We start from the raw sequence: 57671 nt of genomic DNA, 5'->3' as shown, positions 1-57671 counted from the left end.
CAGCGGCAGGTCAGGTCGCGGCAGCGCACGAAGTCGGCCAACGCTTTCGACGGGCGGTAGTGCGGTTCGGGGGCGCAGTACCCGGGGTGGATCAGTGGCACCTGTTTGGCTGACGTCGCCAACTCGGCCAGGAGTTCGGGGGTGATGAGCGCGTCGGCGTCGATCATCGCGGCGGCCCCGCTGGCCGTGCCGTTGAGGCTGTCCTGGGTGGCGATGACGTGGATGATCACCGGCGATGTTGGTGGGCGCGTGCCGGCGCTGCAGTCGGTGCGCCCGCACAGGCAGGCCATCCGGGTGGCGCGGGCGCTCAAGGCCTCGATGGCGTCGGCGCGGCGCTGTTCGGGGGTGCGCGGGTCCTCGACGCAGACCGTGGCCGCCAGCGCGCTCAACGCGGCGTCTAGAGCGCGGGCATCGGTGGGGCGCAGCTCACCTTCCACGCGGCAGGTCCCGTCGTATTCCTTCTCGATGTCCAGATGGCGGTCGCGCTGGCGTTTGGCGCGGCGCCGCACCGCGTCCAGGTCGACCGCGGCAACGATCGCGTCGACCTTCTTGGCCAGCCGCGACGGGGTCAGCGACGGCCACCGGGTGACGTTGACCGCGATGCGGCGATCAACCGCCGCCAGCGCCTCGGGGTCGAGGATCAGCGAGGTGCGCGAGGCGATCAGGGCGAACGCGACCACATCGATGTCCCCGGCACAAAACACCGCGGCGGTCTTGGGTAGCCGTTCGCGCATGTCACGCGCCAGGGTTAGTTTGTCCTGCGCGCAGCGCTGGCTGATCTTGAGGCCCGCCGCCACCTCTGCAGCGACCCCCGCCATCGTGTCGATCGCCCAGTCCTCGGTCTCACCGTGGCGACGCAACCGGTAGGCGAACAACTCACCGATCGCCATCAACTGCGCAGCAGCACCCCGGTTTTCCATCTGCCCCGCCGCCCGCGCCGCTGCGACCCAATCCTGGGACTCCTCGGTGGGGGTCTTCAATGCCTGATGCCACTGCCTGCTCATGTCGTCGATCCAGGCGTGGAAAACCCCCGGATTGTCCTGCCACCGGGGCGGGTTCTCACACGATTGATCGAACATATGTTCGATGATACCACATATGCAGACCCGCCACCTCAACCCGGCCGGGTTACCCTGTGCGGGTGCCAAAAGTGGTGTCAGTCAACGTGGCTCAGCCCAAGACGAATCCCGATCCACGCGCGATGTCGAAGGTGACCGGCATCGACAAAGTGCCCACCTCCGAGCCGGTTGCGGTCCGTGCACCCGGGCCGATGCGCGGCGGGCTCGGCAGCGGCCTGGTCGGCGACACGATCGGCAATCCCAAGTACCACGGCGGCGATGACCAAGCCGTCTACGCCTACGCCCGCGAGGACCTCGACGAGTGGGAACAGCGACTCGAGCGCACCCTGACCGAGGGGATGTTCGGGGAAAACCTGACCACGTCGGGCATCGACGTCACGGGCGCGCTGATCGGCGAACGGTGGCGGGTCGGCACCGACGGCCTGCTGCTCGAAGTCTCCGCGCCGCGGACACCGTGCCGCACCTTCTCCGCGTTCCTGAACCTCAACCACTGGATCAAGACCTTCACCAAAGCCGGCCAACCCGGCGCCTACCTGCGGGTGATCACACCTGGAACCGTCCGGGCCGGGGACGAGGTCACCATCGAATCCCGGCCCGATCACGATGTGACGATCGGACTGGTGTTCCGCGCAAAAATGACTGAGCCGCAACTACTTTCAAAACTGACCGACGTGGAGGCGCTGTCGGCGGAGCTGAAGACCTACGTGCGTCGCAGGCTGGCGGCGCGACAAAGCTAGCCTGCCGTTCAGCGCTGCGCCGGTAGAATCGTCATGATGCTCGACCAATCCGCTCAACCAACGGTGTCCAGCGCTGCGCTCGATGCGCCGCTGGACCGGTTGCGTCTTCATGTCGACATCGTCGTCGTCGTCGCCGTTCTGGTGCTGACCAACCTGGTCGCGCACTTCACCACTGCGTGGGCCAGCATTGCGACCGTGCCGGCAGCCGCCGTCGGGCTGGTGCTATTGGTGCGGTGGCGCGGGCTGGACTGGACCGAACTCGGCCTCGGGCGTGAGCACTGGAAGTCCGGCATGGGCTACGCACTGGCCGCCGTGGCGTTGGTGGTGTCGGTCATCGGGGTCGGGGTGCTCCTGCCGATGACCCGTCCGATGTTCCTGAACAACCACTACGCGACCATCTCGGGCGCGCTGATCGCATCAATGGTCATCATCCCGCTGCAAACCGTCATCCCGGAGGAACTCGTCTTCCGCGGCGTGCTGCACGGCGCGCTGCAGCGGGCGTGGGGTTTCCGGGGCGTTGCGCTGGCCGGATCACTGCTGTTCGGATTTTGGCACATCGCCACGTCGTTGGGCCTGACCAGCAACAACGTCGGCTTCACCCACCTGTTCGGCGGCGGCGTCTTCGGCATGATGGCCGGGGTCACGATGGCGGTCATCGCGACGGGCGCGGCCGGGTTCGTGTTCAGCTGGTTGCGTCGGCGCAGCGGCAGCTTGATCGCGCCGATCGCGCTGCACTGGGCACTGAACGGGGTGGGCGCCCTGGCCGCCGCCCTGGTCTGGCACCTGTCGACCTGAGTCAGACCAGCAGCACTGCGGCGCCGGCGATCCGCCCGGAGCTGAGGTCGGCCAGCGCGCGATCGGCCTGTCCGAGGGCATATTCCGGCGTGGTGACCTCGATGCGATGCCTGGCCGCGAAATCGAGGAACGCGCGGGCGTCGGCGCGGGTGTTGGACGTCACCGACCGGATCTGCCGCTCTTGGAAGAGATGCCGCTGATAGTTCAGTGTCGGGATGTCGCTGAGATGGATGCCTGCCACCGATAGTGTGCCGCCACGGTCGAGGGCCTCGAGGGCGGGCAACACCAGGTCGCCGACGGGAGCGAACAGAATCGCCGCGTCCAGCGGCACCGGGGGCGGCTCGTCGGCCGCTTGAGCCGAGGCGGCACCCAGGGCCAGCGCCAGCTCGCGCGCCGCGGCACCGCGAGTCATGACATGGACCTCCGCGCCCTGCGCCAGCGCCACCTGTGCGGTGATGTGGGCGCTGCCCCCGAACCCGTACAACCCCAGTCGTCCGCCGGGCGGCAGGTCGGCGCGCAACAGCGACCGGTATCCGATGATCCCGGCGCACAACAACGGCGCCAACTCGGTGTCGGCGTACCCACTGGGCAGGTGATGCGCGAAAGCGGCAGGTACGGTGGCGAATTCGGCGTAACCGCCATCGGCGTCCCAGCCGGTGTAGCGCGATAACGGGCACAGGTTCTCCTCGCCCCGACGGCAGTACTTGCACTGCCCGCAGGTATGACGCAGCCACGCGATGCCGACCCGGTCCCCCACCGCGAAATCAGCGCTACCGACCGCCGATCCCACCTCGACGACCTCGCCGACGACCTCGTGGCCGGGGATCACCCGCTCACAGTGCACGGGCAGATCACCCTCGCTGACATGCAGGTCGGTACGGCACACTCCGCAGGCCAGCACCGCGACCAGCAGGTCTGCCGATCCGGGCCGCGGGATCTCGGTGGTGACGCGTTCGAGTGGCTTGGTGTCCATCGGTCCGGGCCGACGCACCTGCCACGCGGTCATGGAGGTCGGCTGTGACGCCATCAGGTCATCATGCCGCGCGACTACCGCCGCAGGCGGCTACGTGCTGCGTACCTTTCCGACGATCCAGAGCAGAATCACCGAGCCCAGGATCGCGGTGAAGAAGGTGAACCACCAGCCCCCCGACGCGGTGTCGAAGGCGAAGCTGAGCAGGAAGCCGCCGAGGAGTGCCCCGGCCACGCCGATGACGATGTTCATCAGAATGCCGGAACCGGCGCCTTTGACGATCTTGCCGGCGATCCATCCGGCCAGAGCACCGATGATGATGTAGCCGATAAGGCCCACGCTGGTCAGAGTTGTTGAGCGAGCGAGAATTTCGGTCGCTGCGACGACGTCCATGAGGGGTCTCCTTGCAATCACTGACACGCCCAGCCCAAGTGCCGGACCGTGAGGTCGGGTATACCCGTTCTACGTGACTAATTCGACCTAAGCCGGTTGGCTGCGCGGCTGTGTCACAGCCGGCGTTCCTGCGGCGGGAGCCTGAGCGGGTGCTGGCGCCGGCGCACCCGGTTCGGGTGCGGGGGCAGCGGGTGCGGGTGCCGGGGCACCCGGAACAGGTGCCGGAGCGCCTGGAGCAGGTGCCGGGGCACCTGGAACAGCGCCTTCGGGAGCCGGCGCCGCGGGAGCTGTCCAGGGCCGGATGGACTCGGCCAGGATCTTCGCGGCGTTCTTGTCGATCGGGTTGTTCGACGTGCCCAGCCATACCACGAACCAGCGCTGCGGAGGTCCGGCCGTGGGGGTGGCCCCTGCCGGAGTTCCGACCACCCCGGTCCAGATCTGTCCGACCGGCTTGCTGGCGTCGCTGAACTTGACTTCGTAGTAGGACGCGCTGCCCGAGATCCCGTTCGCGTTGAGCGGCACCGACTCCTGGTTCAGCCGGGTGCCCGGATACGGCATGAAGAACTCACCCATGTCCGAACCCAGCCGGACGGCGGCCTTGGGGTTGGTGGCTTCAGCGCTCGCGTAGAGCTTCTGGTCCAGCCGGCCCAGCACGATCCGGGTGTCGTTGGCGATCGGCGGAGCCTGCCCCGGCATCGGAGCTTCACCGGCCGACTTGCTCAGCAGCGCCGAACCGTAGTCGAGGTGGGACGCATCGGACTCCACCCAGCCGCCCGGGATGACGAAGCTGAATCCACCGACGGCGTTGGTCACCCGTCCGGGTTCGGGCGCCGCCGGGTCGGGCGGCGGGGCGTTCGGGTCGGCCGGCGGGACCGCGTTGGGGTCGCCTGGCTGCGCATTCGGGGTGGGCGGCGCGCCGGGTGCCGGTGATGCGCCCGGCGCCGGTGACGCACCCGGTGCCGGTGAGGCGCCTGCCGCCGGCGGCGCCGGCGTGGACGGGCTCGCCCCGGGAGCCGGTGCCGGGGAGTTCGGCGCTCCCGGAGCTGCAGGCTGGGAGGACGGAGTCGGCGTCGGGGGCGCCGGTTCCGGGTCGGCGGCGGAAGTGGCCGGCAATGCAATGGTCACGACGCTGGCACCGGTCGCCGCGGCGATAGCCAACGACGCCCAAAGTCCCTTGCGGCGGGTCGGGTTCGAGTCAACCTGATGCATGGCGACGAACCTACCGTGTTGACGCTGTGAAGCAAGGACGGCCCGCCCGGTGTCTTGGCAGTTCGTTCGGGCGTCTTGGCTCACAGATGACGGCGCAGCGCAGGATGCAGCGCCACTTCGCCGGCCTTGACGCTGAACCAGACCCGGTCGCCGGTCGTGAGCTGCAGATCGGCCGCGGCATCGACGGTGATGCCGGCGGCCAGCCCGGGTGCCCCGTCGGGTTGTTCCGCGCCGCGTACCAGGACCGCGGGTCCGCGGGTATCCAACTCGGCGACGACCACTTCGACGGTGTTGCGCGGGCTGCCGTGCGGCCGGGTCGGAAACACGGCCACGCTCGCCGGCGCGAAGACCGCCACCGCAGCTTGACCGGGGCCGACGTCAGTGTCCTCGCCGGCAGTCCCCTGCCAGACCTGTCCGGACCCGCTGTGCAGGGCTCCGTCGGACCCGATCGTTCCGCTGATCAGGTTGACGCCGGCGAACCGGGCGCCGAACCGGCTTCGCGGCGCGGCCAGCACTTGGGCGGCCGGCCCGATTTCGGCGATCTTGCCCGACTCGAGCACCAGCACGCGATCGGCCAGCGTGAACACGTCCAGCAGGTCGTGGGTGACCAACACGACCGCACAGCCGGTGCGCGCTACGACATCGCGCAAGACCCCACGGATCGAGCCGGCGGCCGCCACGTCCAGGCCGCTCAACGGCTCGTCGAGCAACAATGCCTCCGGCTCGGCCGCCAGCGCCCGGGCGATTGCCACACGCTGAGCCTGCCCACCCGACAACTGCCGCGGTTTGCGGTCCGCCAACTGCTCGGCATCCACCTCGCCCAGCCAGCGCAGGGCCACGGCCCGGCTTTCCCGCGCTCGTCCGAGCCGAAGCGTGCGGCCGCTGCGGGGCCCGAACGCGACGTTGGCGGCGACGTCCAGGTGCGGAAACAGCAGCGAGTCTTGCTGTAGCAACCCGACTCGACGGCGATGGGTGGCCACGTTCAACCCGGCCGCGGTGTCGGTGAGCACCCGATCTCCCAGCCGCACCACACCCGCGTCGGGCGTGACCAGGCCGGCGATGATCTGCAGGACCGTCGACTTCCCGGCGCCGTTGGGTCCGAGCACCGCCAGCACCTCGCCGGCGGACACCGCCAACTCCACGTCTACGTGCCGTTCCTCCAGCACCGCACGCAACTGCAGATCGCTCATCGCCGGCTACCGTGCTTCGGACCCAGTCAGGCGGCGCGCGCCGAGTCCCAGCACCACCAACGCCGCCACCGCCACCAGCAGCAGCGACAGTGCCACCGCGGCATCCGGGTCGCTCACCCGCTGCAGGTAGATCTCCAGCGGCAGCGTGCGGGTAACCCCTTGCAGCGACCCGGCGAACGTGAGGGTGGCACCGAACTCCCCCAGCGAGCGGGCGAAAGCCAGGACCGCGCCCGAGACCAGTCCCGGGAGCAGTAGCGGCAGGGTGACTCGCCACCAGGTCGTGGTGGGCCGGGCGCCCAGGGTCGCCGCCACCACCTCGTAGTCGGCCCCGGCGGTGCGCGCGGCACCCTCCAGGGAGATCACCAGGAACGGCAGCGAGACGAAGGTCTGCGCCAACACCACCGCGGCGGTACTGAAAGCGATGCTGACTCCCGCCGCCTCCAGAAATTGCCCGACCAGACCGAGTCGGCCGAAGGCGTACAACAACGCGATGCCGCCTACCACCGGCGGCAACACCAGCGGCACCAGGATCAACGGCCGCAGGATGCGCACCAGCCGTAGCCGGCTGCGCGCCAGCACCAGCGCCATCGGAACGCCGAGCAGGACGCACAGCACCGTGCTCGCCGTGGCGGTCTTCAGGCTCAGCGACAGCGCGGTCGCCGACGAGTCACTGCTGATCAGCGACCAGAAATGCGGCCAGTCGACCTGAACCGCAATCGCGACCAGCGGCAGTGCCACGAACAGCGTCCCGACCCCGGCGGGCGGGTAGATCCAGCGCGGCAGACTGGTCGACGTGCGCATCAAGGCTCGACGAAACCCGCCCGGCCCAGGATCTGCTGCCCGGTCTCGCCGGTCACCAGCGCCAGAAATTTCTGCGCCGGCCCAGATTGGGGTGCTTTCTTCAGCACCGCGATGGGATAGGTGTTCAGCACACCGGCGGCCTCGGGGAATCGAACCGTCGCCACCTTGTTCCCGGCGTCGAGCGCATCGGTGACGTAGACCAGCGCGGCGTCGGCTTGTCCGGTGGTGACCTTGTTGAGGGCGTCGGTGACGCTCGGTTCCTCGCTGACCGGATGCAGCTTGATCCCGCCGGCGTCTTCGACGCGTGCGGTGGCCGCGCCGCACGGCACCGGACGCTGACAGATCACCACGTTCAGTCCCGGTCTGGTCAGGTCGGCCAACGAGGTGATGTTCGCAGGGTTGCCCGGCGCGGTCACGATGACCAGCGTGTTCGCGGCGAAGTTCACCGGATCCGCGGCCAGCAGTCCCTGCGCGGCGACCCGGTCCATCTGTGCGGTGTCCGCGGAGGCGAACACGTCGGCGGTCGCGCCCTGGGTCAGCTGGGTGGCCAGATCGGACGAACCCGCGAAATCGAACTTGACGTCCACCCCGGGGTTGTCCGTCCTGAACCGTTCGCCGATCTGGGTGAATGCTCTGTTCAACGACGCGGCCGCGAACACCACGATCGACCGGTCCCCCGACACCGGCGAATGACACGCAGCCAGGCTCCCGTGCAGCAATATCGCTATGAAAAGGACCATCGACCCACGGCGGCGCACCGGTCAAAACTAACGCCGCGACACCGCGGCTGAATAGTTATGCAAATCGTCAGCGCGTCGTGGCGGTGTCCGGTTTCCCGGAATAGCTACTGTCCAGTAACATGGACCGCAATCGTGGCGTAGCACGCTGAGTTCGCAGCCGAGGCGCTCTAGGTGTGTTGGGTTCGACGGTGAACACGAGGAGGTCAGGCCGTGGAGGTTGTAGTCACTGGCGGGGACACCGATCTGGGGCGCACGGTAGCCGAGAGCTTCCGTGACGACGGCCACAAGGTGACCCTGGTAGGCGCCCGGGGCAGCGACCTCGAGGTCGCCGCCAAAGAACTCGACGTCGACGCGATCGTCTGCGACACCACCGACCCCGCCAGCCTCCAAGAGGCTCGCAACCTTTTTCCGCATCATCTGGACACCATCGTCAACATCCCGGCACCTACCTGGGATGCGGGCGATCCGCGCACCTACTCGCTGTCCGACACCGCCACCGCGTGGCGCCGGACCCTGGACGCGACCGTGCTCTCCGCGGTGCTGACCGTCCAGTGCGTCGGTGACCACCTGCGCTCCGGCGGCAACATCATCAGCGTGCTGCCCGAGAACCCCGCCACCGGCAGCGTCGACGCGGCGATCAAGGCCGCGTTGTCCAGTTGGGTCAGCGGGCAGGCCGAGGTCTACGGCACCCGCGGCATCACCGTCAACGCCGTCGCCTGCGGCCGCAGCGCACAGCCCGGCTATGACGGTCTGTCCCGCACCCCGGCTTCCGTCGCGGCCGAGATCGCCCGGCTGTCGCTGTTCTTGACCACCCCGGCGGCCCGGCACATCACCGGTCAGACACTGCACGTCAGCCACGGCGCGCTGGCTCAGTTCGCCTGATCAGCGCGGCGCTCAGCGCCGATCGCTACGGTAAGAGCCGTGACTATTCGGCTTGGTTTCCAGATTCCCAGATTCTCTTACGGCACGGGTGTGGAGAAGCTGTTCCCCACCGTCGTCGCACAAGCGCGCGAAGCCGACGCCGCCGGCTACGACTCGCTGTTCGTGATGGACCACTTCTACCAACTGCCCATGATCGGCAGTCCGGACGAGCCGATGCTGGAGGCCTACACGGCGCTGGGCGCGCTGGCCACCGCGACCGAGCGGCTGCAGCTTGGCACCCTGGTCACCGGCAACACCTACCGCAACCCCGCCCTGCTGGCCAAGATCATCACCACCCTGGACGTGGTGAGCGGCGGACGGGCGGTTCTGGGCCTCGGGACGGGCTGGTTCGAACTGGAACATCGCCAGCTGGGCTTCGAGTTCGGCACCTTCACCGACCGGTTCAACCGGCTCGAAGAGGCGTTGCAGATCATCGATCCGATGATCAAGGGCGAGCGGGCGACCGTCTCCGGCGACTGGTACACCGCCGAATCCGCACTGGCCGAACCCCGCTACCGCGACCGCGTCCCGATCCTCATCGGGGGCAGTGGCGAGAAGAAGACCTTCGGCATCGCCGCGCGCTACGCCGACCATCTCAACATCATCGCGGCATTCGACGAACTGCCCCGCAAGATCGACGCCGTCAAAGCCCGGTGCGAGGAAGTCGGTCGGGACCCGGCGACACTGGAGACCAGCCTGATGTTGAGCGTGATACTCGACGAGAACGCGAAACCGGAACACCTGCCGGAAAACGTCAGTGCCCGGATGGCGATCGGCGGGCCCGCTCAGATCGCCGAGCAGGTCCAGTCCCGGGTGCTCGACGCGGGAGTGGGCGGGGTGATCATCAACCTGCCGAACGGGCACCTTCCCGGGGTGATCACCGCTGCCGCCGAAGCGCTGCGGCCGCTGTTGGGCCTCTGACCGCACGCCGCGATCGTTAGTGTGGCTCATTACACAGGCCCGTGGCTGGGTTTTGCCGGGGTGGGTTGACTAGGCTCAAAAGTGTTAATAGCTAACTGAAGTCGCCCGTCAAGGAGACCCCGTCAGGAGCAGCGGAAACATGAGCAGTAAGCCAGAACCCACTGTTGAACCGCGCCCTCGCCATCGGGTGGTGATCATCGGGTCAGGCTTCGGCGGACTCAATGCGGCAAAGAAGCTCAAGCGTGCCGACGTCGACATCAAGCTGATCGCGCGCACCACCCATCACCTGTTTCAACCCTTGCTGTACCAGGTGGCCACCGGCATCATCTCCGAGGGCGAAATCGCGCCACCCACCCGAGTGGTACTGCGTAAGCAGCGCAACGTGCAGGTGCTGCTCGGCAACGTCACCCACATCGACCTGGCCCGCCGGGTCGTGGTGTCGGAGTTGCTCGGCCACACCTACGAGACGCCCTACGACAGCCTGATCATCGCCGCCGGCGCGGGCCAGTCTTATTTCGGCAACGACCATTTCGCCGAGTTCGCCCCCGGGATGAAGTCCATCGACGACGCGCTGGAACTGCGTGGCCGTATCTTGAGCGCCTTCGAACAGGCCGAGCGGTCCAGCGACCCGGAACGACGCGCCAAACTGCTCACCTTCACCGTTGTCGGCGCGGGTCCCACCGGCGTCGAGATGGCCGGGCAGATCGCCGAATTGGCCGAACACACCCTCAAGGGGGCGTTTCGGCACATCGACTCGACCAAAGCTCGGGTGATCCTGCTCGATGCCGCCCCCGCCGTGCTGCCGCCGATGGGTGAGAAGCTCGGCGAGCGCGCCGCCAGACGGTTGGAGAAGCTGGGCGTGGAAATCCAGCTCGGTGCCATGGTCACCGACGTGGACCGCAACGGCATCACCGTCAAGGACGCCGACGGCACCGAGCGGCGCATCGAGTCGGCGTGCAAGGTGTGGTCCGCCGGTGTGCAGGCCAGCAGGCTGGGTCGTGACCTGGCCGAGCAGTCCGACGTCGAACTCGACCGGGCCGGCCGGGTGCAGGTGTTGCCCGACCTGTCGATCCCGGGACACCCCAACGTCTTCGTCGTCGGCGACATGGCGGCCGTGGAAGGTGTACCGGGCGTGGCGCAGGGAGCGATCCAGGGCGCCAAGTACGTCGCCAACAACATCAAGTCGGAGCTGGCCGGTGCCGACCCAGCGGAGCGAGAGCCGTTCCAGTACTTCGACAAAGGGTCGATGGCCACGGTGTCGCGGTTCTCGGCGGTGGCCAAGATCGGGCCGCTGGAATTCAGCGGCTTCATCGCCTGGCTGATCTGGCTGGTGCTGCACCTGGTGTACCTGATCGGTTTCAAGACCAAGATCACCACGCTGCTGTCCTGGACGGTGACGTTCCTGAGTACCCGCCGCGGTCAGCTGACCATCACCGATCAACAGGCGTTCGCTCGAACGCGCCTCGAACAACTGGCGGAGTTGGCGGCCGAAGCCCAAGCGAGCGCGGTCACCAAAGTAGCCAGCTGACCGTCACGCCTCCAGGTTCTGCAGTCGCACCTGGCCGCGCGCGACCAGCCGACCGTCGTCGTCGGTGATCGTCACCTGCCACAGCTGCTGGCGGCGGCCACGGTGCACCGGATCGGCCGTGCCGTAGACGGTGCCTGATTTGATGGCACGCAGGAAGTCGGTGTTGTTGTTGACGCCCACCACGTTGCCGCCGCCATGCTCGGCCAGCCAGGTGTAAGCCGCCACGCTCGCCATGCTCTCGATCATCGAGCAGTAGACCCCGCCGTGTACCAGGCCCATCGGCTGCAGCAGCGCGGGCTTGACCTCGAGTTGCGCGCGTGCCCCGTCGGGACTCAGTTCGGTGAACCGCAGACCAAGCTGCTGGTCGAACGGGGCGGAGAACTCGACGGAATCCGGGTCAGGCGCAGGCGACACGCCCTTGTGTCTACACGACTCGTCTCCGGTTGTTGTCCACCCCCGAAAAACAGGCGAGCCCCGTGCACCAGGCACGGGGCTCGCCGATCGAGTAGACCGGGGGTCACTGCAGCCCTCAGGACACTTCCGCGGTCCTTGTTGCTCGACCACAGCTAGCATAGGCAAGGCTGCCCTAATATTGCAAGCATTGATTGCGTAGGGTGTCTGGAAGAGTCGTTCAACGAAATGCCGATTCGCGCAACATCGGGTACGACACTCGGTAGTAAGCCGGAGTACGCTGGTACCAACGCTCAGGAGATGAACTATGGCCAAGCTGACGCGGCTGGGGGATCTGGAACGGGCCGTGATGGATCACCTGTGGTCCATGACCGAACCGCAGACCGTACGCCAGGTGCACGAAGCGTTGTCGGCGCGCCGCGACCTCGCGTACACCACCGTGATGACCGTTTTGCAGCGGTTGGCGAAAAAGAACCTGGTCTCCCAGATCCGCGACGACAGGGCGCACCGCTACGCCCCCGTCCACGGCCGCGACGAACTGGTCGCCGGGTTGATGGTCGACGCGCTCGCCCAGGCGCAAGACTCCGGCAGTCGGCAAGCCGCGCTGGTGCACTTCGTCGAACGTGTCGGGGCCGACGAGGCCGATGCGCTGCGCCGCGCACTCGCCGAATTGGAAGCGCACCACCGCAATTCGCCATCTGCTGGACCTCCGGCCGACGACTGAGGGACAATTACAGCGTGTCCGCGCTGGCCTTCACCATCCTCGCGGTGCTGCTGGCCGGCCCGACACCGGCTGTGTTGGCCCGCGCCGCGTGGCCGTTGCGCGCTCCCCGGGCCGCGATGGTGCTCTGGCAGGCCGTCGCGCTGGCCGCGGTGCTCTCGACATTCAGTGCCGGCATCGCCATTGCCAGCAGGTTGCTGATGCCCGGTCCGGACGGTCGGCCCACTGCCGGGATCCTGGACGCCGAGAGCCGCCTCGGGTGGCCGCTGTGGGCCGCCTACCTCACCGTCTTCGCCCTGACCGTCCTGGTCGGGATCCGGCTCATGGTGGCGGTGCTCCGGGTCGCCATCGCAACCCGGCGCCGACGGGCGCACCACCGCATGGTGGTGGATCTGGTCGGGCGGGATTCGGTGCGCGCCCAACCGTGTGCGCGCACCCGCGACCTGCGGGTGCTGGACGTCGAGCAACCCCTGGCCTACTGCCTGCCCGGGGTGCGCAGCCGCGTCGTGGTCAGCGAAGGGGCGCTCAATACGCTGACCGACGCCGAAGTCACCGCGATCCTGACCCACGAGCGGGCCCACCTGAGGGCCCGTCACGACCTCGTGCTGGAGGCATTCACCGCCGTACACGCCGCCTTCCCCCGCGTGGTGCGCAGCGCCAACGCGCTCGGAGCGGTGCGACTGCTGGTGGAATTGCTGGCCGACGACACCGCGGTACGGGTCACCGGGCGCACCCCGCTGGCCCGGGCGCTGGTCGCCTGCGCGTCCGGACGGGCGCCGTCGGGGGCCCTGGCCGCGGGCGGACCCAGCACCGTGGTTCGGGTGCGCCGGTTGTCCGGCCGCCCGAACAGTCTGATGTTGTCGGTGGCCGCTTATCTGGCGGCGGCGGCGGTCCTGGTGGTACCCACTATCGCGCTGGCCGTGCCCTGGCTGACCGAGCTGCACCGATTGGTCAGCGTCTAGGCCGAGCCCACCCGTGTAGCGCCGTCAGTCCGTTGTGACAGTGTGTTTCCGAACAGCTTCCGCACATGCTCGAGCAATAGTTCGCCAACCCCGAGAGGCAGGACATGAGTTCGTCGGATTCGCCAACCGCGACCGCGCAGATCGGAGTCACCGGCCTGGCGGTGATGGGCTCGAACCTGGCCCGCAACTTCGCGCGACACGGCTACACCGTCGCGCTGCACAACCGATCCGTGGCAAAGACCGACGCGCTGCTGCAAGAGCACGGCTCGGACGGCAACTTCGTCCGCACCGAGACGATCCCGGAATTCCTTGCCGCCCTGGAAAAACCGCGACGCGTCATCATCATGGTCAAGGCCGGTGACCCCACCGACGCCGTCATCAACGAGCTCGCCGACGCGATGGAAGAAGGCGACATCATCATCGACGGCGGCAACGCCCTTTACACCGACACCATCCGTCGGGAGAAGGCGATCCGCGAGCGGGGCCTGCACTTCGTCGGCGCCGGGATCTCCGGCGGCGAGGAGGGGGCGCTGAACGGACCGTCGATCATGCCCGGCGGGCCGGCCGAATCCTACGAATCGCTGGGGCCACTGCTCGAAGAGATCTCCGCGCACGTCGACGGCGTGCCGTGCTGCACGCACATCGGCCCCGACGGCGCCGGGCATTTCGTCAAGATGGTGCACAACGGCATCGAATACTCCGACATGCAGCTGATCGGTGAGGCCTACCAGCTGCTGCGCGATGCACTGGACAAATCGGCGGCGGAGATCGCCGACGTCTTCGACGAATGGAACAAGGGCGACCTGGACAGCTTCCTGGTGGAAATCACCGCCAAGGTGTTGCGCCAGACCGATGCGAAGACCGGCAAACCGCTCGTCGACGTCATCGTCGACGAGGCCGAGCAGAAAGGCACCGGCCGGTGGACGGTGAAGTCGGCGCTGGATCTCGGGGTGCCGGTCACCGGCATTGCCGAGGCGGTGTTCGCCCGTGCGTTGTCGGGTTCGGTGGCTCAGCGCAAGGCGACCACCGGACTGGCTTCCGGCGAACTGCGCGACAAACCGGCCGACCCCGAGCAGTTCGTCGAGGACGTCAAGAAAGCCCTGTACGCGTCGAAGATCATCGCCTACGCCCAGGGCTTCAACCAGATCCAGGCCGGCAGCGCCGAATACGGCTGGGATCTCACCCCGGGCGATCTGGCGACCATCTGGCGCGGCGGCTGCATCATCCGGGCCAAGTTCCTCAACCGGATCAAGGACGCGTTCGACGAGGACCCCGACTTGCCGACGTTGATCGTCGCCCCCTATTTCCGCAGCGCGATCGAGGCGGCCATCGACAGTTGGCGTCGGGTGGTGGTGTCTGCCACACAGTTGGGTATTCCGATTCCGGGGTTCTCGTCGGCGTTGTCCTACTACGACGGGTTGCGGACCGAACGGCTGCCCGCCGCGCTCACCCAGGGCCTGCGTGACTTCTTCGGCGCGCACACCTATGGCCGCACCGACGAGGACCGAAGCAAGAAGTTCCACACCCTGTGGAGCGGAGACCGAAGCGAAGTTCCTGCCTGACACGATGAAGTTCCTTGATGGGCACCGCCCGACGTTCGACCTGACCTACAACGACGTGTTCGTGGTGCCGAACCGGTCCGAGGTGGCGTCGCGGTTCGACGTCGACCTGTCCACCGTCGACGGTTCCGGGACCACCATTCCGGTGGTGGTCGCCAACATGACCGCCGTCGCCGGACGCCGCATGGCCGAGACGGTCGCCCGCCGCGGCGGCATCGTCATCCTGCCGCAGGATCTGCCGATCCCCGCGGTGCAGCAGATGGTGCAGTTCGTCAAGAGCCGCGACCTGGTGCTCGATACGCCGGTGATGCTGGCGCCCGACGATTCGGTGTCCGACGCGCTGGCGCTGATCCACAAGCGCGCCCACGGCGTCGCGGTGGTGGTGTTCGAGGGTCGGCCGATCGGCGTGGTGCGCGAGGCGTCGTGCGTAGGGGTGGACCGGTTCACCCGGGTGCGCGACGTCGCGGCCACGGACTTCGTCACCGCGCCGGTGGGCACCGAACCGCGCAAGATCTTCGACCTGCTCGAACACGCGCCGATCGACGTGGCGGTGGTGACCGGTCCCGACGGTGCTCTGGCCGGTGTGCTGACCCGCACCGGGGCGATCCGCACCGGCATCTACCACCCGGCCGTCGACGCCGCGGGCCGGCTGCGCATCGGTGCGGCCGTCGGTATCAACGGCGACGCGGCAGCCAAAGCTCAGGCTCTCGCCGAGGCCGGGGTGGACCTGCTGGTGATCGACACCGCACACGGGCACCAGGTCAAGGCCCTCGAGGCGATCAAGGCGATCGCCGCGCTGGATCTGGGTATCCCACTGGCCGCCGGAAACGTGGTGTCCGCCGAGGGCACCCGCGACCTGATCGAAGCCGGTGCCGGCATCGTCAAGGTCGGGGTGGGTCCGGGTGCGATGTGCACCACCCGGATGATGACCGGCGTCGGCCGCCCACAGTTCTCTGCTGTCGTCGAATGTGCTTCTGCGGCAAGGGATTTGGGTGGCCATGTGTGGGCGGACGGCGGTATCCGGCATCCGCGGGACGTGGCCCTGGCGCTGGCCGCCGGAGCGTCCAACGTGATGATCGGGTCCTGGTTCGCCGGCACCTACGAGTCCCCCGGCGATCTGATGCGTGACCGTGAGAACCAGCCGTACAAGGAGAGCTACGGGATGGCGTCCAAGCGGGCGGTCGTCGCCCGCACCGGCGCGGACAGCCCGTTCGACCGCGCCCGCAAAGCGCTGTTCGAAGAGGGCATCTCGACGTCGCGGATGGGACTGGACCCGGACCGCGGCGGCGTCGAGGACCTGATCGATCACATCACCTCCGGTGTGCGCAGCACCTGCACCTACGTGGGCGCGGCGAACCTGGAGGAGTTGTACGAGCGGGCGGTGGTCGGCGTGCAGTCGGCCGCGGGGTTTGCGGAGGGGCATCCGCTGCCCACCGGTTGGTGAAACGCTGATGAACCACTCCAGCACCGTGGTCAGCGTGCTGGCCATTCTGGCGCTCACCTTGGGGACCGCGGTGTTCGTGGCCGCCGAGTTCTCATTGACGGCGTTGGATCGCAGCGTCGTGGAGGCCAATGCCCGCAGCGGCGCCGGTCGGGACCGCTTCATCCGGCGGGCCCACCGCCGGCTGTCGTTCCAGCTGTCGGGCGCGCAGCTGGGTATCTCGATCACCACCCTGGGTACCGGCTATCTGATCGAGCCGCTGGTGGCCGATCTCCCCCACTCGTGGCTGGACCGGCTGGGGACTCCCGATCGGCTGGCCGGTGCCGTCACCGGGTTTCTCGCGCTGGTGGTGGTGACCTCGGTGTCGATGATCTTCGGTGAACTGGTGCCCAAGTACCTGGCGGTGGCCCGACCGCTGCGTACCGCACGCGCCGTCGTGCTCCCGCAATGGTTGTTCTCGGTGGTGTTCACCCCGGCGATCCGGCTCACCAACGGGGCGGCCAACTGGATCGTGCGCCGGCTGGGCATCGAGCCGGCCGAGGAGTTGCGCTCGGCCCGTACGGCGCAGGAGCTGGTGTCGCTGGTGCGCACCTCGGCACGCAGCGGGTCGCTGGATGACGTCACGGCGGCGTTGATGCACCGCTCGCTGCAGTTCGGCGCCCGCACGGCCGAGGAGCTGATGACCCCCCGGCCCAAGATCGTGGCCCTGCAGACCGATGACACCGTCGCCGACCTGATCGCCGTCGTCGCCGACACGGGTTTTTCCCGGTTTCCGGTCGTGCGCGGCGACCTCGACGAGACCGTCGGCATCGTGCACGTCAAGCAGGTGTTCGCGGTCCCGCCGGCCGAGCGGGCGACCAGGCTGTTGACGACGGTCGCGCGGCCGGTCGCGGTGGTGCCGTCGACGCTGGACGGCGACGCGGTGCTGGCGGCGATCCGCGCGCATCCGCTGCAGACCGCCATGGTGGTCGACGAGTACGGCGGCACCGCGGGCATGGTCACCGTCGAGGACCTGATCGAGGAGATCGTCGGAGACGTCCGCGACGAACACGACGACGCGACACCCGATGTGGTGGCATCCGGCAGTGGTTGGCGGGTCTCGGGCCTACTGCGGATCGACGAGGTGCAAACCGCGACCGGCTACCGCGCTCCCGAGGGGCCTTACGAGACGATCGGCGGGCTGGTATTGCGGGAGCTCGGACACATTCCGGAGGCCGGCGAATCGGTCGAGTTGCCCTCGCTGGACCGTAACGGCCTGCCCGACGAGTCGGTGCGCTGGCAGGCGAAGGTGGTCGAGTTGGACGGCCGCCGTATCGACCAGCTCGAGCTCACCGAGGTCGGCGCGCCCGATACCGGCTCGCACCGGGGCAGCCGATGAACTCCCTCCTGGCGTTGCTGTTGGCGGTCCTGCTGATCGCGCTCAACGGCTACTTCGTGGGTGCCGAGTTCGCCCTGATCTCGGCGCGGCGCGACCGCCTCGAGGCGCTGGCCGAACAGGGCCGGGCCAGCGCCGTGACGGTGATCCGGGCCGGCGAACAGCTGCCGGCGATGCTGGCGGGTGCGCAACTGGGTGTCACGGTGTCCTCGCTGCTGCTCGGACGGATCGCCGAACCGGCGGTGGCCCAGGTGTTGCGAACCTGGCTCGGCCTGGCCGGCATCTACCCGGCGTTGATGCACACGTTGGCGTTCGTGGTCGCGTTGGCGCTCGTGGTGACCCTGCACGTGCTGCTGGGCGAGATGGTGCCCAAGAACATCGCGCTGGCCGGTCCGGAACGCACCGCGATGTTGCTGGTCCCGGCGTACCTGCCTTACGTGCGTGTCGCGCGACCGATCATCGTGTTCTACAACAAGTGCGCCAATGGGATATTGCGGCTGCTGGGCGTTGAGCCCAAGGACGAAATCGACAGCACCGTGTCCACGGCGGAACTGTCCGAGCTGATCGCCGAATCGCTGTCCGAAGGTCTGCTCGACCACGAGGAACACGTCCGGCTGACCCGGGCTCTGCAGATCCGCAGCCGGGTGGTCGGCGACGTCGCGGTGCCGCTGGCCAAGGTTCATGCGGTGTCGGTGGCCGAGGCCGGCTCGGGACCCACCATCGGTGCCGTCGAGCAGGCCCTGGCCCAGACCGGCTATTCCCGTTTTCCGGTGGTGGACCGCGACGGCAGCTACATCGGCTACCTGCACATCAAAGACGTGCTGGCGCTCGGCGACGACCCCCAGACCGTGATCGACCGGGCCCTGGTCCGAGCCCTGCCGCAAGTGCCCGAGTCGCTGGGACTGCCCGATGCGCTGTCGCGGATGCGTCGCAGCAACAGCCACCTGGCTCTGGTGACCGCCAGTGACGGCGCGGCCGGGAGCGAAGTCGTCGCGCTGGTGGCGCTGGAAGACCTGGTGGAGGACCTGGTGGGAAGCATGCGTGAGGTGGCGCCCCGCGATTGAGTGGCCGTAGCCCCGTATGATTTGGGCGTTCTCATGAGCGTTGCCACAAAGCAATTCACCGTGCTCGCAACCTTGCCGCGGGCCAACCCGTCAGCGCGCCATGACCTGGTACGGCGAATCGGCCAGGCTACGCTCGTCACGCTGCCGCTCGGTAGGCTGACGGTAGCTAACTGGGTCCAGCAGAGGGCGGTGCGAGGGTGCTGAGGGGCCGGTAAAGGCCATTACGGAGGAGAATCATCATGACTGATCGCGGGGCCGAGCGGGTTACCCAGGGCAACTTGCAGGTTGCCAGGGTTCTCTATGACTTCGTGAACAACGAGGCCCTGCCCGGCACCGGCATCGATCCGGACAGCTTCTGGGCGGGCGTGGACAAGGTGGTCACCGACCTCACCCCCCGCAACCAGGAACTGCTGAAGACCCGCGAGGAGCTGCAGGCCCAGATCGACAAGTGGCACCGGCACCGGGTGCTCGAGCCGCTCGACCCGGAGGCCTACCGGCAGTTCCTCACCGAGATCGGATATCTGCAGCCCGAACCGGACGACTTCACGATCACCACCTCCGGCGTTGACGACGAGATCACCAGCACCGCGGGTCCGCAGCTGGTGGTCCCGGTGCTCAACGCGCGCTTCGCATTGAACGCCGCCAACGCGCGGTGGGGCTCGCTGTACGACGCGCTCTACGGCACCGATGTCATCTCCGAAGCGGACGGCGCCGAGAAGGGCACCAGCTACAACAAGGTGCGCGGCGACAAGGTCATCGCCTATGCCCGCCGGTTCCTGGACGGTGCCGTGCCGCTCGCGTCGGGCTCGTGGTCGGATGCGACGGGTATCAGCATCGTCGACGGCCAGCTGCAGATCGACGCCGGCGGCCAGTCCACCGGCCTGGCCAGCCCGGAGAAGTTCGCCGGGTACCGCGGCGAACTCGGGTCACCCAGCTGGTCGGTGCTGCTGGTCAACAACGGGCTGCACATCGAGATCCTGATCGACCCGGAGGACTCGGTCGGCAAGACCGACGCCGCGGGCATCAAGGACGTGGTGCTGGAGTCGGCGATCACCACGATCATGGACTTCGAGGACTCGGTGACCGCGGTCGACGCCGACGACAAGGTGCTGGGCTACCGCAACTGGCTGGGCCTGAACAAGGGTGACCTGGCCGAGGAGATGAACAAGGGGGGCAAGACCTTCACCCGCCGGCTCAACGCCGACCGCACCTACACCACGCCGGACGGCGGCGAACTGATCCTGCCCGGGCGCAGCCTGTTGTTCGTGCGCAACGTCGGCCACCTGATGACCAACGACGCCATCGTCGACGGTGAGGGCAACGAGTTGCCCGAGGGAATCCAGGATGCGCTGTTCACCGGGCTGGCGGCGATCCACGGCCTGCGCAGCGGCGACCAGAACGGCCCGCTCCTCAACAGCCGCACGGGTTCGGTGTACATCGTCAAGCCCAAAATGCACGGACCCGACGAGGTCGCCTTCACGTGCGAGCTGTTCAGCCGCGTCGAGGACGTCCTCGGGTTGCCTCCGGGCACGCTCAAGGTCGGCATCATGGACGAAGAGCGCCGCACCACGGTCAACCTCAAGGCCTGCATCAAGGCGGCCGCCGACCGCGTCGTGTTCATCAACACCGGATTCCTGGACCGCACCGGCGACGAGATCCACACGTCCATGGAAGCCGGCCCGATGATCCGCAAGGGCGCGATGAAGAACAGCGTCTGGATCAAGGCCTACGAGGACGCCAACGTCGACACCGGGCTCGCCGCCGGCTTCAAAGGCAAGGCACAGATCGGTAAGGGCATGTGGGCGATGACCGAGCTGATGGCCGACATGGTCGAGCAGAAGATCGGCCAGCCCAAGGCCGGCGCCACCACCGCGTGGGTGCCCTCGCCGACCGCGGCCACCCTGCACGCCATGCACTACCACCAGGTCGACGTGGGCGCCGTACAGGACGAGCTGCAGGGTCAGAAGCGCACGACGATCGAAGAGTTGCTCACCATCCCGTTGGCCAAAGAGCTGGCCTGGGCGCCGGAGGAGATCCGCGAGGAGGTCGACAACAACTGCCAGTCGATCCTGGGCTACGTGGTGCGCTGGGTCGAGCAGGGCGTCGGCTGCTCCAAGGTGCCCGACATTCACAACACCGCCCTGATGGAGGACCGCGCGACGCTGCGCATCTCCAGCCAGCTGCTCGCGAACTGGTTGCGTCACGGCGTGATCACCAGCGAGGACGTCCGGGCCAGCCTGGAGCGGATGGCGCCGCTGGTCGACAAGCAGAACGAGGGCGACCGGGCTTACCGGCCGATGGCTCCTGACTTCGACGACAGCATCGCGTTCCTGGCCGCCGAGGAATTGATCCTGTCCGGCGGTCAGCAACCCAGCGGATACACCGAGCCGATCCTGCACCGCCGCCGTCGGGAATTTAAGGCCCGCGCGGGTGGGTAGGCACAGCAAGCCCGATCCCGAAGATTCGGTCCCAGAAGAGGATTCAGAGTTCGGCGCCGAGCCGGCCGCCGGCGGATCCGAGCCCGAGCAGCAGCCGCCGGACCTTGCGCCGTCCCAGGATTTCGGCTACCGGGACGAAAGCGCTTGGTCGCCGTTCTCGACAGAACCCCAGTATCCGGATGAGGACCGCGGCGCCGACGACGCGGATGCGGGTGCCGACGACTACCCCGACTTTGGTTTCCGGGAGCCAGACGCGGAACCGCCGTCGTCGGAGGCTTCGGCCGCCACGCCTCCTCCCCCGCTGTCCAGCGCCGGTCAGCGTGGCCAGAACGACTGGCAGGGCGGGCACCGCAGCACCGGCGGCCGACGTGGGGTGAGCGTCGGGGTGATCGTGGCGCTGGTCACCGTGGTCTTAGTGGTCGCAGGAGTGATCCTGTGGCGGTTCATCGGCGACGCGTTGTCGAATCGGTCGCACTCGGCGGCTGCGCGTTGCGTCGGAGGCAAGGATTCCGTCGCCGTCCTGACCGATCCTTCCATCGTCGACCCGATCAAAGGGCTGGCCGACAGCTACAACGCCCAGGCCGGCCCGATCGGTGACCGCTGCGTCACCGTGACCGTCAAGTCGGCCGGCTCCGACGCGATCCTGAGTGGGTTCGTCGGCAAATGGCCGGGTGACCTGGGCAACCAGCCGGGGCTGTGGATCCCGGGCAGTTCGGTGTCCGCTGCACGGCTGGCCGGGGCCACGGGCAAGCAGACCATCAGCGACAGCCGCTCGTTGGTGACCTCACCGGTAGTCCTGGCCATCCGGCCGGAGTTTCAGCAGGTACTGGCCAAACAGGACTGGGCCGCGCTGCCGGGCCTGCAGTCCAACCCCAATTCGATGGCCGGACTCAACCAGCCGTCGTGGGGGTCGCTGCGGCTGGCGATGCCGATCACCGGCAACAGCGACGCGTCCTTCCTGGCCGGTGAGGCCATAGCGGCCGCGTCGGCGCCCGCAGGGTCCCCACCGGACGCCGGCATGGGCGCGGTGCGCACCCTGATGAACGCGCAACCAAAGCTCGCCGACGACTCGTTGAACGAGGCGTTCAACGCGCTGCTCAAAGCCGGGGACGTGGCAGCGGCGCCGGTGCATGCGGTGGTCACCACCGAGCAGCAGCTGTTCCAGCGCGGCCAGTCGACGCCGGATGCCAAGAGCAAACTGGCTTCGTGGACTCCGCCGGGGCCGGTCGCGGTCGCCGACTATCCGACGGTGCTGCTCAGCGGGTCGTGGTTGTCGCAGGTGCAGACGACGGCGGCCAGTGAGTTCGCCCGGTTCCTGCACAAGCCCGAGCAGCTGGCCAAGCTGGGTAAGGCCGGATTCCGGGCGGACGGCGTCAAACCGCCGAGCAGCCCGGTGACCACCTTCCCGGCAATACCGGCGACGCTGTCGGTAGGCGACGAGGCGACCCGGGCCACGCTGGCCGACACCATGGCCTCGCCTTCGGCCGGGGTGGCCGCGACCATCATGCTCGACCAGTCGTTGCCGGTCGATGAAGGCGGCGGCAAGACCCGCCTCGCCAACGTCGTCGCCGCGCTCAGCAACAGGATCAAGGCGTTGCCCCCGACCGCGGTGATCGGCCTGTGGACGTTCGACGGCCACGAGGGCCGCTCGGAGGTGGCAGCCGGTCCGCTGACCGACCAGGTCAACGGCCAGCCGCGTTCGGCGGCGCTGCTTGGGGCACTGGACCGGCAGTACTCGTCCGGTGGAGGCGCGGTGTCGTTTACCACGCTGCGCATGATCTATCAGGAGATGCTGGCCAATTACCGTGCCGGGCAAGACAATTCGATCCTGGTGATCACCGCCGGACCGCACACCGACCAGTCTCTGGACGGGCCCGGGTTGCAGGAGTTCATCAAGAACGCCAACGACCCGGCCAGACCGGTCGCGGTCAACGTCATCGACTTCGGCGGCGACCCGGACCGCGCCACCTGGGAGGCCGTCGCCCGACTCAGCGGCGGCAGTTACCAGAACCTGCCGACGTCGGCGACGCCGGAACTGGCCACCGCGGTCAACAACTTCCTGAGCTGACCGATGGTCGACTTCACGCCGGATCCCGGGCTGTACCCCTTCCGGTCGCGCTGGTTCGACAGTTCCCGCGGGCGCATCCACTACGTCGACGAAGGCGACGGCCCGCCCATCCTGTTCTGCCACGGCAACCCGACCTGGAGCTTTCTGTACCGCGACATCATCGTGGCGCTGCGCGACCGGTTCCGTTGCGTCGCACCGGATTACCTGGGCTTCGGCCTGTCCGAGCGGCCGGCGGGCTTCGGGTACCGCATCGACGAACATGCGCGCGTCGTCGGCGAACTCGTCGACCGGCTCGGACTCGACGGTTACGTCACCATGGGCCAGGACTGGGGAGGTCCGATCAGCATGGCGGTCGCGACCGAGCGCGCCGACCGGGTCCGCGGAATCGTGCTGGGCAATACCTGGTTCTGGCCCACCGACGTGCTGTCCACGAAGATCTTCAGTCGGGTGATGTCGAGTCCGCCGATGCAGTACGCGATCGTGCAACGCAACTTCTTCGTCGAGCGACTGATCCCGGCGGGCACGCAGCGCCACCTCAATACCGCGGTGATGCAGCATTATCGGGCCGTTCAGCCCACGCCGGCCGACCGGTTGGGCGTGGCGCAGATGCCCAGAGAGATCCTGGCCGCCGCTCCCCTGCTGGAGCGGCTGGCCACGGAGGTGCCCGCCAAGCTGGGTGCCCGGCCGGCACTGCTGATCTGGGGCATGAAGGACTTCGCGTTCCGACCGGGCCCGTCGTTGCCACGGATGCGGGCCGCGTTCCCTGATCACGTGCTGGTCGAGTTGCCGACGGCCAAGCACTACATCCAGGAGGACGAGCCCGCTCGGATCGCCGAAGCGATCATCGACCGATTCGGCTGACCGGTCAGGCGAACGCCTCCACCGGCGGGCACGAACACACCAGGTTGCGGTCACCGTAGGCGCCGTCGATGCGCCGCACCGGCGGCCACACCTTGGGGCGGAACGCCTTGCCCAGCGGGTAGGCGGCTTCTTCCCGGGTGTAGGGGTGGTCCCAGTCGGACACCAGCAGGCTCTCGGCGGTGTGCGGCGCGCCGCGCAGCGGATTGTCGTCCACCGGCCACTCCCCGCTGCCGACCCGGTCGATCTCGCCACGGATGCCGATCATCGCTTCGCAGAACGCGTCGACTTCGGCCAGGCTCTCGCTTTCGGTGGGCTCGACCATCAGGGTGCCGGCCACTGGGAAGCTCATGGTCGGCGCGTGAAAACCATAGTCTGCCAAGCGTTTCGCGACGTCGTCGACGGTCACGCCGGTGGCTTTGGTGATGCCGCGCAGATCGAGAATGCACTCGTGGGCGACCATGCCGTTCTCGCCGGTATAAAGCACCGGGAAGTACTCGTCGAGACGGCGGGCGATGTAGTTGGCCGACGCGATCGCGGTCAGCGATGCCGCCCGCAGCCCGTCACCGCCCATCATCCGGATGTAGGCCCAGCTGATCGGCAGGATCGAAGCCGACCCGTAGGGCGCCGCCGACACCGGATGTCCCTGCGGAAGCTCCGGCGCGTGCGGGTGGCCGGGCAGGAAAGGCGCCAGGTGCGAGCGCACCGCGACGGGCCCGACGCCCGGACCGCCACCGCCGTGCGGGATGCAGAACGTCTTGTGCAGGTTCAGGTGACTGACGTCGCCGCCGAACTTGCCGGGGCGGGCCAGCCCGACCAGCGCGTTGAGGTTGGCGCCGTCGACGTACACCTGGCCGCCGGCGTCATGCACGGCGGCGCAGATGTCGGCGATGTCGTGCTCGTACACGCCGTGGGTGGACGGGTAGGTGATCATCAGCGCCGACAGTCGCTCGGCGTGCTCGCCGACCTTGGTGCGCAGGTCGTTCAGGTCGACGTCGCCGTTGGGCAGGCACCCCACCACGACCACCCGCATGCCGGCCAGCGCCGCCGAGGCCGCATTGGTGCCATGCGCGCTGGACGGGATCAGGCAGATGTCGCGGTGCGGTTCCCCGCGGCTGGCGTGGTAGTCGTGGATCGCCAACAGGCCGGCGTACTCCCCCTGCGAGCCGGCGTTGGGCTGCAGCGAGACCGCGTCGTAGCCGGTGATGGCCACCAGCCAGGACTCCAGGTCGGCGATCAGCCGACGCAGTCCCGGGGTGTCGGTGACCGGCGCGAACGGATGCTGCCGTCCGAACTCCGGCCAGGTGATCGGCTCCATCTCGGCGGCCGCGTTGAGTTTCATGGTGCAGGACCCGAGCGGAATCATGCTGCGGTCCAACGCGATGTCCTTGTCGGCCAGCGTGCGTAGGTAGCGCATCATCGACGTCTCGGTGCGGTATCGGGTGAACGCCGGATGGGTCAGGAATTCCGTTGTGCGCGTTGCGATGTCGGTCGCGGTTGCTTCGGTGGCAGACGTGCCGAACGCAGCCAGCACCGCCGCCACGTGAGCGTCCGTGGTGGCTTCGTCGCAGGCCACCGAGACGTGGTCGGCGTCCACCCGCCACAGGTTGACACCGTCGGCCTTGGCCGCGGCAATCACCTCGTCGGCGCGGCCCGGCACCCGGGCCAGCACCGTGTCGAAAAATCGGTTGTGGACCACAGCCTCGCCCAGCGCCCCGGCAATGGTTTCGGCGTGGCCGTGCACGCGCCGCGCGATGGCCGTCAGACCGTCGGCGCCGTGATAGCTGGCGTACATCGCCGCCATCACCGCCAGCAGCACCTGCGCGGTGCAGATGTTGCTGGTCGCCTTGTCGCGGCGGATGTGCTGTTCGCGGGTCTGCAATGCCAGGCGATAGGCGTCACTGCCGTCCGCGTCTTTGGACACTCCGACCAGGCGCCCCGGCAGCTGGCGGGCGTGCTTGGCGTGCACCGCCAGGTAGCCGGCGTGCGGGCCGCCGAATCCCATTGGCACACCGAACCGTTGGGTGGTGCCGAACGCGACGTCGGCGCCGATCTCACCGGGCGGCTTGATCAGGGTCAGCGCCAGCAGGTCGGCGCCGAGCGCCACCAGCGCGCCGCGGTCGTGGGCCTGTGCCGCCAGCGCGCTCCAGTCGGTGATCCGGCCGCTGGCCCCGGGCAGCTGCGCGATGACTCCGAAGAATTCGCCGTCGGGCAACCCGTCGCGCAGGTCGGCGGTGACGATCTCGATGCCCAGCGGTTTGGCCCGCGTCGCCAGTATCGCCGCGGTCTGGGCGAACACGTCGACGTCGACCGCCAACCGGTTCGACGGTCCCCGGAACGCACGGTGCATCAACGTCATGGCCTCGGCGGCCGCGGTGCCCTCGTCGAGCATGGAGGCGTTGGCGATCTCCAGGCCGGTCAGGTCGGTGACCATGGTCTGGAAGTTCAGCAGCGCTTCCAGCCGACCCTGGCTGATTTCGGGCTGATACGGCGTGTAGGCGGTGTACCAGGCCGGGTTTTCCATGATGTTGCGCAGCAGCACCGGCGGGGTCAGGGTGTCGTAGTAGCCCTGCCCGATCATCGACACCGCGACGGTGTTGCTGTCGGCCAGCGCCCGCAACTCCGCCAGCGCCTCGGACTCGGTGGCCGCCGGCGGCAACCGGTCCAGACCGGGCGCGGCGCCGGAGCTGTCCAGCTTGTCCAGGATGCCGGTCGGGACCGCCTTGGCGGCCAGCGCGTCGAGCGAGTCGACACCGATAACGGCAAGCATGGTGGCGATGGCGTCGCCGTCGAGTCCGATGTGGCGGTCGGCGAATGTTGGCTCAGACATGGATCTCCCGGTAGAGGACGCGACGACGGGTCCTCTCCCTCTGTCCTCACCCGGGCACCGGGCGCCTGAGAGATTCAGCGCGGTCGAGTGCGCCTTTCCCCATCGGCGGGTGAGGACCAGACCGGTCGTCACCGCTTTCCAGAGGCATCGTTATCCGGCGCGGTCCGGGTGCCTGAGAGGTTGACGGAGAGGTATTGCTCCTTCGGCGTCCGTAGCTGGCGGCCACAGAACTCTCCCGCGCGGGGGCGATGCGGCAACCAGTTTACTCCGCGGGTGCGGTCAGCCGATCTTGCGGTCGCGATGCTTGCGCCGCGAAGCCAGCTCGTCCTCGGGAGCCGCGATCGACTCGCCGCCGTCCGCGCGCTCGCCGGGGAAGTCGGCGATCACGCCGGTCAGCTCGCGCATCGCGCCGGAGACGGCGATGCCGAACACGCCCTGGCCGCCCTGCAGCAGGTCGACGACTTCCTCGGCCGAGGTGCATTCATACACGCTGGTGCCGTCGGAGAACAGGGTGATGTTGGCCAGGTCCTCCACACCGCGCTGGCGCAGATGGTCGACCGCGACCCGGATGTTGTGCAGCGAGATCCCGGTGTCGAGCAGGCGCTTGACGATCTTGAGGACCAGGATGTCCTTGAACGAGTAGAGCCGCTGGCTACCCGACCCGGCCGCGCCCCGGATCGAGGGCACCACCAAAGAGGTACGTGCCCAATAGTCCAACTGGCGGTAGGTGATACCGGCAATCTGGCAGGCGCTGGGCCCGCGGTAACCCACCAGTTCGTCGGGCACCGAATCGTCGGGGAACAGGCCGGGCTGGACCGGCTGGGCAGGCACGGCGGCGGGCGTCGACTCGGCGGCCGGGTGATCGGCAAGGTCAAGCTGTCCTTGACGTGGCTGCTCGCTCACGGTGCATCCTCTCGCCGATCGCGCTGTTGTCACAAGCTGCGTCACTGGCTGCCCCCGCAGCCACGTTAGCTCAGGCCCGAGTGTCTGAGAGCATACGCTGTCCGGTGCCTGTCGTGCTGTGGGTCAATCATCAACTCGTCATCAAAGTATGGCTGCCGCCCCGGTGAGCGGGTGACATCCGGTAGGCGTGTCGACAATCCGTTGTGTGATATGAGACGCATCCGTGATGTTGCGCGGGTACCGGTTTCCCCCGGCGAGCAGACGTGAAAGCCCCCATTTCGTGCCCAAATGAGGGGCTTTCACGTCTGCTCGAGCCCACTACTCGCGCCAGCTAGTGTCACGCGTCTGAATTTGGTTTACGGGTGTGGGGCATGATTTCGTCTGCGGTCTTGTTCCACACGAATGGGTGGCAGCGTTGGTTCCAGCCGTCGATGAATGCGCCGATGGCTGATGTGAGTTCTTTGACGCTGTTAAATGAGCCGCGGCGGATCGCCTGGCGGGTGATGATCGAGAAGAACACCTCGACCAGGTTCAGCCAGGACCCCGACGTCGGGGTGAAATGCAGTGTCACACGCGGATTCTTGGCCAACCATGCGTTGATGTCGGCGTGCTTGTGGGTGTGGTAGTTGTCGCACACCACATGCAACCGCCGCCGCGGGTAGGCCCGCGCTACCGCCTTGAGGAAGTCGAGAAACTCGGCTTTGCCGTGCCGCTCATAGCAGCGGTCGGTCACTTTTCCCGTCGCGATCTCCAAGGCGGCGAACAAGGTGGCGGTGCCGTTGCGCTGATAGTCATGGGTCGCCTTCTCTGGCAGTCCCGGACGCATCGGCAGGATCGGCTGGGTCCGATTGAGTGCTTGAATCTGGCTCTTTTCATCCACGCACAACACGATCGCGTTGTCCGGCGGGTTCAGATACAGGCCCACCACGTCACGGACCTTGGCCTCCAGTTCGGGGTCGGTGGAGAACTTGAACGTCTCCCGGCGCCATGGCTTGATCCCGTAACGTCGCCACGCCCGGGCCACCGTGGCATCCCCGACGCCAAGGTGCTTACCCAACAGTCGACTCGACCAGTGCGTTACCGCCAACGTTTCCGGTGGCGGATCCAGTGTGGCCGCTAGAATCGCCGCGTCATCGACCGTCTTGGGCCGCCCACTACGCGGCTCGTCGGCAAGGCCGTCAATGCCGAACGCCGCGAACCGATCCCGCCACTTGATCACCGTCGGCCGCGACACTCTCATCTGCCGCGCCGCACCCGAGGTGCCCGCGCCATCAGCCACCGCCAACACGATCCGCGCCCGCTCGACACGCCCCGCGGACACCGTCGAGGACCGAGTCCACGACTCCAACGTCATGCGGTCTTCAGGGCTGATCACCAGTACGGATGAGGGCATACACCAATCATCCCACACTGTAAACTAATTAATGACGCACGACACTAGGTGGCCTTGAAGTCGTCCGGCGAGACGCTGTCGAGAAACTCCTTGAACTTCTCCACTTCGTCTTCGCGGACCGCGCCGCCGCCCTCTTCATCACCCTCGTCCGGAATCAGCAGACCCGCCTGGGCCAGTACCGACTCTTCGACGTAGATCGGCACATTGACCCGCAGCGCGATCGCCACCGAGTCCGACGGCCGGGCGGACACTTTGATGTCGCGATCGAAGATCAGGTCGGCGTAGAAAGTGCCCTCCTGCAGGTCGACGATGCGCACCTCTTTGAGCGAATGCCCAAGCGCGGCAATGAGATCCCGGATCAGGTCATGGGTGAGCGGGCGGGGCGGCTCCACACCTTGCTGCTCCAGCGCGATGGCCGCGGCCTCCGACTGGCCGATCCAGATCGGCAGGTACCGGTCACCGTTTGTCTCGCGCAGCAGCAGCACCGGCTGGTTCTGCGGCTGCTCGACACGAATGCCGACAACACGAACTTCACCCATCAGTGTCTGCCCTCCGCACACGCCCGCTGCCGTCGAACGGAAGTCTAGTCCTCAGCGGTGCAGTACGTCGCGGACGGCGGACTTGATCAGTGAGGTGTGCAACGTGATCGCCAGTGCGGCGACTTCGCGGGCCAGGTCGTCGGCGCGGTCCCGCGCGCCGGCCTTGCCCGCTTTGACCAGCGGTCCGGCGATCTGGGCAATCAGATCCGACTGCCGGTCCGCGGCGGAACGGAAGGCACGCAAATGCCTTGGCTCCACGCCGTAGTCGGCAAGGGCGTGTGCGCACTGCAGGATCACGACGGCGTGTTCGTCGAAGAAGCCGCGTGGACCGGTGGTGATCACCCCCGCCTTCAGCAGAGCCGCCAGCAGCCCGTCGTCGACTCCCGACCGGTCCAGTAGATCTTCGCGACTGAGCCGGACGCCGCTGGGTGCGACCGCACCCGGGTCCGGGCCCGCCTCGACACCAGCGTCGGCCACCGACACCAATCGTGGTACGCCGTAAGGAGATCCGATGGCCGGCAGCTCGCCGTCGGGCTGAGCGTCCAGCTGTGCCCGGATCACCTTCAGCGGCAGGTAGTGGTCGCGCTGGGCGGTCAGGATGAAGCGCAGCCGCGCACAGTCGTACGCGGTGAATCTGCGATAGCCCGACGCCGCACGTTGTGGCGTCACCAGCCCCTCGGCCTCCAGAAACCGGATCTTGGAGATGGTGACATCGGGGAAGTCCGGCCGCAGCAGGTCCAGGACCGCCCCGATCGACATCCCGGACAGTGCCGGGCTATCGGGTGCGCCCACTAGCCTCCGGATCCCCCGTCGTCGTCACCTTTAGGACCGGTCAGGAATACCAGCCGGAACTTGCCGATCTGGACTTCGTCGCCGTTGGCCAGCACCGCCGAATCCACCGGTTCGCGATTGACGTAGGTGCCGTTGAGACTGCCGACGTCGACGACGTTGAACTCGCCGCTTTCCAACCGGAATTCGGCGTGCCGACGGCTCACCGTGACGTCGTCGAGGAAGATGTCGCTGTCGGGATGGCGGCCGGCCGAGGTGATGGCCTGGTCCAACAGGAAGCGGGAGCCGGCGTTCGGCCCGCGTTTGACGACCAGCAAGGCCGACCCGGCCGGCAGACCTTCCACGCCCGATACCGAACTCTCGGTACCCGCCTGCGCGGGCGCGTCCAGTTCGTTGAGGAAGTCGGCGCGGAAGACCGAAGTCGTCTCCACCGTGACTTCGTCACTCTGCTCGTTTTCCGTCACCCGCTGCTCCTCACTGGCCGCTGTGGCGTTATCTGAACCGGGCCGAGTTCGGCCGGTTTCCCAATCGATCTACCGCATGTACTGCTGTTTACCGCTCAAGTACCTGATGCTCGACCGTACCGCGCATGGGTTCGCGATGTGCCAACCCCTGCAGGATCGTAAGCCCGACACCCCGGCTTGTCCTAGCTCCTGCCGCGAAACGCTTTCGGCAGGTTAGCAATCGTCATTCGGCCAACGTGCCGCGGTAGGCCTCGGCGTCGAGCAGGCCGGCGATGGCCGAGTCCAGCGCGCCTACGTCGCCGGCGTCCACCTGCAGTTCCAGCAGCCAGCCCTCGCCGTACGGGTCGGAGTTGAGTAATTGCGGCGAGCCGTCCAGCTCGCCGTTGACCGCGGACACTTTGCCCGAAACCGGCGCGTACAGGTCGGACACGGACTTGGTGGACTCCACTTCGCCGAAGGGGTCCCCGGCGTTGAGTTCGGTGCCCACGTCGGGCAGCTGCACGAAGACCACATCGCCGAGCGCCGACTGCGCGAAATCGGTGATCCCGACCCGGACGGTGTCTTCCCCGCTGCGGCGAACCCACTCGTGTTCGGCGGTGTAGTGCAGATCGGACGGGATATCGGTCACGGTGTTCCTGTTCTGGTCGGCTCGGAGTCGGTTACTTCACTTGACGGGCTGAGCGTATTGGCGGTTTTTTGGTTGCCGCAAGGTGGTCACCTCCACCTGGTCGGCTTGTTGCACGGACATCCGCCCGCCGACCCGCTTGACGCTGTCCTCCGCGCCGCCGGGGATGTTCATCGCCGCGGCCAGTGTCGGCGGATTGCCAATCGCCAGAATCGAATACGGCGGAGCGAAAACCTTGTTGTCGATCGTCAGCGAGCCCGCCGAACCCACCACCCAGGTGTCGACCCCGACCCGCACGGACTGCTGGGCATCGTTGATCTGGATCGCCTCGGCGCCGGCGGCGCGCAACTCGTTGATCACGTCCAGCATCACTTCCGGAGCCACCCCGGGTGCCGGATCTTCGATCCGCACCGTCACGCCCGGACCGGTCGCGCCCACCGCGCCGACCAGGATGGACAGCGCGGCCAACCGCGCCTGCGCGCTTTCGATGGCCGCCTGGTCGTTGTTGCCCGACGCCTGCAGCGCGTTCAGCGTGTTCTGCAGGTCGGCGACCTCGGTGCTCAGCGTCGCCTCGCGCTGCCGCAACGAGTCCAACAGCACCAACAGGTCTGCGGGACGGGCGGTTTCCAGGGAATCGCCGGACTCGTTCTGGCGCACCTGCGTGACGATCGCAATGCCGAGCACCAGGCACAACAGCACGGCCAGCGCCCCGAACACCAAGCGGGACCGACCACGCCGTACGGCGGGGCGCGCTGCGTCCGCGGGCAGCTCGTGGCGTCCGCGGCGCTCGGGCTCGGGCGGTGCCGGTTCGTCCTGGCTCACGCAGACCTCATCTCAGACCTCGCCCCCGTCAGGCCCCGAACAGCCGCCGTCGCAGCGCGGCCGCATTGCCGAAGATCCGGATTCCCAGCACGACGACGATCGCGGTGGACAACTGCGTGCCGACGCCCAGCTGGTCGCCGACGTACACGATCAACGCGGCCACCAGGACGTTGAACACGAACGAGACGACGAACACCTTCGGATCGAAGATGCGTTCCAGGTACGCCCGCAACCCGCCGAACACCGCATCGAGTGCGGCGACGACGGCGATGGGCAGATAAGGCTGGATGACCTCGGGAACGCTGGGGTGAAACACCAAGCCCAGCACGATGCCGATGACAAGGGCGGCGATTCCGATCATGCCGGCACAACACTTCTCACTAGTGCCCAATCTCTCTGGCGAACTTGACATCCCGGACAGCTCCGGCCGGCACGGTCAGGCCTTTCCCGCCGGCGGGCTCGACGTTGACGCTGACGCCCACTCCGTAGGAAACCTCCAGCAGCCTAAGCCGACGCAAACCGGGACTGCGATCGAAGGCGTCCCGCATCGCGTTCGGCGGGCCGATCGCGACGACGGTGTACGGGCTGGTGGTGGGGTTGTTGTCGACCAGGATGGCTCCCCCGGCCTGCCGGATGGTGACGTTGGGGCCGATCCGCGCGCCGTCGATCGAGATGGCCTCGGCTCCGCTGGCCCACAACGAATTGACGACCAGTTGCAGGTCGCGGTCCAGGATGATCTGTCGGCTGCCGTTCAGCCGCTGCTTGGACGCATCAGAGAGGTTGGGCCCGGCGCCGGGGTCGGTGACCGTCACGGTCACGCCGGGGCCGATCACCGCGGTGCTGGCCGATGCCAGGCTGAGTGCGTCGAGGCGGTTCAACAACCGTTGGCCCTCGGCGTCGTCGGTCAGCGCGAGCCGCTGGACCTCGTCGAGCCTGGCCACCAGTTCGCTGCGCTGCCGGGCCAGTGTGCTGGCGGCGGTCTGGGTCGCGCGCACATTCGCGGCCAGCAGTTGCTGGGCCGACCGCACCCCGGGAGCCACCGAACGGGCCTGTGCCACGGCGGCGGCGAACACGGCCGCCACCAGCGTCGCCGCCAGCGCCTGCCAGATCCAGCCGAAAGCCCTGCTGCGCCGGGTCTCCGGCACGCCGTGCTGCGCGCGTTCGGCAGCCGCGGCCGCGTATCCGGGGTCCAGATGCTCGGACAGCAAGGCGCGCAGCAGTGACGGCACCGGGATGTGCGTCGGGCGGTCGACGGTGTGGGCGCTGTACCCGGCGTTGGGGTCGTAGCCACCGAGCCGCCGATCGGGTTCAGTCATGCGCGCTCGACTTCGGGACGGCCGGCTGGCCTCGTCTGACCTTGGGCATCCGGCGCATCACCAGGACCATCTGCACCATGTAGAGCACGAACGCCCAGAGATACATGTACAGACCCCAGATCAGGAACGCCCAGCCGCAAGCTCCCACGACACGACTCCACTGTGCGTCCCACTGGCCGAGCAGCACCAGTGGAAACCCCGACATCAGGGCGAATGTCGCAGCTTTGCCGACGTAGGTCACCGGCAGCGCCGTCAGGCCGCGGCTGCGCAGCAGCGGCAGCGTCGCCGCCAGCGCCGCGTCGCGGGCCAGCAGCGTCACCACGAACCACCAGGGGGCGATCCCGCTCAACGCCAGCACCAGCGGCACGGTCACCATGTAGAGGCGGTCGACGGCCGGGTCCAGCAGCGCACCCAGGCGCGACGACTGACCCATCAGGCGGGCGATCTTGCCGTCGGCCCAGTCCGAGACGCCGCTGAACATCAGGATCGCCACCGCCCAGCCGTGCAGCTGGGCGCCCAGCATCAAGTAGACGAAGACCGGGATCAGCACGAGCCGGGCGATGCTGAGCACATTGGGCACCGTCAGCACCCGACTCTGCGCCGGCCCAGGCTCCATGAGCCGTAACCCTAGTGCGAAGCCGGCGCGTCGGCCTCAGCGGAAGACGCCGGGCAGGCTCAGCGTGGACAGCGTGTCGTCGGACAGCGGGTTGTCGTTGACCATGTAGGTCCACGTCGACGTCGGCCTGGCGAGCTTCGACAGGTCCAGCCCCGGTTCGTCCTCGAGGATGTTGGCCGTCTCGAACGTCTGCTGGGCCGCCTCGATCGCGTCGGCGGCCAGTGAGGCGAACGCGTCCACCGCCATCCGGTGGAACTCGTCGAGCGGATTCTGCCGGCCCAACGCCCGCAGGTGGATGCTTTCGCGGATGTCGGCCAGATATGCGAGATGATCGGCCCAGCCACGGTCGAGGTGGTACAGCATGATCAGCCGGCAGATCTTCTCCAGCCGCTCTTCGGACAGGTCTTCGCTGAGCTCCTTGTACCGTTTGGGTGCCAGTTCCTCTAGCTCCTCGCGCGCTGTTGCGTTGCGCAACAACGTGTTTCGCCGATCCACGATGATCGCGCGCTGCTGGGCGATCAGCTGGTTGTAGCGCCAGGTGTTGGCGTGCACGTCCAGCATGCGGCCCTCGGCGACGCGCTGGGCGTGGTCGAGCAGCCCGGCCGCCTTGGGGCTGACGATGCGCCCGTCGGCCTCTTCCGGGTCGGTCTGCATCGGCAGCTTGTTGTGGTCGAGGTTGGCCGCCACCACGTCGTCTTCCCAGCTGGAGAAGAACACCGACGAACCCGGGTCGCCCTGGCGTCCGGCGCGGCCACGCAGCTGGTTGTCCAGCCGTTCGGTGTGATGCCGGCCGGTGCCCACCACGTGCAGGCCGCCGAGTTCGGCGACCCGGTCGTGGTCGGACTCATCGGATCCGCCCAGCCGGATGTCGGTGCCGCGGCCGGCCATCTGGGTGGACACGGTGACCACGCCGTGCTTGCCGGCCTCGGCGATGACCGAGGCCTCTTCGGCATCGTTCTTCGCGTTGAGCAGCACCGCGGGCACGTCGCGGCGCAGCAGCCGCTCGTGCAGGTCCTCGGATTCGGCGACGTCACGGGTGCCGACCAGCACCGGCTGCCCGGTTTCGTGCACCTCGGCGATGTGCTCGACGATGGCGTCGTTCTTGGCGGCCGCGGTGATGTAGACGCGGTCGGACTCGTCCTCGCGGACGTTGGGGGTGTTCGGCGGTATCGGCGACACCCCCAATTTGTAGAACTGGCGCAACTGCTCACCGGCAGCCAGCGCGGTGCCGGTCATGCCGCATACCGTCGTGTAGCGGTTGATCAACGCCTGCACCGTGATGGTGTCGAGCACCTCCCCGGTCTCGGTGGTCTCGATGCCCTCCTTGGCCTCGACGGCGGCCTGCAGGCCGTCCGGCCAGCGCTGCAGTTGCGCGATGCGGCCGCGGGAAGAGTTGATCAGGTGCACGGCGTCGTCGCGGACGATGTAGTGCACGTCGCGCTGCAGCAACACGTGGGCGTGCAGTGCGACGTTGACTTCGGTCAGGGTGGTGCCGACGTGCTCCTCGGAATACAGATCGATGCCACCGAGCGCCTTCTCCACCTTGCGCGCCCCGGCTTCGGTCAAGTGGACATTGCGGCTGTCGGCATCGGTGTCGTAGTCGGTTTCGGCTTTGAGCCGGCCCACCAGCTTGATGATCTCCAGCCGCGGGGTCTCCCGATGGGTGGTGCCGGCCAGCACCAGCGGCACCAACGCCTCGTCGACCAGCACCGAGTCGGCCTCGTCGATCAGGGCGACGTCCGGGTTCGGGGAAACCAGGTCCTCGACGTCGGTGACCAACTGGTCGCGCAGCACGTCGAAGCCGATCTCGTTGACTGAGGCGTAGGTGACGTCGCAGTCGTAGGCGGCCTTGCGGTCCGCGCTGGTCGATTCCGCGGTGATCCAGCCCACCGTCAGGCCCATCGCCTCGATCAACGGTCCCATCCATTCGGCGTCCCGGCGCGCCAGGTAGTCGTTGATGGTCACCACATGGACGTGCCGGCCGGCCAGCGCGTACCCCGCGGCCGCGATCGCCCCGGCCAGCGTCTTGCCCTCGCCGGTGGCCATCTCGATCACGTCGCCGGCCAGCATGCGCAGCGCGCCGAGCAACTGCACGTCGAAAGGGCGCAGTTCGGTGGTCCGCTCGGCGGCTTCGCGGGCGATCGCCAGAAACTGCGGTATGTCGTCGGAGTCAGCGAGATCGTCGAGGTCGAGCAGTTTCGACGCCTTGCGCAGCTTCTCGTCGCTCAGGTCGGCGGCTTCCTTGTCGTATTTCTCCGACGCGGTCACCACTTCCATGGAGCGGCTGCGGTCTCTTTCGGTGCTGGCGCCCAGCAGACGCCAGAACCGGCCGCTCAGGCGGCCGGGTTGCGAACGGGTGGTCTTTGGCACGCCACAACGGTACGCGGCCGCAGTCAAGCCAGATTGGACCGGCGCGGATAGGCGACGCTGGGGTCGGTCAGGACGTTGACGACGGCGGGCAACCCGCTGGCGAAGGCCCGTTCCAGTGCCGGGCGGAGCTCGACGGGCGCCGCCACCAGCTCACCGTGCGCACCCAGCGCGCGGGCCACCTCGTCGTAGCGGGTGCCGGGCCGCAGCTCGGCCACCACCGAGTAGCCGTACAGCGCCTCCATCGGGTGCTTCTCCAAGCCCCAGATGCCGTTGTTGCCGACCACCGAGACCACCGGCACGTTGTGCCGGACCAAGGTGTCCCATTCCATGCCGCTGAACCCGAACGCGCCGTCGCCCTGCAGCAACACCACCTGACGGCCCGGATACGCCAGCTTGGCCGCCAGGGCATACCCCGGTCCCGACCCCAGGCAACCGAACGGGCCACTGTCCAGCCAGCAGCCCGGCTGGTAACTCTCGATCATCCGTCCGGCGTAGGACCCGAAGTCTCCGGCGTCGATCACCACGACGGCGTCACGGTCCAGCAGCGGCGCCAGTTCGGCGTACACCCGCATCGGGTGCAGCGGGATCCGGTCGTCGGCGAGCTCGGCCTGTTCCAGATCGCGGACGGCGGTCTCGGCGGTGCGGAGTTCGTCGATCCAGTTCTGGTGCTCGGTCGGTTTCGAACCGGCCAGCGCCGAGAGAATCTTGGTGAGATCGCCGTAGAGTTCCGCGGCAACCGGGCGCGGGTGGTTGCGCTGAGGCCGGACGCGGTCCGCCACGACCAGCTCGGTCTGGTCGCCGAAGACGCCGCCGAAACCGAGCCGGAAATCCATCGGCACGCCGACGACGAGCGCGACATCGGCTCCTTTGAGCGCCTTGGAGCGGCCCCGCGAGAACGCCAGCGGGTGGTCGGCGGGCACCACGCCGCGAGCCATCCCGTTCATCAGCACCGGGATCCGCAGCTCCTCGGCCAGCCGCAACAACGCGGTCTCCCCGTGCCCCCACCACACGTTGGTGCCGGCCATGATCACCGGCCGCTGAGCCTTGGACAACAGATCGGCGGCCCGGTCCAGCGCGTCGCCGTCCGGAGCGGGCGCAGCGGGCAGACTGCTCAGCGCGCCCGGACGGCCGTCATCCTCGGCATGGGAGAACACGTGGTCCATCGGGAAGTCGACGAAACCCACCCCCGACGGCGCGCCGACCGCCGCCTGAAGTGCCTGATCGACAAGCCGGCCCGCGTCGTCGGCCGACTGGGCGGTCGCGGCGAACCGGCTCAACGGCGCCACGAACGGCACGTGGTCGATCTCCTGCAACGAGCCCATCCCCCACCTGCCGGCCGGCGCCCGGCCACCGAGCACCAGCAGCGGGGACTGGTTCTGCTGCGCGGCCGCCATCGCGCTCATCCCGTTGGTGATGCCAGGGCCCGCGGTCAACGCGGCCACGCCGGGCACCCGGGTCACCTTGGACCAGCCCTCGGCGGCGAAGGTCGCGGTCTGTTCGTGGCGGGTGTCGATCAACGTCACGCCTTCGTCGCGGCACCCGTCGTAGATGGAGAACAGATGGCCACCGGACAGTGTGAACATGGTGTCGATGCCACTGGCCTTGAGCCGGCGGGCGACGAGACGGCCGGCGTGCACGGTCCGGGCGGGGGCTGCATCGGTGGACATGACCGCAGCTTATCCACCCCCTCGGGTACCTTCGCGAAGGATTTCGTCACGCGGAGGAGACAACGCCTGTGGGCTCTGAGCCGTTCAAACCGTCGAGGGACTGGTCGCAGGAGCTTCCGAATTCGCTGCGCTGGCTGGCCATCGCGTGGCTCATCAGCGCGGTGATCGTGCTGCTTGCACTGGTCCTGCTCAGGTTCTGCACCCCGTGGGGCCGGCAGTTCTGGCACATCACCCGCGGGTACTTCGTCGGACGCGACAGCGTGCGCGTCTGGCTGATGCTCGGCGTGCTGCTGCTCTCGGTGCTGCTGTCAGTACGGCTGGACGTACTGCTGAGCTATTTCACCAACGACATGTACTCGGCGGTCCAGACAGCCGTCCAGGGCATCGCGACCAACGAGAAGGTCCCCCGGGAGACCGGCATTCACGGCTTCTACGTTTCGCTGGGCATCTTCACCCTCCTGGCGGCGCTGTGGATCGCCCGATCGGTGATCGACATCTATCTGCTGCAGCGCTTCGTCATCGCGTGGCGCGTCTGGCTGACGGACCAGGTCTGCGAGGACTGGTTGACGGGCCGCGCCTACTACCGCGACCTGTTCATCGACAACACCATCGACAACCCGGACCAGCGGATTCAGCAGGACATCGACATCTTCACCGCGGCCAACACCACCGGCGTGCAGAACATGCCCGCCAACGGTTCCACCTCCACGTTGCTATTCGGGTCGGTCAACGCCATCGCCTCGGTGGTCTCGTTCTCCGGCATTCTGTGGCATCTGTCCGGACCGTTCGACGTCTTCGGCCTCTTCGTATTGCCGCGCGCAATGTTCTGGGCCGTGCTCGTATTCGTGCTCATCGCTTCGGTGGTTGCGTTCTGGCTGGGCCGCCCGTTCATCGGGCTGAGTTTCAACAACGAGCGACTGACGGCCAGATTCCGGTACGCACTGGTCCGGTTGCGCGATGCTGCGGAGGCGGTCGGGTTCTATCGGGGCGAGCGCGTGGAGCGAGTCCAGTTGTGGCAGCGATTCACCCCGATCATCGCCAACTACCGCCAATATGTCCGCCAGTCCCTCATCTTCCACGGATGGAACTGGTCGATGAGCCAGGTGATCGTTCCGCTGCCCTGGCTCATCCAGGCGCCGCGACTGTTCAACGGCCAGATCAAGTTCGGTGATGTAACCCAGACGGCGTCGGCTTTCAGCCGGGTCTCCGACTCGCTGTCGTTCTTCCGCAACACCTACGACGGCTTCGCCCCGTACCGCGCAGCGATCATCCGCCTGCACGGGCTGGTCACCGCCAACGAGAAGGGCCGCGCTCTTCCATCGGTACTGACCACACCGAGTACCGACGGGTCGGTGGAGTTGCACAACGTCGAAGTCCGAAAGCCCGGCGGCGAGAGCTTGATCGACCCGCTGGACGTTCGGCTGGAACCGGGCCAGTCGCTGGTGATCACCGGACAGTCCGGTTCCGGCAAGACGACGCTGTTGCGGGCCCTCGCCGAACTGTGGCCCTATGCCTCGGGGTCGCTGCGCTGCCCCGGCGGCAGCAACGACACGATGTTCCTGTCCCAGTTGCCCTATATGCCGTTGGGCGATCTGCGTGGCGTGGTGTGTTACCCGAATGACCCGCATGCCGTCTCCGACGCTCAACTGCACGAGGCGCTGAGCAGGGTCGCCCTGGCGCCGTTGAACACCCGCCTCGACGAAGAGCGGGACTGGGCCAAAGTCCTTTCCCCCGGAGAGCAGCAGCGGGTGGCGTTCGCGCGCATCCTGCTGACCAAGCCCAAGGCGGTCTTCCTCGATGAGGCCACCTCGGCGCTGGACCCGGGTCTGGAGTTCGCGCTGTATGAGTTGGTACGTGCCGAGCTTCCCGAGTGCATCGTGGTCAGCGTCAGTCACCGGCCCGCGGTCGAGCAGCATCACCAGCGGCAGCTCGAACTGCTCGGCGAGGGACGGTGGCGGCTCGGGCCGGTCCTGGAGAAGCCCGCCGAGGTCTGATCGCTCGTAGCTGATCGTCGCCTGCGCTCACGGACCGGTGCGCGGGCAGGTGCGGGCCGGAGGTCGTGAGTCGGCCAGGAACACGGTCTGGGCGGTCATTTTGTAGCCGGACATGCGTTCGCGGAAGATCTCGATGGATTCCTCGGGGTGGACAGAGTCGATCACGGCATGAGGGCCGATGGCGTTGAACTGGTGGCTGGTGCCGCGGGGGATCTGCATGTCGACGAACGAGCAGGGCGGGACCACGAGGTTGTAACGGATCCGGCGGATGCCACGCGGGGGTTCGGGCAGGTCGTCCTGAAACTGGTTGGGATGGAACGGGGTTACGCCCGCGATGTCGGTGACGTCGAAAGGTGAGAGGCTACCGACACGGATCTGGGTGTTCGGGCCTGTCATCATGCGGACCAGTCGCAGCCCGGTGTGCAGGTGCATGCGCGAGCAGATGCCGCGGTCCTCAACGTCGTAGAAGTCCATCAAATAGCGGTCGGCGAAGTACCCGTCGAAGGGCTTTTCGATCATGTACACGTCGCCCTCTTCGAATGTCTGCGAGCGCACGATGCCGTCCACATCCGGCGTGGTCGCTGCGCGACTCGACTTGGCACTGCGGACGATTCCCGAGAAAGCCTGCACGACCGCGAGGGCGACGTCGGCCGGGAACTGCGCCACCGGCGTCACGACATTGCGTGCGGGGTCGACGAACTCGGCGACATCGTGGATCTCGTTCTCGTCGTCGGCCGTAGTCTTGATTCTCGGTTCGGGCATGCGACACGAACTCCTCAGTGTGTCAATCGGTTCTGTCGGCAGCGGTGCGAATTCATCACGGCCTCACGGGTCTACCCCGAAGGAACGTAACCACAGCTCCAGCGACAGCAGCAGCCACAACTTGCCGCCCTGGCGCGGCAGCAGCGCACCCTGACCGCGAAGCCAGGCACGGATGGTGTCCTCCCGGAACAGGGCCCTGGCCCGTGTCGAGCGACCGAGCAGCAGGTCGTGGCTGAGGTCGCGCAGCGGACCGGCCAGCCACTGCTGCACCGGAACTCGCATCCCGCTTTTCGGGCGATCCACGATCGTGGCCGGAAGCAGGTCGCGCACCGCCTGTTTGAGGATCCACTTTTCGACTGTTCCGGCCAGTTTGTAGCGCGGAGGCACACAGAAGGCGTGGTCGATCACCGCTCGGTCGAACAGCGGCGCACGCCCCTGGACACCGGCAGCAGTTGTGATGCGTTCCACCTTGGTGAGAATGTGATGGGCACCCTTGGTGCGCAGATTCGCGTGCAGCAGCTGGTTGAGCAGGCTACGCATTGGGCCCTGCCGCAGGTAGGGCATGAAAACCTCGGTGAGCGGCGGCGCATCGGTGAGTGCGGCGAGCGCCTCTGGGCGCAGCAGCACCGGCAGGTCCGCGTAGCACTTGCGGTAACTGTCGAGGTATGCCTGCGCGCGAGCATTCGGGTCGGGATCCTCGCGAGCCAATTCGAAGATCAGCATCGGCAGGTTTTTGGGGCCGCCGAACACCGGATCTCCGCCCTCGCCGTTGAGCACCACCGTAGCGCCGTCTGCCGAAACGGCTTCGGCGAGCATCAGATTCGGGACAGTCAGGGGGTCTCCGACCGGACTGTCCAGCAGCGCAACCGTTTCCGCGAGCCGGGCCGCGACCGCCTCGCCCGAGACCGTGAGCACGCGATGGCGGGTGTTGCAATGCGCGGCAACCAGTCCGGAGTACCCGAGCTCGTTGGGCGCATGACGCCCGAAACTGATGGAGTAGGTGTGCACGGTATGGTCGTGCAGTTTGGCGGCAAGAGCCGTGACCAGGCTGCTGTCGATCCCGCCAGACAGCAACACCCCGACGGGCTCCCCGGGTGGCAGTCGCCGGGCAGTTGCATCCTCGAGCAGCGTGCGCAGTCGTAGCGCGTGAGCGTCGCTCGGCCTGCTGTCAGGGACTTCGCATGGCTCCCAATACGTTTCCTCGGTGGATGAACCGTCTGCGCGCAGCCGGACGCAGCGCCCCGGCAGCACCTCGGCGACATCGCGGAGCAGCGTCTCGCGCCCCGGCAGGTAGGCGAAGCTCAAAAACGACTGCACCGCAGGAAGATTCAGACCCGTCCGAAGCTTAGGCCAGCGCGCGAGCACTCGCAGCGACGTCGAGGCACACCAGCTATCACCCGCCTTCGCATAAAACAACGTGCGAGCACCCACATGGTCGCGGACCAGCAGCAGCTCGGCTCCGTCAACGATGGCCATGGCGAACATGCCCTCCGCGGCAGCGATTCCGTCGAGCCCGAAGCGGGCGTAGGAACGCAGTAAGAGTTCGCCGTCGCTACAGCTGGGCGAGGGCGCGTCGGCACCGAGGCGGGTGCGCAGCCGGTCGATGTTGTGTAGCGTGACCTCTCCGACAGCGACCAGAGCGCCCCGGCCACGAGGATTGGTGCGGTACGGTCCTGCAGCCGCACCCGGGCCGCCGACCAGACCGAAGGCATAGTGCCCGGTCACCGCTATCGGGTCCGCCCCGACAGCGCGAACCTGGCCGTGCAAGTCGTCCGGGCTGAAAAATGCACACCAGCGAGACATCTGAGCACCTCAGCCGAAATCGCAGCCGTCGGCCCAGCAGTCCCCATCGAAGCCGTCGTCGCCCCAGCCGGCAACGCTCGTATCGTCCCAATCCCCTCCGCCCGAATCCCGCGGGTCTTTGGCCCCCTGCGTGCGCAGTTCTTCCTCCTGCGCCGCGGTCAGGCTGTACGGCGGCATCGCCAACCCGCCGAGCAACACCCCGCCCGCCATTGCGGCCAAGATCGTGCCGAGCCGCCCACCGAACGACGAGCGATTCACGGTGAGAATGCCGTCGCCCCAGAGAGTTCGGCCATATCCACCTTCACGTCCGTAGATCACCCTTCCGTCGCGAAGAGTTCGCTTGACCAGCTTATGACCCAGTGGTTCGTCGGTGCCCGAGTTGCCGCTGTGGTCGTGCCACTGCACTGACCCCGCAGCGGATCGCCGCCGCCACTCTTGGCGCCCGTCGGAGTACTGCCGATGCACGGTGCCGTCGCTGAGCAATTCATCGGTGTAGGTGATTTGCCGGTACGGCGGCATCCAAAGCCCCTCTCATGCGGCCGGCCAGGTGAGGAAGCCCGTTCCGCGGACGCGCTGCACCTCGGTGAGAAATGTTGGGGGCGAAGGTACTTCGCGCACCAGACGGTGCACGCTGCGTAGCAGTGATGCCGGGTGCACCGCCTCGAGGTGGGCGAATCGGCCACGTCGCAGCCAAGCACGCTCCCACACGGTGACCGCGACCTCGACGGGCTCCGGACGGCCCCGGCCGTGAAAAACGTGCAGTCGGCCTGCATGGTGCGGCCGCAGACCGAGCGGGACCACCCGCGCGCCTGCGGGAATATCGGTGAGCTCGGGGATTCGGGCGGGGAAGGCGAGTCCCCGCGGGCTGGCGTCGTGCACCACATAGATCGCCGCCCGCTCAGCTCTGGCGAGCATCTTCGCAACCCGCGGATCGAGCGGCAGCTCGGCTGCCCCCAGCACCGGACAGGCCAATTCCATCGCTAACCCGTTGGCGCGCAACATCTGCGCGACCGGGTCGGACTCGCAGACCAGCAGTCGCGACAGACCGTAGTCGAACAGGTCTGGTTCCTGGGTGTGCCGGCCGGCGGGTCCCGTACGGGGCGGCGTTGGCCTGAGCAGCCCGGGCACCTCGCCGTGGCGGTTCAGCACCTCCTGGAACGCGCGGTAACTCACTGGTGGGGCGAGGGTGAACGCAGGCCGGTGTGGCAGTCGTTGCGCCGGAAGCGCCAGTCGGCAAAGTTCGTAGTAGAGCTGACGTTCGGTGAAGCGCAGTCCAGCTGGTGCGCCCGCCCGCTGGGCCGCGATACGCACCAGGCGGCCCAGCACCCGGTCCCTCACGACGCCGGCCACGTGAGAAAGCCGATCGCTTCGGCACGACGCTGGTCGGAATCCGACGCTGCCCCGATTTGCTGCACCGCCCGATCCACGGCGGCGAGCAGTTTGGCCGGTGGAACCGCAGCGATCGGCGACCACCACCCCTTGGCCAGCCAGTCGATTTCAGCCTGCGTTAATCCGTCTCGGCGCAGGCGAGCCAGATCCTCCGGCGCCGGTGCAGCCTCGCGCAGCCGCAGTGAGGACCGGCTGGCCAGCACCGTTCTCGGTGCCAATCCCGCCACAAAAGCTCGCGGTCCCAGGGTTGCGCGGGCGGAGTCCGCGAACAGCAGTCCGTCCAGGCTCGCATCGTGTAACACCACCACCGGGATCTGCGGGGGAATATGTTCGATGCGGCCCGCCAGCATGATGGCCCGAGTGCGTGATACGTCATTGGCGGCAAGGCAGGTGCGCACGGACAAGTCTGGACACAGCAGCGCGAAGCGAGGGCGCTCCACCGGCGGCGGCAGCGGCGCGCGCGAATCCACTTCTCCCCGCGGCGGTCCGCCGTACACCTGCGCCCACCGATCTTCCACTTTCTCTTCAAAGAGTTCGAAGCTGACCGGCATCCGGATCCGCGCGCGGAAGCGGTCCGAGATCGTCGCCCGTATGGTCTCGTCGCCGAGCACCATGACCACGGCGGCGACGAGCGCGATCACGGCGACGGCGATGAGCACGACCAGTGGGCGCAGGCCGGTAACGTCAGCGATCTTGAACGCGATGAGGGCAAGGCACGCGACCACGACCGCCGCGTATCCCAGAGCCTTGGGGACGGCATCGAATCCGGAACAGGTACCACGCACTTTCGTCCGGCCGGCCGCGTACCAGAGTTGCTCCGGCGTGTAGCGCAGACCGCGCCCGGCACTTAACCGCTCGGCCAGCTTGCGAAGCCTCACGTCGTGCAGCCTGAGCGGGCTTGTCTTGGGTTCAAGTGCGAACGACCGACGACACTTCGAACAGCGCCGCCCGGAGCGTTCCTTGTACAACACACTTTGGCGACAGTGCGGACAGATCACGATTCATCGACCCTGGTTGGGGTTGCCTGGCAGGTGTGCCTCAGTGTCGCACGTAGCGACGAGGAATTGTCGAAATCTGTGATCGGGGTGTTTCAGGCGACCTCCGTTTCGGTTGATTCGGAGATGGTTCGAGCAGTTTGCCTTGCTGGCAGCGGCTTGTGCACGCCGCTCCGGCGCTGAGACTGTTTACCGCGCCTGCGAGCTCGCCGCCGCGTGGGCTCCGGCGCGGCGCCCGAAGAACGACCCCTCCCCCAGCTGCGTCCCGCTGGCATATCCCTTACCGTCCTGGGCGATGTTGGCGGCACAGGCCCCGGCGGCGTAGAGACCCGGGATCACGCTGCCGTCGGCGCGTTGCACCTCGCCGTCCAAAGTGACCGCCAGACCACCGATGGTGAAGCCGGAATACATCGCCCGCCCCAACGAGAGATCGAACACCGCCCAGGGTCCCTTGTCTTGTGGCGCAAGGTATTCCGGTTGCTTGTGGAAGTCGGGATCCGCACCGTCGGCGGCGAGCTCGTTGTAGCGCTGCAGGGTCGCCGCGACGCTGCCCGCGGGGATCTCCAGCGCAGTCTCCAGCTCCTCGATCGTCTCGTAACCGTCGAGGAATTTGATCAGCGGCATCTCGGGCATCTGCATGTGCGCTTCGTCGACGATCAGGTACGCCGTTTGCTCGGGCTGTTCCAGCACGAACGCCGACGTACGCGAGTGATAGGAGTCTTCGGCGACGAACCGCTCGCCCTCCTTGTTGACGATCACACCGGTCAGCAGGATTTCCGGCGGGTACGCGGCCGCGGTGATGAACAACTCGTCCATGTGTTTGGTGGCTCCGCCGGCCGAAACACCCATCCGGATGCCCAGGCCGTCGTCGTTCGGGTTGCCCAGGATGTAGGGCGCCACCAAGCCATGGTGTTTGGTGCGACGGGGTTGTCCCAGTGCCGGGGTGTGCTCGGCGACCATGTCGTCGTTCATCGCGAAACCACCGGCGGCGATCACGACCGCCTTCGCTTTTATCGCACCGGTCTCGCCGAAGTGCTTCCACATCACGCCGACCACCGCGCCGTCGTCGTCCACGATCAGGTTGGTCGCGCCGGTTTCGTAACGCAGTTCCACAGCCAGTTCGTCGGCGCGTTTGACCAGCAGATCGATCACCATTGCCGCGCCGCCCAATTCACCGGGCACCGGCACGGAATGCCCGCGCGGTGCGGGCACGGCCCGCTCGCAGAACGGCCACACCTTCTCGTTGCCGGTGTAGCTCAAACCCTCGGTGCCCGGCGGGACGACCACCTTGCCCGGGTAGTAGCTGCGCTCGAACTGAAAGCCAAGGCCCTCAAGCCAATTGAAGTGTTCCACGCTGTCGTCGCAGTACGCCCGAATCTTGTCGAATTCAGGCTCACGGGATACCGCGACCAGATATTTGTACATCTCTTCGGGTGAGTCGGCATGCCCGGTGGCCTCCTGCACCGCCGTTCCGCCGCCCAGGTAGAAGTGACCACCCGCCATCGAAGTGGTACCGCCGGCGGCGGCCGCACGTTCCAGCACCAGCACCCGTGCGCCGACCGCCGCGGCCGACACGGCCGCGCAGCCACCCGAGATGCCGAAACCGATGACCAGCACGTCGGTTTCGTCCGTCCAGGACTCCACCGTGTCCACGTTGACGGTTGCCGGGATGTCGGTACTCACCGCTGCTCCTGTTTGATGTAGTCGTAGAACGCTCTGATTTCGGGCGAGAGATACGCGATCTCCAAGTACGGCACGCCTGCCTGCGGCGCTGCCACATAGGCGAATTGGAGTCCGCCTGCCATCACCCCCTGTTGCACCACCGGGGCGTTCTGGCGGACAGCGTCGGCGAGTGCGGCGTCGAATTGTTGCGGGCTTTCGGCTTCGACGCAGATGTGATGCAGACCCGGGCCGTGATCGCGCAGAAAGTCGCTATAGACGTTCTCTCCGCGGACCGGGGCGATCAACTCCAGCTGCATGTCGCCGAGGTAGCTCAGCGATATGTGCGCCACGAAGTCCGCCGGCTGCCCACGGTAGCTGCAGACGTCCGGGGCGAAATGGACGTCGGGGATGCGGACCCACTTCTTCACGCCTAAAAGCCCGGTGAGAGCCTTTTCGGTGGCGTCGAGGTCCGTCGTGACCCAGGCGATCTGGATAGGCGACTGAACGAGAATGTCCATCGCCTGGAAGGATATCCCAGTGCCCGACTCGCCGGTGCGGCTCGCTCGGGGTACGGAAAGTCTTTGCCGGGATGCGCGCCGGGTGGTGCCCCGGCGCCTAGATGAACATGTTCTAGTTTCGTTCAGCGCTGCCCAGCATGCCGACCAGCAACCGCACCTCGGTGTCGAACACGCTGCGGGGATCGGTCAGCGTGTCGGCGCCGTACTGGCCGAACACCTCCAGGCTGACCGCGCCCACCACCGCGGCCCAGAGCAGGAAACATTTGGCCATCACGCGGTCGTCACCGGGGAATCCGAAACCGTCCCGAATCCGGGCGAAGTCCGCCGACACCGGTTGCGGCGCAGCATCGTTGGTGAGCATGATGTCGCCGGTGGTGATACCTGCGGCGAGCGCGTCGAACAGGTCGGCCACCACCCGCGTGCCGACCGTCGTGGTGCGCGTCGGTGGTGCGTAGCCGGGCGTCGGACTGCCGTAGAGCAAAGCCCACTCCGCCGGGTGCGCTATCGCCCACTCGCGCACCGCATGGGTGATGACGAGGATGTCGTCGCTCCACAGATCGTTGTCGGATTCGCGGCGGGCGCGCTCCACGCTGTCGGCCATCTCGTCGTAGGCATCACCGAGCAGCAACGTCAGCAATTCGTCGCGACTGGATACGTACCGGTAAAGCGCCGAGGACACCATGCCGAGTTCCCGGGCGATCGCCCGCAGCGACAGTCCGGCGACACCATGCGAAGCCAGCTGCCGACGGCCGAGTTCGATGATTCGGGTCTCGGTGTGGTCCCGTGCATCCTGGCGTTTGCCCACCCGGATAAGTCTGACACGACCGAGATCGGTGCTCTCGGCGTTCGCGTGATTCCTGCGAACAACAGGCGTCAGGGGGCAGGCGTTCCGTCGTTGCCGGTGGCGCCCGGGGGACCTCCGAGTGGGCCTCCACTGCCGCCCGCACCGCCGAATCCGCCGGTGGTCACGCTGAAGCCGGATGCGTCACCGCCGTCACCGCCGTTGCCGCCACTGGCCAACGGTGCAGTGCCATCGCCGCCGTCACCTCCATTGCCGCCGGTGGCGGCTGCAAGGGACGGGTCCCACCAGCTGTTTGCATCGCCGCCGCGGCCCCCGGCGCCGCCGCCCGTGCCCCCGTCGCCACCGTCGCCGCCGCGCCCACCGGTCGCCGTCCCCAACGAATCGGGGTCGTCGATCGACGCCTCGCCACCGGCACCCCCGTCCCCGCCGGTACCGCCAGTTCCCCCGTCGCCGGCGGCGCCACCAGCACCGCCGGTGGCGTCACCGGTTCCCGAGCTGCGCGCAGATCCGCCGGCACCGCCGTTTCCACCGCCCGCACCGCCGGTGCCGCCGAGAGCGCCACTGTGGCCGGTGGCGTTCCCGGCGCCCTCGGTCTGCGCGTCACCGCCGGAGCCGCCCGCGCCTCCGCGGCCGTCGACGCTGTTGCCGCCGATGCCTCCGGCGGCGCCGGTCGCGTTTGCCGCCGAGTCGGGGGTCAGGACTTGCGCATGGCCTCCGTCGCCCCCGGCGCCGCCGTCACCGACGGTTCCGGTACCGCCGGCGCCGCCGACGCCGGGACGCACGTTGCCGCGTCCCAGAGTCGCCGCGACACCGCCGTCACCGCCGTCACCGCCGGTGGTGCCGGCGCCACCTGCGCCACCGGCACCCCCAGTCGCCGTCGCGGGGGAATCGGGGTGCCCGGTTCCCGCGCTGCCCCCGTTCCCACCGTGCCCGCCGGTGCCCGTGGTGCCGCCGCCGGTGCCGGCAACACCCGCACCACCGAGGGCACTTCCGGTCCCGTAGGTGACGGCGTCGCCACCGTGACCGCCGGAGCCGCCGCCCGCAGTGCCCGTACCACCGATACCGCCGGCCCCGCCGACGACATCAACGAGCGAGCCGCCGTTGTCCACGTAGGCTGCACCGCCACCTCCGCCGTCACCGCCGGTCCCGGTGGTGCCATTGCCTCCGGCACCTCCGGCGGCGGCAATGACCTCGCCCGTGCCTTGGGTCAATGCGACGCCGGCGGTACCGCCGTGACCGCCGCTGGTCCCTGAACCGCCCGATCCTGCCTTGCCGCCGGTGGCGACGCCCGGCGACTCGGTGTTTTCTATCAGCGCGGATCCGCCGTCGCCGCCATTCCCGCCGACGCCGTCGGTGCCGCCGTCGGTGCCGTTCGCACCGGCACCGCCGGTGGCGTTCCCCGTTCCTTGGTGGTACACGTCGCCGCCGTGACCACCGGCACCGCCACCGGCAAGTCCGCTCCCGCCCTTGCCGCCGGCACCACCGACAGCGGCACCGGCCCCGGAATGGTGGGCCTCACCGCCTCGGCCGCCGGCGCCACCGGTACCCGTGGTACCGGCGCCCCCCTCGCCTCCGGTACCGCCGGTGGCCTTACCGGTGCCGTCGCTCTCCGAGACGCCGCCGGTCCCGCCGTCGCCGCCGCCGGTACCCGTTCCGCCGGTGCCGCCGGTCCCACCGGTTCCGGAATCACCCGCGGTGCCACCGCTACCGCCGCTGCCCGCCGCACCTCCCCGGCCGGCGGTCCCGCCGTCTCCGCCACGACCGCCGATGCCGGCGTCGACGCCGTCGCCGCCCTTGCCGCCGGTGCCGCCGATACCTCCGGTGCCGCCGTTTCCGTTGGTGCCTCCGTTGCCGGCGCCGCCGACGCCGCCCACACCCCCGATGCCGCCCTGGGTGCCGGCTCCGCCGTCGCCGCCAAATTCCGTCCCGGTGCCGCCGTCCATTCCGGTGCCGCCGGTGCCACCGGTGCCGCCGCTCCCGCCGGCGCCCATGCCGCCGGGCACCGCACCGCTACCGCCGATGCCGGCTGCACCTCCCTGACCGCCCTGGCCGCCGGTGCCCGCTCCGGATCCGGTGTCGGAAACACCCTGGCCGCCTTGGCCGCCCGTTCCGCCGGTGCCGCCGATCCCGCCGTCGCCGGCGCCGCCGCTCGCTCCGGCACCTCCGCCGAACAACCCTGAGGCACCACCGGCACCGCCGGCCCCGCCGACTCCGCCGGTACCGCCCTGACCGCCGGCTTTTCCGACGCCCCCGGTGCCGTTCTCGATACCGGCGACACCCGCTGCCCCGGCCGCGCCGGCACCCCCGGTGCCTCCGACACCGCCCAGCCCGCCCGCACCGCCAGCCCCGCCGGCACCCCACAGCATCCCGCCGTTACCGCCTGCGCCGCCGGTCCCTCCGGCGCCGCCCGTGCCGCCCAGGCTGCCTGTGGCGCCCAGCGCGCCGGTCAGGCCCGTCCCACCGGTGCCCCCGCGACCACCGTTGCCGAACAACCCGGCGTCGCCACCGCGTCCGCCGGCCTGCCCGGGGGCGCCGGACCCCCCGTCGCCGCCGTTACCCCACAGAATCCCGCCGGCTCCGCCGTTGGCTCCGGTCCCCGATGCGCCGTTGCTGCCGTTGCCCAGCAGCGGGCGTCCCAACAATGCCTGGGTGGGCGCGTTGATCACTCCGAGCACCAGCTGTTCCACGCCAAGCGTCTCGGCCGTCGCGTAAGCATCCGCGCTGCTGGTCAGCGTCCGCACGAATTGGTCGTGCAGTGCTGCGGCCTGGTTGCTCAGTGACTGATAACTCTGTCCGTGGACGGAGAAGAGGGCCGCGATCGCTGCTGATACCTCATCTTCGGCCGCGGCCAGCACCCCCGTGGTGGCTCCGGCGACCGCTCGATTGGCCGTGCTGACCGCCGAGCCGATCCCGGCCACGTCCGTAGCTGCCGCCGCAACGAACTCGGGGAATGCGATCACATATGACATGAAGAGAACCTGACTTTCTCTGGGTCGAAAACGTGTCAATAGGGACGGGGAACCGCTACCGCATTACACGGACAAACACGTGCTGAGTTGGTGTGGGAAACGACGAAACCTGGGTCGAGACGAAGACCGGTACATCTGGAGAATTGCGTATCGGATCGTAACTCCGCGACTCGGTACGCACTAGGTTTACCCGGAGATTGTTGCCCCTTGATTTGACCGTTGAAATGGTCTAAAGCAGGGTTTTTGAACTGCAGTTTCTTGCTCAAGACGCAAAAGAATGTTTTGCGGGTGGCGTGGCGATTCAAATATATCTCGCCTATGAATCACGCAGGTATTCAATATGGCCAAGAATGGCGCAGCCAGCAGCGTCAATCCGCTGATTCGATACCTAGCTGGGGTTGACGCCCATGTCCTCGCGTGCCTGTTGCGACGCGGCCTGCCAGGACACCGCCGCAGGCAGCGTGCCCCAGACACTGTTGAAGATTCCGACGATCTGACTGCTGGACTCCAGGAAAACCGGTCCGCCGGAGTCACCCTGCTGCGTCTGCACGCTGTTGGTCATGGTGAACCAGCCGTTGTTGATGCTCTCCACGGTTCCGCAGGTCTCCCCGGTGGTGATGCCGAAATGGCAGACCGCCTGCCCGGGCGACACCGCACCGGCGCCGGAGCGCAGCGCACGCCCACCCGGCAAGATGTCGCTTGCCGCAACACCTTCGGCCAACGCAATCGCCTCGTAGTCGGCGATCAACTGGTCAGTCGCCACCGTGGAACCGGTAGGGGTGTTGTCCCGGAACGTCGTCATGCGCCCGATGATGTTGTTGTCTTTGTCGTAGACGAGTCCGCTGCCCCGGCAATGCCCGGCCGTGAACGCCGTTCGCGACCGGGTATCGACGAAACCCAACGTGCACACGTGATTGTCCTGATGGATCTCCATGCCGGGGTACGCCGTCACGGGATTGGCGTGGCCGGTTGCCGGGGTGAGACCCCAGCTCAGTCCCGCAAGAATCACCGGTGCGATCAGCGTGCGCAATGCCAGGCGGCTCACGACCGTTCCCTCCCTCTGTGACAAAGCGCCGACCGGTAGGTGCGGTCACCGCGTTATATCCCCGACACTGAAGCTTTCGTGAAAAGTGGCCGCCGCGTTACCGAGATGTGGCCAGCGGCGCGGCCGCATCGGGCTGCTCGGCCCGGCGCGGCGCCCAACCGGGCGGGCCGAAAACGTAACCGAGCCGGTCCCGCAGCCGTCGCGCCGATCGCCAGTCCCGCGCGATCGCCGCATATTCGTGCGTCTGCAGCTTCCAGATGTTGAACGTGTCAACCTGTTTGGTCAGACCGTAGTGCGGACGGAACAGCTCCTTCTGAAAGGTGCCGAACAGCCGGTCCCAGATGATGAAGATCCCGCCGTAGTTCTTGTCCAGATACGGCTGGTCCATGCCATGGTGCACCCGGTGGTGGGACGGGGTGTTGAAGACGAACTCGAACCACCGCGGCATCCTGCCGATGCGTTCGGTGTGCACCCAGAACTGGTAGATCAGGTTCAGCGACCAGCTGAAGAACACCATCCAGGGCGGCAGGCCCAGCAACGGCAACGGCAGCCACATCAGGATCTCGCCGCTGTTGTTCCACTTCTGGCGCAACGCGGTGGCAAAGTTGAAGTATTGGCTTGAGTGATGAGCCTGGTGGGTAGCCCAAATCAGCCGGACACGGTGGGCGACACGGTGATAGAGGTAGTAGAGCAGGTCGACACCCAGAAAGGCGACGACCCACGTGTACCACTTGGTCGCAGGGAGGTGCCATGGAGCGACATAGGCATAGATCGCTGCGTATCCGAACAGCGCCAGGGCTTTCCAGGCGGCGGTCGTCGCGATCGACACCAATCCCATCGAGATGCTCGCCATCGAATCCCGGGTGAGGTACGACCCGGAGGACGGCCTCGGATCCGCTGGGATTGCACCGGTCTCTTCCGACTCGAGCTTCTCCAACTTGCGGGCCGCGGCCCACTCCAGCGTCAGCAGCAGCAGGAAGAAAGGAATCGCAAACAACACCGGATCCCGCATCTCCGCAGGCAGTGCCGAGAAAAAGCCCGTCAAACCACTCACAATGGACAGATTACTTAACGCCATGGCCCCTCACGAAAAGACGACGAACTGAAGGCGAGGATGATCCGCCCGATACCCAAACCTCGCGTCGCCGAGCGGCTGCTGCGCGCGTCCGGCGTCCGCAACCGGCTGTTCCCGACGGCCAAGCTGGAATATTGGGCGGCCCATCCGCGTCCGCCCTACTGTGGGCGGCCGTCGAAGCTGGTGCTGAACAAAGTCGAGGTCACCCGCACTGACCTCAGCGGTCGCCCGGTCTATCAGGTGACCCCCCGACACATCGCTCCCGACGAGCTGGCCGGCCACGTGCTCTACCTACACGGCGGCGCATACGTGCTCGATCTGCTGCCACACTTTCATTGGCCGGCCATCGCCAGGCTGGCCCACACGCTGCGCCGCACCATCACCGTGCCGATCTATCCGATCGCCCCCGAACACAGCTACCGCCAGGTATTCCCGTTCCTGCTGCAGGTCTACCGTCGCCTGCTGGATGCGCAGGATCCGAATTCCATTGCTTTCATAGGAGATTCGGCTGGCGGCGGGATGGCGTTCGCGCTGTGCCATGCGGTGCGTGATGCCGGGTTGCCGCAACCCACCGACGCGCTACTGCTCTCCCCCTGGATGCACCTGGGGCTGCCGGACCCCGAGGTGCTGACGGTCGCCAAGATCGACCCGTTCCTCAACGTCGACGACCTGCGCGCGGCCGGCCTCCGCTACGCTGCCGGCGACCCCCTCGATCACCCCCTGCTCAGCCCGAGCATGGGACCGCTGGACGGGCTGCCGCGCCTGTCGGTCTTCACCGGCACCCACGACGTGCTCAACCCCGATGCGCGGGCCTTCCGCAAGCGCGCGATCGGCGAGGGTCTCGACATCGGCTGGTACGAACTCGAGGGTGGCATGCACACGTGGATGTTGCTGCCCGGCCATAAGGCCAAAGTGACCCTGGGCCAGATCCGCACGGTGTTGTCCGGTTGATCCGGGTCGTGGTGATCGGCTCCGGTTTCGCGGGGTTGTGGGCGGCGCTGGGGGCTGCGCGCCGCCTCGACGAACTCGGCGTCGCGCCGGGGACTGTGGACGTCACGATGCTCAGCGCCACAGCATTTCACGACATCCGGGTGCGCAACTACGAGGCGGACCTGAGTGCTTGCCGCATCCCGCTCGGCGATCTACTGGAACCCGTGGGTGTCGGGCACGTCCCCGCGGAGGTGACCGCGATCGACACCGACGCCCAGACCGTGACCACCGCTGCCGGCGCGACCTATCCGTATGACCGTCTGGTTCTTGCTTCGGGCAGCCGACTGAGCAAGCCCGACCTGCCTGGACTGCGGGAGTTCGCCTTCGACGTCGACACCTACGACGCAGCACTGCGACTGCAACACCACCTGCAGGAGCTGGCCGGCCGCCAGGCGACGGCCACGGTGGTCGTGGTCGGCGCCGGGCTGACGGGGATCGAGGTCGCCTGCGAACTGCCGGGCCGATTGCGTGCCCTGGGACTGACGCCGCGGGTGCTGCTGGTCGACCACAACGTGATCGGCTCCGACATGGGCGCCTCGGCGCAGCCAGTCATTGCTCACGCGTTGTCGGACAACGGTGTCGAGACCAGGGCAGGAGTAGGGGTATCGGCGATCAGCCCGCACGGGGCGTTGCTGTCCTCGGGTGAGCAACTCGCCGCGGAGACGGTGGTGTGGTGCGCGGGGATGCGCGCCAGCCCGCTCACCGAGCAGTTACCCGTGACCCGCGACCGGCTGGGGCGGGTGGCCGTAGACGATCACCTGCGGGTCATCGGGGTACCGTCAATGTTCGCCGCCGGCGACGTGGCTGCCGCCCGGATGGACGAGGACCATCTGTCGGTGATGTCGTGTCAACATGGGCGGCCAATGGGGCGCTATGCCGGTTACAACGTGATCAGCGATCTGTTCGACCAACCGTTGCTGACACTGCGGATCCCTTGGTACGTAACGGTTCTCGACCTCGGAGCCGCCGGGGCGGTCTACACCGAGGGCTGGGATCGCACGTTAGCGGCCCAGGGCGCGCAGGCCAAGGCGACCAAGCAGACGATCAATACCCGGCGGATCTATCCCCCGCTGACGGGACGTCGCGACGAGTTGCTGGCCGCCGCCGCCCCCGACCTCCAGGCCCGGCCCTGATCAGTCGGACTGCGGATTGGGCAGCGTGGGACTGCTCTGCTCGCCGGCATACCAGTGCACCGCGTACACCCCCGGCTGCAACGACAGTTCGCCCACCAGCCGCTCCAGCTTGGCGGGCGAATGACCGTCGACCAGCACGTGGGCGGTCAGTGCGATGTTGTCGTCACCGCCCTGGCCGGTGTGGATCCCGCGCAGGATGATGTCGTTGCTGCTGGTGTGCTGCACGATCTGGGCCCGGGCATATTTCGCGGACTTGGGACGACAGATCACCTGCACCTGATAGGGCTCGAGACTTTCGTCTTCCTGGCCGGAGTTGTCGTGATCGATGAGCCGTCCCAGCGGGCGGCCCAGCAGGTGGATGACGACGACGCTGCCGGTGGCGATCAACGCGAATACCAGATGCCCGGATGCGGCCAGCACCCCGACCGCCGCGGAGCACCACAAGGTGGCGGCGGTGTTGAGCCCGCGGACGTTGGCTCCCTCGCGCAAAATCACCCCGCCACCGAGGAATCCGATGCCGGATACCACGTAGGAGGCGACCCGGGTCGGGCTGCTGTCCTCGGTGGCCGCGGCGTACAGCACGAACAGCGTCGCACCGGCGGCCACCAGCGCATTGGTGCGCAACCCCGCCATCCGGGCGCGCCATTGGCGTTCGAGTCCGATGAGCGCGCCGCACCCGACTCCCACGGACAGCCGGAGTGCGAAATCGGCAATGCTCAACGTCTGCACCGCACCACCCCTGTGTTGATCGAAACGGACTGCTACATCACCGACCGGCAGCCAATCAGCTTCGGGTTAACACCAGGTGGAGCCCAGGCGAACCGGGGTCTCGCTAGAAGTAGCCGCCCTCGGGTTGTCCCAGATGTTCGGGACAGTAGGTGTTCGACGCAATGGCGGTGAACAGCGCCGCGCCATCCAGAGTGAGGGCCGGATTCTGGTTCTTCACGTCGGTCAGCACCTGCAGACCGGTTTCACCGTTGCGCATCAATCCGCACACCGCTTGGGCGGACGTGATGGCCTGGGCCGGATTGGGAACGCTGATGCCGGCATCTCGCAGGGCGGCCAGGAACGACGCGTCGTCGCCTCCGGGGTCGGCATGGGCCGGTGCGGCGACAGCGACCATCGCGACCACGCCGAAAACCGCTGACAGAAGTCTCAACAGCTACCCCTGCCCCTCGGGCAACATGATCTTGGGTTTGTCCCCGTTGGAAACGTGCACCGCGTGAATGCCGGGCTTCTTCGACAACCTCTCCAGCAGACCGTCCAGCCCGGCCTTGTCGACGTTCCAATGCTGCACGGCCTCGGGCTCCTGTTGGAGCTTCGCGATCACGCTGTCCAGCTTGACCGGCTCTACGGGTCCCTTTCCGCCGTTGGCCCGGGCCCTTGCCCCGCTGCCGCTGAAGACCTGGGCCGCCACGCTGCCTGCGGCACCACCGGTCAGGCTGCCCAAAGCCATCTGGTTGACGAGGTCGGCCGGGATCGCTGCTGCCGGTGCCGCGGCCATGCTCGTGGTCGGCAACACGTCGGACACCATCCGGATCGCTGGTGTGGCCGATGCCCAGCTCGGTGGCACCGACAACTTCCCCACCACGTTGGCCTGGCCGGTACCCGCCGATACCGCGTTGGTCAGGCCGGCCGACGGCGACATTCCCAGTCCCGCTCCCAGAGCCGACTTCGGGATGTCCTCCAACGGCGGCTTCCAGAACAGCTTGAACTCGGTCATGCCGAGGTTGGGGATGCTCATGATGTCGTTGGCCACCGTGCTGAACCGGCCGATGTCGGCGAAGGTCCCGAAGATGTTTTCCCATGTCGTGGCGGCCACCGGGGTGCCCGTCAGGGCATTGAGGAGCTGGCCCATGGCTTGCATGTACGAGCTGCCGCCGCTGCCCAGAGCTTCGAAGACCTGCAGGACGATGTCGAACGGAAAAACCGGTGCGGCGGTCGGCGCGGCCGTCGCAGCCGCGGTCGCGGCCGCGGTGCCGGCGGCCAGGGCGCTGGACTGACCGACCGCAGCCTGCT

The 57671-nt window shown here is 67.6% G+C and carries 52 protein-coding genes and 2 riboswitches (2 of these 54 cut by a window edge); of the genes, 17 read left to right on the top strand and 35 right to left on the bottom strand.

Annotated features, from left to right (window positions below; all coding sequences use genetic code 11):
* Nucleotides 1-1004 carry the 5' portion of an HNH endonuclease signature motif containing protein gene (locus AC5Y46_RS08350; protein WP_499946823.1) on the bottom strand. 454 nt of this gene lie to the left of the window's left edge, so 1004 of the gene's 1458 nt are visible here — the first part of the coding sequence; its start codon is at nt 1002-1004; the stop codon falls past the left edge of the window.
* Nucleotides 1005-1150: 146 nt separating this feature from the next.
* On the opposite strand from AC5Y46_RS08350, the gene AC5Y46_RS08345 reads away from it, so the two are divergent.
* Both AC5Y46_RS08345 and AC5Y46_RS08340 read left to right on the top strand, forming a co-directional pair.
* Nucleotides 1151-1816 carry an MOSC domain-containing protein gene (locus tag AC5Y46_RS08345; protein WP_499946824.1) on the top strand — a complete coding sequence of 222 codons (666 nt, stop codon included), beginning with the start codon at nt 1151-1153 and terminating at the stop codon, nt 1814-1816.
* Between the two features lie 36 nt (nt 1817-1852).
* Nucleotides 1853-2611, top strand: coding sequence for a CPBP family intramembrane glutamic endopeptidase (locus tag AC5Y46_RS08340; protein WP_499946813.1), 759 nt, complete (start codon nt 1853-1855; stop codon nt 2609-2611).
* Between the two features lies 1 nt (nt 2612).
* Here the strand turns inward: AC5Y46_RS08340 and AC5Y46_RS08335 are convergent, their stop codons facing one another.
* The 6 genes from AC5Y46_RS08335 to modA form a co-directional block, all read right to left on the bottom strand.
* Nucleotides 2613-3638 carry a zinc-binding alcohol dehydrogenase family protein gene (locus tag AC5Y46_RS08335; protein WP_499946814.1) on the bottom strand — a complete coding sequence of 342 codons (1026 nt, stop codon included), beginning with the start codon at nt 3636-3638 and terminating at the stop codon, nt 2613-2615.
* A gap of 36 nt (nt 3639-3674) precedes the next feature.
* Nucleotides 3675-3974, bottom strand: a complete 300-nt coding sequence (locus AC5Y46_RS08330) for a GlsB/YeaQ/YmgE family stress response membrane protein (protein WP_499946815.1) — start codon at nt 3972-3974, stop codon at nt 3675-3677.
* A gap of 87 nt (nt 3975-4061) precedes the next feature.
* Nucleotides 4062-5183 carry an alanine and proline-rich secreted protein Apa gene (locus tag AC5Y46_RS08325; RefSeq protein ID WP_499946816.1) on the bottom strand — a complete coding sequence of 374 codons (1122 nt, stop codon included), beginning with the start codon at nt 5181-5183 and terminating at the stop codon, nt 4062-4064.
* 80 nt (nt 5184-5263) lie between these two features.
* Nucleotides 5264-6373 (bottom strand): sulfate/molybdate ABC transporter ATP-binding protein, encoded by a 1110-nt coding sequence (locus tag AC5Y46_RS08320; protein ID WP_499946817.1) that lies wholly within the window; start codon nt 6371-6373, stop codon nt 5264-5266.
* A gap of 6 nt (nt 6374-6379) precedes the next feature.
* Nucleotides 6380-7174, bottom strand: a complete 795-nt coding sequence (locus tag AC5Y46_RS08315) for an ABC transporter permease (RefSeq protein WP_499946818.1) — start codon at nt 7172-7174, stop codon at nt 6380-6382.
* Nucleotides 7174-7932: a molybdate ABC transporter substrate-binding protein gene (modA, locus tag AC5Y46_RS08310; protein WP_499946819.1), complete on the bottom strand. Its 759-nt coding sequence runs from the start codon at nt 7930-7932 to the stop codon at nt 7174-7176. Before modA ends, AC5Y46_RS08315 begins: the two co-directional genes overlap by 1 nt.
* A gap of 192 nt (nt 7933-8124) precedes the next feature.
* On the opposite strand from modA, the gene AC5Y46_RS08305 reads away from it, so the two are divergent.
* From AC5Y46_RS08305 to AC5Y46_RS08295, 3 genes are all read left to right on the top strand, one after another.
* Nucleotides 8125-8796, top strand: coding sequence for an SDR family oxidoreductase (locus AC5Y46_RS08305; protein ID WP_499946820.1), 672 nt, complete (start codon nt 8125-8127; stop codon nt 8794-8796).
* A 39-nt stretch (nt 8797-8835) separates the two neighbouring features.
* Nucleotides 8836-9756: an LLM class F420-dependent oxidoreductase gene (locus AC5Y46_RS08300; protein WP_499990661.1), complete on the top strand. Its 921-nt coding sequence runs from the start codon at nt 8836-8838 to the stop codon at nt 9754-9756.
* A 139-nt stretch (nt 9757-9895) separates the two neighbouring features.
* Entirely contained in the window at nt 9896-11284 is a 1389-nt protein-coding gene (locus tag AC5Y46_RS08295; protein ID WP_499946822.1) for an NAD(P)/FAD-dependent oxidoreductase, read from the top strand.
* 3 nt (nt 11285-11287) lie between these two features.
* On the opposite strand, the gene AC5Y46_RS08290 is transcribed toward AC5Y46_RS08295, so the two are convergent.
* A complete protein-coding gene (locus AC5Y46_RS08290) occupies nt 11288-11698 on the bottom strand; it encodes a PaaI family thioesterase (RefSeq protein WP_499990658.1) in 411 nt (136 codons plus the stop codon).
* A 304-nt stretch (nt 11699-12002) separates the two neighbouring features.
* Here AC5Y46_RS08290 and blaI point away from each other — a divergent pair, with 304 nt between their 5' ends.
* The 9 genes from blaI (at nt 12003) to AC5Y46_RS08245 (ending at nt 24184) form a co-directional block, all read left to right on the top strand.
* Entirely contained in the window at nt 12003-12419 is a 417-nt protein-coding gene (gene blaI / locus AC5Y46_RS08285; RefSeq protein WP_499942391.1) for a transcriptional repressor BlaI, read from the top strand.
* 14 nt (nt 12420-12433) lie between these two features.
* On the top strand, nt 12434-13378 hold the full coding sequence (locus AC5Y46_RS08280; protein WP_499942393.1) for a M56 family metallopeptidase: 945 nt from the start codon (nt 12434-12436) through the stop codon (nt 13376-13378).
* A 104-nt stretch (nt 13379-13482) separates the two neighbouring features.
* The gene (gene gnd / locus AC5Y46_RS08275) at nt 13483-14940 is read left to right on the top strand and encodes an NADP-dependent phosphogluconate dehydrogenase (RefSeq protein WP_499990655.1); all 1458 of its coding nucleotides are present in this window, start codon (nt 13483-13485) and stop codon (nt 14938-14940) included.
* Nucleotides 14941-14944: 4 nt separating this feature from the next.
* Nucleotides 14945-16381 (top strand): GuaB1 family IMP dehydrogenase-related protein, encoded by a 1437-nt coding sequence (locus AC5Y46_RS08270; RefSeq protein WP_499990653.1) that lies wholly within the window; start codon nt 14945-14947, stop codon nt 16379-16381.
* 7 nt (nt 16382-16388) lie between these two features.
* Nucleotides 16389-17756, top strand: a complete 1368-nt coding sequence (locus AC5Y46_RS08265) for a hemolysin family protein (protein ID WP_499942398.1) — start codon at nt 16389-16391, stop codon at nt 17754-17756.
* A complete protein-coding gene (locus AC5Y46_RS08260) occupies nt 17753-18817 on the top strand; it encodes a hemolysin family protein (protein ID WP_499990651.1) in 1065 nt (354 codons plus the stop codon). The genes AC5Y46_RS08265 and AC5Y46_RS08260 overlap by 4 nt, the downstream gene beginning before the upstream one ends.
* 239 nt (nt 18818-19056) lie before the next feature.
* Nucleotides 19057-21255 (top strand): malate synthase G, encoded by a 2199-nt coding sequence (locus AC5Y46_RS08255; RefSeq protein WP_499990649.1) that lies wholly within the window; start codon nt 19057-19059, stop codon nt 21253-21255.
* Nucleotides 21248-23323 (top strand): substrate-binding domain-containing protein, encoded by a 2076-nt coding sequence (locus AC5Y46_RS08250; protein WP_499990648.1) that lies wholly within the window; start codon nt 21248-21250, stop codon nt 23321-23323. The genes AC5Y46_RS08255 and AC5Y46_RS08250 overlap by 8 nt, the downstream gene beginning before the upstream one ends.
* Nucleotides 23324-23326: 3 nt before the next feature.
* Entirely contained in the window at nt 23327-24184 is an 858-nt protein-coding gene (locus AC5Y46_RS08245) for a haloalkane dehalogenase (RefSeq protein WP_499942402.1), read from the top strand.
* A 4-nt stretch (nt 24185-24188) separates the two neighbouring features.
* Here the strand turns inward: AC5Y46_RS08245 and gcvP are convergent, their stop codons facing one another.
* The 13 genes from gcvP to AC5Y46_RS08180 form a co-directional block, all read right to left on the bottom strand.
* Nucleotides 24189-27011, bottom strand: a complete 2823-nt coding sequence (gcvP, locus tag AC5Y46_RS08240) for an aminomethyl-transferring glycine dehydrogenase (RefSeq protein ID WP_499990647.1) — start codon at nt 27009-27011, stop codon at nt 24189-24191.
* A 30-nt stretch (nt 27012-27041) separates the two neighbouring features.
* Nucleotides 27042-27161, bottom strand: a riboswitch (glycine riboswitch).
* Nucleotides 27162-27259: riboswitch (glycine riboswitch) on the bottom strand.
* A 31-nt stretch (nt 27260-27290) separates the two neighbouring features.
* On the bottom strand, nt 27291-27914 hold the full coding sequence (locus AC5Y46_RS08235; protein WP_499942405.1) for a MerR family transcriptional regulator: 624 nt from the start codon (nt 27912-27914) through the stop codon (nt 27291-27293).
* 337 nt (nt 27915-28251) lie between these two features.
* Nucleotides 28252-29307, bottom strand: coding sequence for an IS630 family transposase (locus AC5Y46_RS08230; protein WP_499990646.1), 1056 nt, complete (start codon nt 29305-29307; stop codon nt 28252-28254).
* A gap of 44 nt (nt 29308-29351) precedes the next feature.
* Nucleotides 29352-29846, bottom strand: coding sequence for a bifunctional nuclease family protein (locus AC5Y46_RS08225; protein ID WP_499942406.1), 495 nt, complete (start codon nt 29844-29846; stop codon nt 29352-29354).
* A gap of 51 nt (nt 29847-29897) precedes the next feature.
* Nucleotides 29898-30638: a transcriptional regulator FtsR gene (ftsR, locus tag AC5Y46_RS08220; RefSeq protein WP_499990644.1), complete on the bottom strand. Its 741-nt coding sequence runs from the start codon at nt 30636-30638 to the stop codon at nt 29898-29900.
* Nucleotides 30638-31099, bottom strand: coding sequence for a glycogen accumulation regulator GarA (garA, locus tag AC5Y46_RS08215; RefSeq protein WP_499942409.1), 462 nt, complete (start codon nt 31097-31099; stop codon nt 30638-30640). Before garA ends, ftsR begins: the two co-directional genes overlap by 1 nt.
* Nucleotides 31100-31322: 223 nt before the next feature.
* Complete coding sequence (gene gcvH, locus AC5Y46_RS08210; protein ID WP_499942410.1) at nt 31323-31727, bottom strand: glycine cleavage system protein GcvH; 405 nt, start codon at nt 31725-31727, stop codon at nt 31323-31325.
* 36 nt (nt 31728-31763) lie between these two features.
* On the bottom strand, nt 31764-32546 hold the full coding sequence (locus tag AC5Y46_RS08205) for a DUF881 domain-containing protein (protein ID WP_499942412.1): 783 nt from the start codon (nt 32544-32546) through the stop codon (nt 31764-31766).
* Nucleotides 32547-32574: 28 nt separating this feature from the next.
* Nucleotides 32575-32907 carry a small basic family protein gene (locus AC5Y46_RS08200; RefSeq protein WP_499942414.1) on the bottom strand — a complete coding sequence of 111 codons (333 nt, stop codon included), beginning with the start codon at nt 32905-32907 and terminating at the stop codon, nt 32575-32577.
* Nucleotides 32908-32926: 19 nt separating this feature from the next.
* Nucleotides 32927-33862 carry a DUF881 domain-containing protein gene (locus tag AC5Y46_RS08195; RefSeq protein WP_499990641.1) on the bottom strand — a complete coding sequence of 312 codons (936 nt, stop codon included), beginning with the start codon at nt 33860-33862 and terminating at the stop codon, nt 32927-32929.
* Nucleotides 33855-34478, bottom strand: coding sequence for a CDP-alcohol phosphatidyltransferase family protein (locus AC5Y46_RS08190; RefSeq protein ID WP_499990639.1), 624 nt, complete (start codon nt 34476-34478; stop codon nt 33855-33857). Before AC5Y46_RS08190 ends, AC5Y46_RS08195 begins: the two co-directional genes overlap by 8 nt.
* Nucleotides 34479-34514: 36 nt before the next feature.
* The gene (gene secA2 / locus AC5Y46_RS08185) at nt 34515-36848 is read right to left on the bottom strand and encodes an accessory Sec system translocase SecA2 (protein WP_499942419.1); all 2334 of its coding nucleotides are present in this window, start codon (nt 36846-36848) and stop codon (nt 34515-34517) included.
* A gap of 23 nt (nt 36849-36871) precedes the next feature.
* Entirely contained in the window at nt 36872-38515 is a 1644-nt protein-coding gene (locus AC5Y46_RS08180; RefSeq protein WP_499942421.1) for an acetolactate synthase, read from the bottom strand.
* A gap of 68 nt (nt 38516-38583) precedes the next feature.
* Between AC5Y46_RS08180 and AC5Y46_RS08175 the strand changes: the two genes are divergently transcribed.
* The gene (locus AC5Y46_RS08175) at nt 38584-40509 is read left to right on the top strand and encodes an ABC transporter ATP-binding protein/permease (protein WP_499942423.1); all 1926 of its coding nucleotides are present in this window, start codon (nt 38584-38586) and stop codon (nt 40507-40509) included.
* A gap of 27 nt (nt 40510-40536) precedes the next feature.
* On the opposite strand, the gene AC5Y46_RS08170 is transcribed toward AC5Y46_RS08175, so the two are convergent.
* The 11 genes from AC5Y46_RS08170 to AC5Y46_RS08120 form a co-directional block, all read right to left on the bottom strand.
* Nucleotides 40537-41271, bottom strand: coding sequence for a hypothetical protein (locus AC5Y46_RS08170; protein ID WP_499942425.1), 735 nt, complete (start codon nt 41269-41271; stop codon nt 40537-40539).
* A 63-nt stretch (nt 41272-41334) separates the two neighbouring features.
* Entirely contained in the window at nt 41335-43074 is a 1740-nt protein-coding gene (locus AC5Y46_RS08165) for an asparagine synthetase B family protein (protein WP_499942426.1), read from the bottom strand.
* A 9-nt stretch (nt 43075-43083) separates the two neighbouring features.
* Nucleotides 43084-43593 (bottom strand): hypothetical protein, encoded by a 510-nt coding sequence (locus AC5Y46_RS08160; RefSeq protein WP_499942428.1) that lies wholly within the window; start codon nt 43591-43593, stop codon nt 43084-43086.
* A 12-nt stretch (nt 43594-43605) separates the two neighbouring features.
* A complete protein-coding gene (locus tag AC5Y46_RS08155) occupies nt 43606-44424 on the bottom strand; it encodes a hypothetical protein (protein WP_499942430.1) in 819 nt (272 codons plus the stop codon).
* The gene (locus tag AC5Y46_RS08150; protein WP_499942431.1) at nt 44409-45434 is read right to left on the bottom strand and encodes a hypothetical protein; all 1026 of its coding nucleotides are present in this window, start codon (nt 45432-45434) and stop codon (nt 44409-44411) included. The genes AC5Y46_RS08155 and AC5Y46_RS08150 overlap by 16 nt, the downstream gene beginning before the upstream one ends.
* 213 nt (nt 45435-45647) lie before the next feature.
* Nucleotides 45648-47141, bottom strand: coding sequence for an FAD-binding protein (locus AC5Y46_RS08145; RefSeq protein ID WP_499942432.1), 1494 nt, complete (start codon nt 47139-47141; stop codon nt 45648-45650).
* Nucleotides 47138-47638 (bottom strand): VOC family protein, encoded by a 501-nt coding sequence (locus tag AC5Y46_RS08140; RefSeq protein ID WP_499942434.1) that lies wholly within the window; start codon nt 47636-47638, stop codon nt 47138-47140. The genes AC5Y46_RS08145 and AC5Y46_RS08140 overlap by 4 nt, the downstream gene beginning before the upstream one ends.
* A gap of 112 nt (nt 47639-47750) precedes the next feature.
* Nucleotides 47751-48443: a TetR/AcrR family transcriptional regulator gene (locus AC5Y46_RS08135; RefSeq protein WP_499942435.1), complete on the bottom strand. Its 693-nt coding sequence runs from the start codon at nt 48441-48443 to the stop codon at nt 47751-47753.
* A gap of 68 nt (nt 48444-48511) precedes the next feature.
* Nucleotides 48512-51409 carry a PE family protein gene (locus AC5Y46_RS08130; protein ID WP_499942437.1) on the bottom strand — a complete coding sequence of 966 codons (2898 nt, stop codon included), beginning with the start codon at nt 51407-51409 and terminating at the stop codon, nt 48512-48514.
* 388 nt (nt 51410-51797) lie between these two features.
* Nucleotides 51798-52454: an Rv1815 family serine proteinase gene (locus tag AC5Y46_RS08125; RefSeq protein WP_499942439.1), complete on the bottom strand. Its 657-nt coding sequence runs from the start codon at nt 52452-52454 to the stop codon at nt 51798-51800.
* A 97-nt stretch (nt 52455-52551) separates the two neighbouring features.
* On the bottom strand, nt 52552-53508 hold the full coding sequence (locus AC5Y46_RS08120; protein WP_499942440.1) for a sterol desaturase family protein: 957 nt from the start codon (nt 53506-53508) through the stop codon (nt 52552-52554).
* Between the two features lie 60 nt (nt 53509-53568).
* On the opposite strand from AC5Y46_RS08120, the gene AC5Y46_RS08115 reads away from it, so the two are divergent.
* Both AC5Y46_RS08115 and AC5Y46_RS08110 read left to right on the top strand, forming a co-directional pair.
* A complete protein-coding gene (locus tag AC5Y46_RS08115; RefSeq protein WP_499942441.1) occupies nt 53569-54480 on the top strand; it encodes an alpha/beta hydrolase fold domain-containing protein in 912 nt (303 codons plus the stop codon).
* Entirely contained in the window at nt 54477-55652 is a 1176-nt protein-coding gene (locus tag AC5Y46_RS08110) for an NAD(P)/FAD-dependent oxidoreductase (protein ID WP_499942443.1), read from the top strand. The genes AC5Y46_RS08115 and AC5Y46_RS08110 overlap by 4 nt, the downstream gene beginning before the upstream one ends.
* Here the strand turns inward: AC5Y46_RS08110 and AC5Y46_RS08105 are convergent, their stop codons facing one another.
* The 3 genes from AC5Y46_RS08105 to AC5Y46_RS08095 all read right to left on the bottom strand — a co-directional run.
* A complete protein-coding gene (locus AC5Y46_RS08105) occupies nt 55653-56381 on the bottom strand; it encodes an MgtC/SapB family protein (protein ID WP_499942445.1) in 729 nt (242 codons plus the stop codon). It lies immediately after the preceding gene.
* A gap of 103 nt (nt 56382-56484) precedes the next feature.
* Nucleotides 56485-56775, bottom strand: a complete 291-nt coding sequence (locus AC5Y46_RS08100) for a DUF732 domain-containing protein (RefSeq protein ID WP_499942852.1) — start codon at nt 56773-56775, stop codon at nt 56485-56487.
* A gap of 39 nt (nt 56776-56814) precedes the next feature.
* Nucleotides 56815-57671: the 3' portion of a PPE family protein gene (locus AC5Y46_RS08095; protein WP_499942447.1), read on the bottom strand. Its footprint extends 544 nt past the window's final position; the window shows 857 of its 1401 coding nt (coding positions 545-1401); its start codon lies off the right edge, out of view; its stop codon occupies nt 56815-56817.

This window comes from Mycobacterium sp. NGS59, assembly GCF_059812345.1.
This window is presented reverse-complemented; position numbering and strand designations above follow the sequence as displayed.

Coding starts and splice junctions, on each gene's coding strand:
- AC5Y46_RS08335 (WP_499946814.1), bottom strand. CDS start 3,638: ATGGCGTCACAGCCGACCTCCATGACCGCGTGGCAGGTGCGTCGGCCC.
- AC5Y46_RS08195 (WP_499990641.1), bottom strand. CDS start 33,862: ATGACTGAACCCGATCGGCGGCTCGGTGGCTACGACCCCAACGCCGGG.
- AC5Y46_RS08160 (WP_499942428.1), bottom strand. CDS start 43,593: ATGCCGCCGTACCGGCAAATCACCTACACCGATGAATTGCTCAGCGAC.
- AC5Y46_RS08140 (WP_499942434.1), bottom strand. CDS start 47,638: ATGGACATTCTCGTTCAGTCGCCTATCCAGATCGCCTGGGTCACGACG.
- AC5Y46_RS08200 (WP_499942414.1), bottom strand. CDS start 32,907: ATGATCGGAATCGCCGCCCTTGTCATCGGCATCGTGCTGGGCTTGGTG.
- AC5Y46_RS08315 (WP_499946818.1), bottom strand. CDS start 7,174: ATGCGCACGTCGACCAGTCTGCCGCGCTGGATCTACCCGCCCGCCGGG.
- blaI (WP_499942391.1), top strand. CDS start 12,003: ATGGCCAAGCTGACGCGGCTGGGGGATCTGGAACGGGCCGTGATGGAT.
- AC5Y46_RS08340 (WP_499946813.1), top strand. CDS start 1,853: ATGCTCGACCAATCCGCTCAACCAACGGTGTCCAGCGCTGCGCTCGAT.
- AC5Y46_RS08165 (WP_499942426.1), bottom strand. CDS start 43,074: ATGTCTCGCTGGTGTGCATTTTTCAGCCCGGACGACTTGCACGGCCAG.
- AC5Y46_RS08330 (WP_499946815.1), bottom strand. CDS start 3,974: ATGGACGTCGTCGCAGCGACCGAAATTCTCGCTCGCTCAACAACTCTG.
- AC5Y46_RS08295 (WP_499946822.1), top strand. CDS start 9,896: ATGAGCAGTAAGCCAGAACCCACTGTTGAACCGCGCCCTCGCCATCGG.
- AC5Y46_RS08270 (WP_499990653.1), top strand. CDS start 14,945: ATGAAGTTCCTTGATGGGCACCGCCCGACGTTCGACCTGACCTACAAC.
- AC5Y46_RS08225 (WP_499942406.1), bottom strand. CDS start 29,846: ATGGGTGAAGTTCGTGTTGTCGGCATTCGTGTCGAGCAGCCGCAGAAC.
- AC5Y46_RS08170 (WP_499942425.1), bottom strand. CDS start 41,271: ATGCCCGAACCGAGAATCAAGACTACGGCCGACGACGAGAACGAGATC.
- gnd (WP_499990655.1), top strand. CDS start 13,483: ATGAGTTCGTCGGATTCGCCAACCGCGACCGCGCAGATCGGAGTCACC.
- AC5Y46_RS08130 (WP_499942437.1), bottom strand. CDS start 51,409: ATGTCATATGTGATCGCATTCCCCGAGTTCGTTGCGGCGGCAGCTACG.
- gcvP (WP_499990647.1), bottom strand. CDS start 27,011: ATGTCTGAGCCAACATTCGCCGACCGCCACATCGGACTCGACGGCGAC.
- AC5Y46_RS08100 (WP_499942852.1), bottom strand. CDS start 56,775: ATGGTCGCTGTCGCCGCACCGGCCCATGCCGACCCCGGAGGCGACGAC.
- AC5Y46_RS08325 (WP_499946816.1), bottom strand. CDS start 5,183: ATGCATCAGGTTGACTCGAACCCGACCCGCCGCAAGGGACTTTGGGCG.
- AC5Y46_RS08180 (WP_499942421.1), bottom strand. CDS start 38,515: ATGTCCACCGATGCAGCCCCCGCCCGGACCGTGCACGCCGGCCGTCTC.
- AC5Y46_RS08255 (WP_499990649.1), top strand. CDS start 19,057: ATGACTGATCGCGGGGCCGAGCGGGTTACCCAGGGCAACTTGCAGGTT.
- AC5Y46_RS08190 (WP_499990639.1), bottom strand. CDS start 34,478: ATGGAGCCTGGGCCGGCGCAGAGTCGGGTGCTGACGGTGCCCAATGTG.
- AC5Y46_RS08320 (WP_499946817.1), bottom strand. CDS start 6,373: ATGAGCGATCTGCAGTTGCGTGCGGTGCTGGAGGAACGGCACGTAGAC.
- AC5Y46_RS08245 (WP_499942402.1), top strand. CDS start 23,327: ATGGTCGACTTCACGCCGGATCCCGGGCTGTACCCCTTCCGGTCGCGC.
- AC5Y46_RS08115 (WP_499942441.1), top strand. CDS start 53,569: ATGATCCGCCCGATACCCAAACCTCGCGTCGCCGAGCGGCTGCTGCGC.
- AC5Y46_RS08260 (WP_499990651.1), top strand. CDS start 17,753: ATGAACTCCCTCCTGGCGTTGCTGTTGGCGGTCCTGCTGATCGCGCTC.
- AC5Y46_RS08265 (WP_499942398.1), top strand. CDS start 16,389: ATGAACCACTCCAGCACCGTGGTCAGCGTGCTGGCCATTCTGGCGCTC.
- AC5Y46_RS08230 (WP_499990646.1), bottom strand. CDS start 29,307: ATGCCCTCATCCGTACTGGTGATCAGCCCTGAAGACCGCATGACGTTG.